The organism is Pseudomonas sp. 1 (assembly GCF_056626735.1).
In genome coordinates this window covers 284,884-341,269 of record NZ_JBWXMQ010000002.1, presented here as the reverse complement: position 1 = coordinate 341,269, position 56,386 = coordinate 284,884, and the positions used below count along the sequence as shown (strand labels likewise).

52 protein-coding genes, 6 tRNA genes and 1 pseudogene (1 of these 59 cut by a window edge) are annotated in these 56,386 nt (G+C 61.5%); 19 read left to right on the top strand and 40 right to left on the bottom strand.

Annotated elements, in window-relative coordinates:
- Positions 1-1,369, top strand: partial view of a ribonuclease E gene (gene rne, locus AC1MDC_RS04725; RefSeq protein WP_480392579.1) — the 3' end only. It extends 1,862 nt beyond the left edge of the window; 1,369 of the gene's 3,231 nt are visible here — the last part of the coding sequence; its start codon lies beyond the left edge, outside the window; its stop codon occupies positions 1,367-1,369.
- Between the two features lie 67 nt (positions 1,370-1,436).
- Here the strand turns inward: rne and AC1MDC_RS04720 are convergent, their stop codons facing one another.
- From AC1MDC_RS04720 to AC1MDC_RS04665, 12 genes are all read right to left on the bottom strand, one after another.
- Complete coding sequence (locus AC1MDC_RS04720; protein ID WP_227233230.1) at positions 1,437-2,033, bottom strand: nucleotidyltransferase family protein; 597 nt, start codon at positions 2,031-2,033, stop codon at positions 1,437-1,439.
- Positions 2,030-3,010 (bottom strand): XdhC family protein, encoded by a 981-nt coding sequence (locus AC1MDC_RS04715; protein ID WP_085704750.1) that lies wholly within the window; start codon positions 3,008-3,010, stop codon positions 2,030-2,032. The genes AC1MDC_RS04720 and AC1MDC_RS04715 overlap by 4 nt, the downstream gene beginning before the upstream one ends.
- Positions 3,010-5,331: a xanthine dehydrogenase family protein molybdopterin-binding subunit gene (locus tag AC1MDC_RS04710; protein ID WP_085704752.1), complete on the bottom strand. Its 2,322-nt coding sequence runs from the start codon at positions 5,329-5,331 to the stop codon at positions 3,010-3,012. The genes AC1MDC_RS04715 and AC1MDC_RS04710 overlap by 1 nt, the downstream gene beginning before the upstream one ends.
- Positions 5,328-5,798: a (2Fe-2S)-binding protein gene (locus AC1MDC_RS04705; RefSeq protein ID WP_007950774.1), complete on the bottom strand. Its 471-nt coding sequence runs from the start codon at positions 5,796-5,798 to the stop codon at positions 5,328-5,330. Before AC1MDC_RS04705 ends, AC1MDC_RS04710 begins: the two co-directional genes overlap by 4 nt.
- 258 nt (positions 5,799-6,056) lie before the next feature.
- A complete protein-coding gene (gene murB / locus AC1MDC_RS04700) occupies positions 6,057-7,076 on the bottom strand; it encodes a UDP-N-acetylmuramate dehydrogenase (RefSeq protein ID WP_480392578.1) in 1,020 nt (339 codons plus the stop codon).
- On the bottom strand, positions 7,073-7,537 hold the full coding sequence (locus AC1MDC_RS04695) for a low molecular weight protein-tyrosine-phosphatase (protein WP_007950772.1): 465 nt from the start codon (positions 7,535-7,537) through the stop codon (positions 7,073-7,075). The genes murB and AC1MDC_RS04695 overlap by 4 nt, the downstream gene beginning before the upstream one ends.
- Positions 7,537-8,301, bottom strand: coding sequence for a 3-deoxy-manno-octulosonate cytidylyltransferase (gene kdsB, locus AC1MDC_RS04690; protein ID WP_480392577.1), 765 nt, complete (start codon positions 8,299-8,301; stop codon positions 7,537-7,539). Before kdsB ends, AC1MDC_RS04695 begins: the two co-directional genes overlap by 1 nt.
- Complete coding sequence (locus tag AC1MDC_RS04685; protein WP_003179363.1) at positions 8,298-8,483, bottom strand: Trm112 family protein; 186 nt, start codon at positions 8,481-8,483, stop codon at positions 8,298-8,300. The genes kdsB and AC1MDC_RS04685 overlap by 4 nt, the downstream gene beginning before the upstream one ends.
- A 24-nt stretch (positions 8,484-8,507) precedes the next feature.
- Entirely contained in the window at positions 8,508-9,518 is a 1,011-nt protein-coding gene (gene lpxK / locus AC1MDC_RS04680; protein WP_266201550.1) for a tetraacyldisaccharide 4'-kinase, read from the bottom strand.
- Complete coding sequence (locus AC1MDC_RS04675) at positions 9,518-9,946, bottom strand: ExbD/TolR family protein (protein ID WP_085697005.1); 429 nt, start codon at positions 9,944-9,946, stop codon at positions 9,518-9,520. The genes lpxK and AC1MDC_RS04675 overlap by 1 nt, the downstream gene beginning before the upstream one ends.
- On the bottom strand, positions 9,943-10,578 hold the full coding sequence (locus AC1MDC_RS04670; RefSeq protein ID WP_085697006.1) for a MotA/TolQ/ExbB proton channel family protein: 636 nt from the start codon (positions 10,576-10,578) through the stop codon (positions 9,943-9,945). The genes AC1MDC_RS04675 and AC1MDC_RS04670 overlap by 4 nt, the downstream gene beginning before the upstream one ends.
- Before the next feature lie 78 nt (positions 10,579-10,656).
- On the bottom strand, positions 10,657-12,900 hold the full coding sequence (locus AC1MDC_RS04665) for a DNA internalization-related competence protein ComEC/Rec2 (protein WP_480392576.1): 2,244 nt from the start codon (positions 12,898-12,900) through the stop codon (positions 10,657-10,659).
- 136 nt (positions 12,901-13,036) lie between these two features.
- Between AC1MDC_RS04665 and AC1MDC_RS04660 the strand changes: the two genes are divergently transcribed.
- Complete coding sequence (locus AC1MDC_RS04660; RefSeq protein ID WP_085697008.1) at positions 13,037-13,555, top strand: DUF2062 domain-containing protein; 519 nt, start codon at positions 13,037-13,039, stop codon at positions 13,553-13,555.
- A gap of 54 nt (positions 13,556-13,609) precedes the next feature.
- Here AC1MDC_RS04660 and AC1MDC_RS04655 read toward each other — a convergent pair whose 3' ends face one another.
- From AC1MDC_RS04655 to AC1MDC_RS04640, 4 genes are all read right to left on the bottom strand, one after another.
- Positions 13,610-14,389 carry an ABC transporter permease gene (locus tag AC1MDC_RS04655; protein WP_085697009.1) on the bottom strand — a complete coding sequence of 260 codons (780 nt, stop codon included), beginning with the start codon at positions 14,387-14,389 and terminating at the stop codon, positions 13,610-13,612.
- Positions 14,386-15,318 carry an ABC transporter ATP-binding protein gene (locus AC1MDC_RS04650; protein WP_085697010.1) on the bottom strand — a complete coding sequence of 311 codons (933 nt, stop codon included), beginning with the start codon at positions 15,316-15,318 and terminating at the stop codon, positions 14,386-14,388. Before AC1MDC_RS04650 ends, AC1MDC_RS04655 begins: the two co-directional genes overlap by 4 nt.
- A 131-nt stretch (positions 15,319-15,449) precedes the next feature.
- The gene (locus AC1MDC_RS04645) at positions 15,450-16,073 is read right to left on the bottom strand and encodes a glutathione S-transferase family protein (RefSeq protein ID WP_085704759.1); all 624 of its coding nucleotides are present in this window, start codon (positions 16,071-16,073) and stop codon (positions 15,450-15,452) included.
- 43 nt (positions 16,074-16,116) lie between these two features.
- Positions 16,117-16,776 carry a transglutaminase-like domain-containing protein gene (locus AC1MDC_RS04640; RefSeq protein ID WP_480392575.1) on the bottom strand — a complete coding sequence of 220 codons (660 nt, stop codon included), beginning with the start codon at positions 16,774-16,776 and terminating at the stop codon, positions 16,117-16,119.
- 248 nt (positions 16,777-17,024) lie between these two features.
- On the opposite strand from AC1MDC_RS04640, the gene AC1MDC_RS04635 reads away from it, so the two are divergent.
- Positions 17,025-19,472 carry an acyl-CoA dehydrogenase gene (locus tag AC1MDC_RS04635; RefSeq protein ID WP_480392574.1) on the top strand — a complete coding sequence of 816 codons (2,448 nt, stop codon included), beginning with the start codon at positions 17,025-17,027 and terminating at the stop codon, positions 19,470-19,472.
- Between the two features lie 74 nt (positions 19,473-19,546).
- A complete protein-coding gene (locus tag AC1MDC_RS04630) occupies positions 19,547-19,954 on the top strand; it encodes a PA2817 family protein (protein WP_007950758.1) in 408 nt (135 codons plus the stop codon).
- 57 nt (positions 19,955-20,011) lie between these two features.
- On the opposite strand, the gene AC1MDC_RS04625 is transcribed toward AC1MDC_RS04630, so the two are convergent.
- The gene (locus AC1MDC_RS04625; RefSeq protein ID WP_085697014.1) at positions 20,012-21,007 is read right to left on the bottom strand and encodes a LysR family transcriptional regulator; all 996 of its coding nucleotides are present in this window, start codon (positions 21,005-21,007) and stop codon (positions 20,012-20,014) included.
- 90 nt (positions 21,008-21,097) lie between these two features.
- Here AC1MDC_RS04625 and AC1MDC_RS04620 point away from each other — a divergent pair, with 90 nt between their 5' ends.
- The 4 genes from AC1MDC_RS04620 (at position 21,098) to AC1MDC_RS04605 (ending at position 25,160) form a co-directional block, all read left to right on the top strand.
- Positions 21,098-21,724, top strand: a complete 627-nt coding sequence (locus AC1MDC_RS04620; RefSeq protein ID WP_085697015.1) for an alanyl-tRNA editing protein — start codon at positions 21,098-21,100, stop codon at positions 21,722-21,724.
- A 90-nt stretch (positions 21,725-21,814) separates the two neighbouring features.
- Complete coding sequence (locus AC1MDC_RS04615; RefSeq protein ID WP_085704769.1) at positions 21,815-22,585, top strand: 2OG-Fe(II) oxygenase; 771 nt, start codon at positions 21,815-21,817, stop codon at positions 22,583-22,585.
- A 1-nt stretch (position 22,586) separates the two neighbouring features.
- Positions 22,587-23,225 (top strand): LysE family translocator, encoded by a 639-nt coding sequence (locus AC1MDC_RS04610; RefSeq protein ID WP_085697017.1) that lies wholly within the window; start codon positions 22,587-22,589, stop codon positions 23,223-23,225.
- 195 nt (positions 23,226-23,420) lie between these two features.
- Positions 23,421-25,160, top strand: coding sequence for a dipeptidase (locus AC1MDC_RS04605; RefSeq protein ID WP_480392573.1), 1,740 nt, complete (start codon positions 23,421-23,423; stop codon positions 25,158-25,160).
- Positions 25,161-25,289: 129 nt separating this feature from the next.
- On the opposite strand, the gene AC1MDC_RS04600 is transcribed toward AC1MDC_RS04605, so the two are convergent.
- The 6 genes from AC1MDC_RS04600 to AC1MDC_RS04575 form a co-directional block, all read right to left on the bottom strand.
- A tRNA-Gly gene (locus AC1MDC_RS04600) sits at positions 25,290-25,365 on the bottom strand.
- Between the two features lie 2 nt (positions 25,366-25,367).
- A tRNA-Glu gene (locus tag AC1MDC_RS04595) sits at positions 25,368-25,443 on the bottom strand.
- Between the two features lie 58 nt (positions 25,444-25,501).
- A tRNA-Gly gene (locus AC1MDC_RS04590) sits at positions 25,502-25,577 on the bottom strand.
- A 3-nt stretch (positions 25,578-25,580) separates the two neighbouring features.
- Positions 25,581-25,656 (bottom strand) — tRNA-Glu (locus tag AC1MDC_RS04585).
- A gap of 104 nt (positions 25,657-25,760) precedes the next feature.
- Positions 25,761-25,836, bottom strand: a tRNA-Gly gene (locus AC1MDC_RS04580).
- A 2-nt stretch (positions 25,837-25,838) separates the two neighbouring features.
- Positions 25,839-25,914: transfer RNA gene (locus tag AC1MDC_RS04575), tRNA-Glu, on the bottom strand.
- A gap of 389 nt (positions 25,915-26,303) precedes the next feature.
- On the opposite strand from AC1MDC_RS04575, the gene AC1MDC_RS04570 reads away from it, so the two are divergent.
- Entirely contained in the window at positions 26,304-27,062 is a 759-nt protein-coding gene (locus tag AC1MDC_RS04570) for a hypothetical protein (protein ID WP_011335462.1), read from the top strand.
- A 508-nt stretch (positions 27,063-27,570) separates the two neighbouring features.
- Here the strand turns inward: AC1MDC_RS04570 and AC1MDC_RS04565 are convergent.
- The 4 genes and pseudogenes from AC1MDC_RS04565 to AC1MDC_RS04550 form a co-directional block, all read right to left on the bottom strand.
- Positions 27,571-28,434 carry a methyl-accepting chemotaxis protein gene (locus AC1MDC_RS04565; protein ID WP_416383559.1) on the bottom strand — a complete coding sequence of 288 codons (864 nt, stop codon included), beginning with the start codon at positions 28,432-28,434 and terminating at the stop codon, positions 27,571-27,573.
- Positions 28,432-28,656 (bottom strand): annotated as a pseudogene (locus AC1MDC_RS04560) (HAMP domain-containing protein); the annotation flags it as partial. The gene AC1MDC_RS04565 and the pseudogene AC1MDC_RS04560, both read right to left, overlap by 3 nt.
- Before the next feature lie 987 nt (positions 28,657-29,643).
- Positions 29,644-31,044, bottom strand: a complete 1,401-nt coding sequence (locus tag AC1MDC_RS04555) for an aminotransferase-like domain-containing protein (protein ID WP_480392572.1) — start codon at positions 31,042-31,044, stop codon at positions 29,644-29,646.
- A gap of 194 nt (positions 31,045-31,238) precedes the next feature.
- Positions 31,239-32,000, bottom strand: coding sequence for an SDR family oxidoreductase (locus AC1MDC_RS04550; protein ID WP_007917441.1), 762 nt, complete (start codon positions 31,998-32,000; stop codon positions 31,239-31,241).
- 227 nt (positions 32,001-32,227) lie between these two features.
- Here AC1MDC_RS04550 and AC1MDC_RS04545 point away from each other — a divergent pair, with 227 nt between their 5' ends.
- Positions 32,228-33,232 (top strand): NADP-dependent oxidoreductase, encoded by a 1,005-nt coding sequence (locus AC1MDC_RS04545; RefSeq protein WP_480392571.1) that lies wholly within the window; start codon positions 32,228-32,230, stop codon positions 33,230-33,232.
- Between the two features lie 51 nt (positions 33,233-33,283).
- Here the strand turns inward: AC1MDC_RS04545 and pyrF are convergent, their stop codons facing one another.
- On the bottom strand, positions 33,284-33,982 hold the full coding sequence (gene pyrF / locus AC1MDC_RS04540) for an orotidine-5'-phosphate decarboxylase (RefSeq protein ID WP_480392570.1): 699 nt from the start codon (positions 33,980-33,982) through the stop codon (positions 33,284-33,286).
- Positions 33,983-34,277: 295 nt separating this feature from the next.
- Here pyrF and AC1MDC_RS04535 point away from each other — a divergent pair, with 295 nt between their 5' ends.
- The 3 genes from AC1MDC_RS04535 to xopAW all read left to right on the top strand — a co-directional run bounded on the left by AC1MDC_RS04535 (position 34,278) and on the right by xopAW (position 36,822).
- Positions 34,278-35,027: a response regulator gene (locus AC1MDC_RS04535; protein WP_085697024.1), complete on the top strand. Its 750-nt coding sequence runs from the start codon at positions 34,278-34,280 to the stop codon at positions 35,025-35,027.
- On the top strand, positions 35,027-36,082 hold the full coding sequence (locus AC1MDC_RS04530; RefSeq protein WP_085697025.1) for a sensor histidine kinase: 1,056 nt from the start codon (positions 35,027-35,029) through the stop codon (positions 36,080-36,082). Before AC1MDC_RS04535 ends, AC1MDC_RS04530 begins: the two co-directional genes overlap by 1 nt.
- A 104-nt stretch (positions 36,083-36,186) precedes the next feature.
- Positions 36,187-36,822, top strand: a complete 636-nt coding sequence (gene xopAW, locus AC1MDC_RS04525; RefSeq protein ID WP_085697026.1) for an EF-hand domain-containing protein — start codon at positions 36,187-36,189, stop codon at positions 36,820-36,822.
- A gap of 233 nt (positions 36,823-37,055) precedes the next feature.
- On the opposite strand, the gene AC1MDC_RS04520 is transcribed toward xopAW, so the two are convergent.
- The 9 genes from AC1MDC_RS04520 to AC1MDC_RS04480 form a co-directional block, all read right to left on the bottom strand.
- The gene (locus AC1MDC_RS04520) at positions 37,056-38,108 is read right to left on the bottom strand and encodes an AI-2E family transporter (protein WP_085697027.1); all 1,053 of its coding nucleotides are present in this window, start codon (positions 38,106-38,108) and stop codon (positions 37,056-37,058) included.
- Positions 38,109-38,176: 68 nt separating this feature from the next.
- Positions 38,177-38,983, bottom strand: coding sequence for a DUF4892 domain-containing protein (locus tag AC1MDC_RS04515; RefSeq protein WP_480392569.1), 807 nt, complete (start codon positions 38,981-38,983; stop codon positions 38,177-38,179).
- Positions 38,984-39,110: 127 nt separating this feature from the next.
- Entirely contained in the window at positions 39,111-39,965 is an 855-nt protein-coding gene (locus AC1MDC_RS04510; protein WP_085704777.1) for an alpha/beta hydrolase, read from the bottom strand.
- Positions 39,962-40,768 (bottom strand): alpha/beta fold hydrolase, encoded by an 807-nt coding sequence (locus tag AC1MDC_RS04505; protein WP_480392568.1) that lies wholly within the window; start codon positions 40,766-40,768, stop codon positions 39,962-39,964. The genes AC1MDC_RS04510 and AC1MDC_RS04505 overlap by 4 nt, the downstream gene beginning before the upstream one ends.
- 118 nt (positions 40,769-40,886) lie before the next feature.
- Positions 40,887-41,330 carry a hotdog fold thioesterase gene (locus AC1MDC_RS04500; protein ID WP_025112971.1) on the bottom strand — a complete coding sequence of 148 codons (444 nt, stop codon included), beginning with the start codon at positions 41,328-41,330 and terminating at the stop codon, positions 40,887-40,889.
- Between the two features lie 31 nt (positions 41,331-41,361).
- Complete coding sequence (locus AC1MDC_RS04495) at positions 41,362-43,017, bottom strand: AMP-binding protein (protein WP_480392567.1); 1,656 nt, start codon at positions 43,015-43,017, stop codon at positions 41,362-41,364.
- An 81-nt stretch (positions 43,018-43,098) separates the two neighbouring features.
- Positions 43,099-43,551, bottom strand: coding sequence for a phosphohistidine phosphatase SixA (gene sixA, locus AC1MDC_RS04490; protein ID WP_085697032.1), 453 nt, complete (start codon positions 43,549-43,551; stop codon positions 43,099-43,101).
- Entirely contained in the window at positions 43,548-43,895 is a 348-nt protein-coding gene (locus tag AC1MDC_RS04485; protein WP_085697033.1) for a DUF4389 domain-containing protein, read from the bottom strand. Before AC1MDC_RS04485 ends, sixA begins: the two co-directional genes overlap by 4 nt.
- An 18-nt stretch (positions 43,896-43,913) precedes the next feature.
- Positions 43,914-44,939, bottom strand: coding sequence for an NAD(P)H-dependent glycerol-3-phosphate dehydrogenase (locus AC1MDC_RS04480; protein ID WP_085697034.1), 1,026 nt, complete (start codon positions 44,937-44,939; stop codon positions 43,914-43,916).
- Between the two features lie 196 nt (positions 44,940-45,135).
- Between AC1MDC_RS04480 and AC1MDC_RS04475 the strand changes: the two genes are divergently transcribed.
- The 6 genes from AC1MDC_RS04475 to AC1MDC_RS04450 all read left to right on the top strand — a co-directional run bounded on the left by AC1MDC_RS04475 (position 45,136) and on the right by AC1MDC_RS04450 (position 52,550).
- Positions 45,136-47,259 carry a TonB-dependent receptor plug domain-containing protein gene (locus AC1MDC_RS04475; RefSeq protein ID WP_480392566.1) on the top strand — a complete coding sequence of 708 codons (2,124 nt, stop codon included), beginning with the start codon at positions 45,136-45,138 and terminating at the stop codon, positions 47,257-47,259.
- Positions 47,260-48,192: an ABC transporter substrate-binding protein gene (locus AC1MDC_RS04470; protein WP_266202208.1), complete on the top strand. Its 933-nt coding sequence runs from the start codon at positions 47,260-47,262 to the stop codon at positions 48,190-48,192.
- Positions 48,189-50,090, top strand: a complete 1,902-nt coding sequence (locus tag AC1MDC_RS04465; RefSeq protein WP_480392565.1) for an ATP-binding protein — start codon at positions 48,189-48,191, stop codon at positions 50,088-50,090. Before AC1MDC_RS04470 ends, AC1MDC_RS04465 begins: the two co-directional genes overlap by 4 nt.
- A 247-nt stretch (positions 50,091-50,337) precedes the next feature.
- A complete protein-coding gene (gene fabA, locus AC1MDC_RS04460) occupies positions 50,338-50,853 on the top strand; it encodes a 3-hydroxyacyl-[acyl-carrier-protein] dehydratase FabA (RefSeq protein WP_085697038.1) in 516 nt (171 codons plus the stop codon).
- A gap of 11 nt (positions 50,854-50,864) precedes the next feature.
- Complete coding sequence (fabB, locus tag AC1MDC_RS04455) at positions 50,865-52,085, top strand: beta-ketoacyl-ACP synthase I (RefSeq protein WP_085697039.1); 1,221 nt, start codon at positions 50,865-50,867, stop codon at positions 52,083-52,085.
- Between the two features lie 276 nt (positions 52,086-52,361).
- The gene (locus tag AC1MDC_RS04450) at positions 52,362-52,550 is read left to right on the top strand and encodes a hypothetical protein (protein WP_007957795.1); all 189 of its coding nucleotides are present in this window, start codon (positions 52,362-52,364) and stop codon (positions 52,548-52,550) included.
- A gap of 97 nt (positions 52,551-52,647) precedes the next feature.
- Here the strand turns inward: AC1MDC_RS04450 and AC1MDC_RS04445 are convergent, their stop codons facing one another.
- Genes AC1MDC_RS04445 through relA form a run of 3 tightly spaced genes read right to left on the bottom strand, consistent with a single transcriptional unit; the run spans position 52,648 to position 56,299 of the window.
- On the bottom strand, positions 52,648-53,190 hold the full coding sequence (locus tag AC1MDC_RS04445) for a DUF2058 domain-containing protein (protein ID WP_480392564.1): 543 nt from the start codon (positions 53,188-53,190) through the stop codon (positions 52,648-52,650).
- A gap of 26 nt (positions 53,191-53,216) precedes the next feature.
- The gene (gene mazG, locus AC1MDC_RS04440) at positions 53,217-54,050 is read right to left on the bottom strand and encodes a nucleoside triphosphate pyrophosphohydrolase (RefSeq protein WP_085697231.1); all 834 of its coding nucleotides are present in this window, start codon (positions 54,048-54,050) and stop codon (positions 53,217-53,219) included.
- Between the two features lie 5 nt (positions 54,051-54,055).
- Complete coding sequence (gene relA / locus AC1MDC_RS04435) at positions 54,056-56,299, bottom strand: GTP diphosphokinase (RefSeq protein ID WP_085697041.1); 2,244 nt, start codon at positions 56,297-56,299, stop codon at positions 54,056-54,058.
- Positions 56,300-56,386 lie beyond the last annotated feature (87 nt).

Here is a 56,386-nt window from a genome sequence, read left to right as displayed (position 1 = left end):
TGCACCGCGTGAAGAACGCGCCCCACGTGAGCCGCGTGAAGAGCGTCAACCACGCGAAGTCCGCGAGCCACGCGAATCCCGTGACGAAGCACCGACAGCCCGCGCAGAACGCGCACCGCGCGCGCCTCGTGAAGAACGTGCACCACGTGCCCCGCGTGAAGATCGCAAGCCACGTGGCGAGCGTGAAGAACGCGTACGCGAACTGCGCGAGCCTCTGGATGCCGCTCCCGCCGTTGCTGCCGCCGCCACCGCTGAAGAGCGTCCGGCCCGTCAGCCGCGTGAAGAACGTGCGCCACGTCCTGCGCGTGAAGAGCGTCAGCCGCGCGCCGAACAGGCCGCTGCCGCTGTCGCCGAAGAAGAGACCAACATTAACGAAGAGCAACTGCCGGAAGACGGTTCGGAGAACGCCGAAGGCGATCGTCCACGCCGCCGCTCCCGTGGTCAGCGTCGTCGCAGCAACCGTCGCGAACGTCAGCGTGATGCCAATGGCAACGTGATCGAAGGTTCGGAAGAATCCGAGTCCGGCGAAAACGCTCAAGCGCCAAGCACTGCCGATCTGGCCGCTGGTCTGGCTGTTACCGCTGCTGTTGCCAGCACCGTGATCAGCGCTCCGGCTGAAGCTCAGGCCCATGAACAAGCTGAACGCGCCACCGCTGCCACTCTGGAAACTGCTCCAGCAGAAGCGCCGGTCGTTGAAGCAACCACTCCGGTAGAAGTAGTTGCCGCTCCGGAAGTCGAAGTGGCTCCGGCTCGCGAAGCTCAGCCCCTGGTTGAAGCGGCCGCTGAACCAGCGGTGACCTTCGAAGCACCAGCCGCAGTCGAAGAGTCGGTTGTCGAGACCGTCGCTGAAACCGTGACCGAAACCGTTCGTGAAGTTCGCGAAGAACAGACCGCTTTCAACTGGGTCGCCGAGCCGGCTGTCGCTGAAACACCAGCGCCAGTGGTCCAAGCGCCTGCTGTTGAAGAAGCCAAGGCTGTCGAGCCAGCAGTGGTTGCCGAACCGGCACCGGTCGTTGAAGCCCCAGCGGTTGAAGCGCCAGTGGTCGCCGAAGCACCTGCCCCGGTAGTTGAAGCGGCTCCACTTGTCGCCCCGGTCAGCGCCCTGACCCCAAGCGGCCGCGCACCTAACGACCCGCGTGAAGTGCGTCGTCGCAAGCGTGAAGAAGAGCGTCTGCAGAAGGAAGCGGAACTGGCTGCCGCTGCCGCCGCTGCTCCAACTGCCGAAGTGATCGAGGCAGCGCCTGCCCCGGTCGCTGAAGAAGTTGCCGTTGAAGCCGTGATTGCCGAAGCTCCACGCTCCGTTCAGGAAGCGGTCGAGCAACACGAAGAGGCCCAGGAAAAAGAACACGAGCCTAAACCCCTCGTCTGATTCCAAACGCCACTAAAAAGCCCCGCCTGGTAATCCAGGCGGGGCTTTTTTATATCTCAAGGTTTTATCAGGACGGCGGGAAAACCAGCGCATCCGGCACGTCGATATCCCACAACACGCCCGGATCATCCACCGCGACTTCAACCACCCGCCCTTGGGCAAACAACGGTCGCGCGCCCCGGTCACCGGACAAGGCCATCAGCCCCGCTGCAAACGAGCGACCAAACCCGACCGGATGCCCATAGTCACCATTGAACGTCGGCACGCTGACCGCATCCTCGGCAATGGCCGCCACGACACGTTCAATACTCGACGGCAGGATGAACGGCATATCCCCCAGGACAATCAGCCAGCCATCGGCATCCGGGCAAGCCGCCACGCCCGCCGCAATGCTGTCACCCATCCCGGTGGACTCGATCGAGACAATGTCACACCCATAAGCCTGCGCCATGCGCATTGCCTGTGGGCGCGCCTCGGTCGTCACCAGCACTCGCTGATCGAGACTCGCCGGCAGGTTCACCAACACCTGCTCGATCACCGAACGCACCGCGCCATCGCGCCCGGTGCAATCGGCCAGCAGCTTGTCCTTGTCTGCGCCCGCCACTTCGCGAAAACGGCTACCCTCGCCCGCCGCCAGCACAATCACTCCTATGGTTCGGCTCATACACTCTCCACGGTTTTCTTCTGCTTGAGCTCGACACCATTCTTGATCGCGACGATCTCCGCCAACAGCGACAAGGCGATTTCCGCCGGTGAATGGCTGCCAATATGCAAACCGATCGGCCCGTGCAAACGGGCGATGGCCGCTTCTGACAAGCCTAGTTCAGCGAGATTTTCCCGACGCTTGCGGCTGTTGACCCGAGAGCCCAGCGCACCGACATAGAACGCTTTGGAGTCGAGCGCCGTGAGCAGCGCCATGTCGTCCAGCCGTGGATCGTGAGTCAGCGCGACGATCGCCGTGCGCTCATCGGTCTGGATATTCAGCACCGCTTCGTCGGGCATGCCGGGGACAAACCGTCCATGCTGCTCTTCCCAGCCATAGACGAATTCGGTACGCGGATCACAGATCAGCACTTCGAAATCCAGCAGTCGCGCCATCTCGGCCACATACCGTGACAACTGCCCGGCACCGATCAACAGCAAGCGCCAGCGCGGACCGTAAATGGCACGCAGGGTCTGGCCGTCGAAGCTCAAGGTGTCGGTCTTGCCGGCGGGTCGCAACACCACTTCGCCAGTGCCGATGTTCAACTCGCGCGCGACGATTTCATGGGCCTCGCAGCGATCCAGCAACTCGGCAACCCACGCCGGATCGCCGACCCGCTCCTCGGTCAGGCGCAGAGTGCCGCCGCAGGGCAGGCCGAAACGCGCGGCTTCCTCCTGCGTCACGCCGTAGGTGATCAACTGCACCGGCGGCCCGTTGGCGGGAATCCGCCCATCGTGCAACCGGGCGATCAGATCGTCCTCGACGCAACCGCCGGACACCGAACCGATCACCACGCCGTCCTCGCGCAACGCCAGCATCGCGCCAGGCGCCCGAGGTGCGGTGCCCCAGGTCTGCACCACCGAAAACAACACTACCCGTTGCCCGGCGCGGCGCCATTCGAGCACGCTGCGCAGGACATTTAGATCGGCGCTGTCCATTACGCTTGCGCCTTTTGCCAGCCCTGCAACTGGTAACGCACCGGCAGGCTGCGGATGCGCTGGCCGGTCGCGGCAAAGATTGCGTTGCACAGCGCCGGCGCAATCGGCGGCACGCCCGGCTCACCAACACCGCCCAATGGCACCTCGCCCGGCGGCGTCACCAGGTGCACCGCGACTTCCTTCGGCGCCAGCGACATGCGCGCCACTTCATACATATGGAAGTTGTCCTGCTGCACCTTGCCGTCCTTGAAGCTGATTTCGCCCCATACGGCATTGCCCAGGCCCATCACGCACGCGCCTTCGAATTGCGAACGGATCCGCTCGGGGTTGATCTGCGGGCCGCAATCGACGGCGATATCGGCCTTGTGCACGATCAGCGTGCCGTCGTCCTTGACCTCGACTTCGATCACCGCCGCCACATAGGTAACGAAGCTGTAATGCACCGCCAATCCGAGACCACGGCCCTTGGGCAACTGACGCCCCCAACCCGCCGCCTTGGCCGCCGTTTCCAGCACGGTGCGCATGCGCCCGGTGTCGATCGGATAACGCTCGGGGGACTCGCCGTAGTTCCACTCTTCACTGAGCGTACGCGGGTCGATCTGCCGGTCCGGGCCGAGCAATTTGATCTGGTACTTGAGCGGATCTTCCTTGGCCTTGTGCGCCAGTTCGTCGACGAAACTCTGAATCGCAAAACCATGGGGAATGTTCGACACCGAACGGTACCAGCCAACCCGTGTATGCACCGTGGCCTCGGGGTTTTCCAGGCGCACGTTGGGAATCGCGTAGGCCATGTTGGTAAAGCCCATGCCCAACTCGAACGCGGCTTCGTGATTCATGCCCGGTGCAAACAGCGCAGTGATGCTCGGCGCTACCGTGCGGTGCAGCCAGGCGGACGGCAAGCCATCCTTGCCCACGCCGGCCTTGAGGTATTCGGCGGACACCGTGTGGAAATACGAATTGTGGATGTCATCTTCGCGGGTCCATTGCACGCGCACTGCCTTGCCAGGAAATTCCTTGGCGAGCACGGCCGCTTCAACGACGAAGTCCGGTTTGGACTTGCGCCCGAAACCACCGCCCAACAGCGTGACATTGAAGGTCACGTTATCGAATGGCAGCCCCAGACGTTCGGCGATCCGCTCGCGGGTGACCTGCGGCGCCTGGCTCGGTGCCCATGCCTCGCAGGTGCCATCCTTGTAACGGGCAATGGCAACCATCGGCTCCATGGGTGCCTGGGCCAGATGCGGCAAATAATAAGAGGCTTCCAGCGTGCTGGCAGCACTGCCGATGGCTTTGTCGGTGTCACCGGTGTTGCGCACGACTTTGCCCGGCTTCTGCGAAGCGGCTTCGATCTCCTTGCGATAGGCGACCGAGTCGTAACTGGCGTTCGGGCCATCGTCCCACTCGATCTTCAGTGCCTCGCGGCCCTTCAATGCGGCCCAGGTGTTGCTGGCCACCACGGCCACGCCACCCAATGGCTGGAATTCCGAAGGCAATGGCCGGGGTTCGATCTGGATGACTTTGAGTACGCCCGGCACTTTCAGCGCGGCGCTGTCGTCCACCGACTTGACCTTGCCGCCGTATACCGCCGGACGCGCAATGACCGCGAACAGCATGCCGTCGAAATGCACATCGGCCCCGTACACCGCGCGGCCATTGACGATGTCGGCACCGTCGATGGCTTTGGTGCCTTCCTTGCCGATGTAGCGGAATTCCGCCGGTTGCTTGAGTCGCAGGCTGTCACGGGCCGGCACCGTCAGTGCACTGGCCGCAGCAGCCAGCTCACCGTACCCCAGCTCGCGCCCGGACGGTGTGTGAATGACTTTATGCAGTTGCGCGCGGCATTCGCCGACCGGCACCTTCCACTGCGCGGCGGCGGCCTGCTCCAGCATAGTCCGGGCGGCAGCGCCGCAACGGCGCATCGGCTCGTACCAGTGACGCATGCTGCGCGAGCCGTCGGTGTCCTGGTTGCCGAAGCGCACTTCATCCCCCGGCGCCTGCTGAACCTTGACGTGCGCCCAGTCGGCTTCCAGTTCATCGGCCACCACCATGGTCAGGCTGGTGCGCACGCCCTGGCCCATTTCCGAGCGGTTGCAGACCACAGTCACCGTGCCATCGGCGGCAATGCTGACGTAGACCTTCGGATCGTCGATCCAGCCGTTGGGCATGCCGTCGGCGCCGAACTGCTTCGGTTTGTCTTCGGCCAGCGCATCCTGCCAGCCCCAGCTCGCCGCCAGTACCAATGCACCGGTGGCGCCGACGCCCTTCAGGAAGCCCCGGCGACTCAGGTTGCTCAGGGCGAAATCGTTCGGTAAACGGCTCATGCCTTGGCCTCCTTCAGATGAGTGGAGGCCTGACGGATCGCAGTCTTGATCCGGTTGTAGGTGCCGCAGCGGCAGATGTTGCCGACCATCGCTTCTTCGATCTGTTCGTCGCTCGGGTTCGGGTTGGTCTTGAGTAACGCAGTGGCGGACATGATCTGCCCGCCCTGGCAGTAACCGCATTGGGCTACAGCCGTGTCGAGCCAGGCTTGCTGGACGATCTGGCCAACCGGGTCGGCATGCAGGTTGTCGATGGTGGTCACGCTCTGCCCGACCACCGAACCGATCGGCGTGATGCAACTGCGCGCCGGCGCGCCGTCGATATGAATGGTGCATGCACCGCACAGGCCCATGCCGCAGCCGAACTTGGTGCCGTTGTAACCGGCGACGTCACGGATCGCCCACAACAGCGGCATGTCCTCGGTGACATCGAGTGGATGGTCTTGACCATTGAGTTTCAGGGTAATCATGGGCACGCCCGCATATTCATGGAGGTTATGGGGTCGAGCCATCTGCCACCGCAGGGACAGTGGTGGTTCGCGCAGATCGGCTCAGGCTAATCAGGCTCTCTTGTGCCGACGGGAACGTCTGCACCGGGCCTTTGGTGAAACAAATAGTGGAGTAAATGACCGGTATCGTTAGCTGGCTACGTTAACCCGCGATTAACAAAAAAGCCCTGTACTTTTTAAAAAGTGCAGGGCTTTTTGTTGAGCCTTGAAAGCGTAGCCTCAATAGCGATTGGGCTCCATTTCCAGCTCGACATTGAAACGCTCTGAAATGTCTTTCTGGATGCGCTGGGCCAGATCGAGCAATTGCAGCCCGGTCGCCGCGCCGTAGTTGACCAGCACCAGCGCCTGCAATTTATGCACGCCGGCATCGGCCTCACGAAAACCTTTCCAACCGGCGCGCTCGATCAACCAGCCGGCCGCCAGTTTCATCTGCCCGTCCGGTTGCGCGTAGGCCACCAGATCCGGATGCCGCGCCTTGATCTGTGCGACTACGGCCGCCGACACCAGCGGGTTCTTGAAGAAACTGCCAGCATTACCGAGCACTGCTGGATCCGGCAGTTTTTCGCTGCGGATGCTGCAAATCGCTCGACTGACGTCCGTCGGTGTCGGCTGCTCGATACCCTGCTCGATCAGGCGCTGACGTACCGGGCCGTATTCCAGGTGCAGATGGGCGACCCGAGCCAATGCGAAGCGCACCCGCAGGATCAACCAGCGACCCGGCTGCTGTTTGAACACGCTGTCACGGTAGGCGAAGTTGCACTCTTCCAGACTGAAGTCACGCAGTTCGCCGGTCTGGCGATCCAGCGCCGTCAGGCCGGCGAAGACGTCCTTGATCTCGACACCGTAGGCACCGATGTTCTGCATCGGCGCGGCACCGACCGTGCCGGGGATCAGGCTGAGGTTTTCCAGCCCCGAGAAACCCTGGGCCAGCGTGTGCTGCACGAACGGGTGCCACGGCTCACCGGCTTCGGCTTCAATCACCACGCGGTTGCCGTCGTCACTGATGACGCGGATGCCACGGCTGGCCATGCGCAGCACCAAAGCCGGGATATCCGCCGTGAGCAACAGATTGCTGCCGCCGCCGATCACCAGCAACGGCACGTCGTGGGAGGTCGCGTAAGCCAGGGCTTCGCGCACATCAGCATCACTGTGGGCTTCGGCAAACAGCTGCGCGCGAACGTCAACGCCAAAGGTATTGAAGGGTTTCAGGGAAACCTGCGGTTGCACCTGCAAACTCATAACCGCCCCTTCACTTCGATCAACAGCTGATCGCAGGCACGCTCGATCAGATCCAGCACCTGCTCGAAGCCCTGATCGCCGTCGTAATAAGGATCCGGCACTTCGTCGACCACACCTGCATAGCGGCGCAGGAACAGGTCCAGCTCGGCCTTGCCGGTGGACGGCTGCAGGGCCTTGAGGTTACGCAGGTTGCTGTTGTCCATGGCGAGGATCAGGTCGTAGCTGGCGAAATCGGCGCGGCTGACCTGCTGAGCGCGCTGCGCCGACAGGTCATAACCACGCAGCTTGGCCGCGGCCTGACTGCGCTTGTCCGGCGGATTGCCGACGTGCCAGTCGCCAGTGCCGGCGGAGGCCACTTCGACCTGATCCGCCAGCCCCGCTTCGCGCAACTTGTGGCGCAACACACCTTCGGCAGTGGGCGAACGGCAGATGTTGCCCAGGCACACGAACAAAACGCGCATCAGGCCTCCAGCAGGCGACGGACGCGCTCAAGGTCTTCGGCGGTGTCGACTCCGGTTGGCGGCGCGATCAAGGCGTCAGCCACATGAATCCGCACGCCGTGCCACAGGGCACGAAGCTGTTCAAGGGATTCGGTGTTCTCCAGCCAGCACGGGCCCCAGCTCACGAAGTCCTGAAGGAAGCCTGCGCGGTACGCATAAATGCCGATGTGGCGACGATACGGCACGCCTTCCGGCAGCACGTCGCGACTCTTGGCGAAGGCATCGCGAGCCCATGGCAGAGTCGCGCGACTGAAGGTCAGCGCCAGACCGTTGAGGTCACTGACAACCTTGACCACGTTCGGGTTGAACAGCGTTTCGACGTCTTCGATCGGCTCGGCCAGAGTGGCCATGCGCGCCTCGGTGTGGGCCGCGAGGTTGGCGGCGACCTGATCGATCACGCTCGGCGGGATCAGCGGTTCGTCACCCTGCACGTTGACCACGATGGCATCCGGCTCCAGGCCCAGCTTCGCGGCCACTTCGGCTAGACGATCGGTGCCGGAGTTGTGATCTTCACGGGTCAGCACCACTTCGGCGCCGAAGGCCTTGCAGGCTTCGACGATGCGCGCATCGTCGGTCGCCACGACCACACGGCTGGCGCTGCTTTTGCTGGCCTGCTCCCAGACGTGCTGGATCATCGGCTTGCCGGCGATGTCCAGCAGCGGCTTGCCCGGAAGACGGGTCGAGGCGAAACGCGACGGGATGACAACGGTGAAGGCTGTGGTCATTTATCCAGACGCTCGTCGGTGGTCAGGGTGCGGGCTTCGCTTTCCAGCATCACCGGAATGCCGTCGCGGATCGGGTACGCCAGGCCGGCGCCCTTGCTGATCAGTTCGGTCTTGTCGGCGCTGAGCTTGAGCGGGCCTTTGCAGACCGGGCAGGCGAGGATGTCGAGCAATTTGGTGTCCATGAACATTCCCTGGATAAAAACGGATTAAGGCAAAAGACGATCCGGCAACAGGCGCATCAACTGCGTATCGAACCAGGCCACGAAGGCCGGAGACGGCACGGCATCGACCGCCAGGTACCACCAGTCGGCAGCAGCGAAGGCACGGCACTTCACCGCATCCTTTTCAGTCATCACCACTGGCAATGACGGCGTGAAACTCAAGGCCTGCACGCTGTATTCGGCGTGGTCGGCAAACGCGTGGGGCACAGGCCGCCAGTCTAGCGCTTCGAGGGTATTGAAGAAACGTTGCGGGTTGCCGATCCCGGCCACCGCGTGCACGGCCTGACCGGGCGAAAAATGATCGAGCGGCCGGCGTTCGCCGCTGCGCAGATTGACCAGCGCCGAAGGCTTTAGGCGGAAAGCGAAACCGCCATCGCGATCGTCGAGGGCGCCGTTGAACAACACGCCGTCGACGCTTTGCAGACGCTCGATCGGTTCGCGCAGTGGGCCGGCGGGCAGGCAACGCTGATTGCCAAGCCCTCGGGCGGCGTCGATCAGCACCAGCTCAAGATCGCGCGCCAGACGGTAATGCTGCATGCCGTCATCGGACAGGATCAGGTCCAGCGGCTCGCTGTCCAGCAGGGCTCTGACGGCGGCGCTGCGATCGGGATCGATCATCAGCGGCACGCCGGTACGCTGCACAATCAGCAAGGGTTCGTCGCCGGCGATGTCGGCAGTCTGATCGGCTTCGACCCGCCATGGCAGTTGCGCCGGTTTGGCGCCGTAACCACGGCTGACCACACCGACCCGCAGTCCGTGGCGTCGGCAGTGCTCGATCAGCCACAGGATCATCGGGGTCTTGCCGGTGCCGCCAACGGTGATATTGCCGACCACGATCACCGGCACCGGCGACTGATAAATCTCGCCTTCGCCGTCGAGAAAACGCTGACGCTTGCCGGCCACGACGCGACGGTACAGCCACTCCAGCGGCCGCAACAGCGTCAGGGCCGGGTGCCCCTGATACCACGCGGCGAGCAGACGATCGGACATGGCCATCAGGATTTTGGCGCCGCCTCGACCGTGGTCATGCGTAGATGGCTGAAACCGAGCTTGCCGGCCGCGTCCATGGCGGTGATCACGGATTGGTGCTGAGTCTTGCCGTCAGCACTGATCGACAACGGCATGCTGGTGTCGCCATTGGCTTCCTTCTGCATGGCTTCCATCAGAGTCGCCAGGTCGTTCTTCGGCAGAATCTTGTTGTTCACCGAGAACACACCTTCGGCGCTGATGGCGACGTCCAGTTGCTTGACCTGCTGATCCTCGGCCGGTGAACCGCTGACCGCTTCGGGCAGATCGACGCGCAGCTGGGTTTCGCGGGTGAAAGTGGTGGTCACGACGAAAAACAGCAACAGGATGAACACCACGTCGATCAGCGACGCGAGGTTGATGTCGATCGTTTCCCGGGGTTTGCGACGGAATTTCACGCTTTGCCCCCGGCCAGATCGACGTCACGGTCGCCCTGCACCACTTCCACCAGTTTGATCGCTTCCTGTTCCATGCCCACCACCAGCTCATCGATGCGGCGTTGCAGGAAACGGTGGAAGAACACCGCCGGAATACCGACCATCAGGCCCGCGGCGGTGGTGATCAGCGCCTTGGAAATACCGCCGGCCAGCACCGCAGCGTTGGTGGTCATGCCGGAACCGGTGAAAGCGCTGAAAATGTCGATCATGCCCAGCACCGTACCCAGCAGCCCCAGCAACGGCGACATCGCAGCGATGGTGCCCAGCGCGCTGACGTAGCGTTCCAGCTCGTGGATGACCCGGGCGGCGGCCTCTTCGATGCACTCCTTCATGATCTCGCGACCATGCTTGGAGTTGGCCAGACCCGCGGCGAGGATTTCCCCCAGCGGCGAGTTGGCGCGCAATTCCTTGAGTTTTTCCTTGTTGAGCTGCTTGTCCTTGATCCAGACCCAGACCTGACCCAGCAAATGCTCAGGGGTGACGCGACTGGCGCGCAGGGTCCACAGGCGCTCGGCGACAATCGCCATGGCGGCGATGGAACTCAGAATGATCGGCAACATCATCCAGCCGCCGGATTTGACCAATTCCCACACAGTGACAGCCCCCTCGAAAAAGTGCGCCACTTTACCATACCGGTTCGCGATAAAGACCCGTCGCCCCGACGACCGTGCTCAACGGTACTCTGCCTCCGACAACGGCGGGTCGCGCCAGAACCGGCGTTGTTGACGCATCGACCGGGCCGGCTGAAACCGTCCCAGTTGCAGATGAATGGCACCCTGCTCGGCGCTGTCGTGGATATGCACTCCCTGTTTGCGGTAGCGGGCAATGACGGTCGGGTGCGGATGGCCGAATGAATTGCCCTGCCCTCGGGAAATCAGCACGGCCCGGGGCTGCAAAGCCTTGAGCAAGGCCATCGAAGAGGAACTGCGGCTGCCGTGATGCGGGGCTTGCAGCCATTGGGTATGAACTGCCAGCACGCTGTCGAGCAGGTCCCGCTCGGCAGCGCTGTCGATGTCGCCGGTCAACAGCAAGCGTTCGCCATTGGCTTCGATCTGCAGGACGCAGGACCGCTGGTTGCTGTCATGGGCGTCGGCCCACTGCCATAGCTGGAAAGCAACGCCGTCCCACTGCCATTGCCGGCCGCTTTCGCAGGCCTCGGCGGTCAGCGCTTCGGGCAGCCCCGGCGGATCGCCGCTGATGATCCGCCTGACAGTCATCCCTTTCACCACGGCAAGCGCGCCACCTGCGTGGTCGGCATCGGCATGGCTGAGCAGCATCAGATCGAGGTGTTCCACCCCTAGTTTGCGCAATGCCGGCAGCACCACTCGCTCGCCGAGGTCGAAGTCACCGAAACGCGGGCCGCTGTCGTACAGCAAGGTGTGATGGCGGGTGCGGATCAGGATCGCCAGGCCCTGACCGACGTCGAGTTGCCAGACATCGGCCACGCCTTCGGCCAGAAGCTCTCGCGGCGGAAATGCCAGCACCAGCAGCAACGGCCAACCCAATGGACGCAAAGGAACGCCCCGGGGCAGCAATAACAACACGGCACCAAGACCTCCCAGCACCCAGACCCACCCTTGCATCGTCGGCGGCACCCACGCCGGCCAACGCCCGGCAATCAGGGCCAGCGTCCTGAACAAGCCATCGATCAGCCCGCCGGCCAGCCACAGCAACCCTTCCCCGACATGAGGGATTGGCAGCAACAAAGTGCCCAGCAGCGCCGGCGGCAGCACCGCAAAACTGACCCACGGCACCGCCAGCAGATTGGCCAGTGGCCCACTGAGGCTGATCGGCAGGCTCAACGCCACCAACACCGGGCACAAGCCGATCGCGATCAGCCATTGCGCGCGCGTCCAGGTCTTCCACCAGCGCCACGGCCCCAGTCGGCCGCCGAAGGTAAAGATCAAAACACCCACTGCCGCGAATGACAGCCACAACCCGGGACGCAGGCTGGCCAGCGGATCCATCAACAACACGCCGTCGAACGCCAGCAGCAACGGCCACCACGCACCGAGATGGCGAAAACGCAAACGCCACAACAACACCAGTGCAACCATTACGCACGCCCGCCGCACCGGCACGTCGAACCCGGCCAGCAGGCCGTAACCCAGCGCCGCCGTGAACGCCAGACCACACGCCCAAGGCAGCCAGGGCCAACGCAACGGCCAAATCCCGCCCCTTGCCAGCCCGGCGACCAGCGCATACATCAACGCCGCCAACAGCCCAATGTGCTGCCCGGAAATCACCAGCAGGTGCACAGTGCCGGTATCCTGCAAGGACTGCCAGTCTTCGCGACTGAGTCCCGAGCCATCGCCCAGCACCAACGCGGCCAAGGCTCCGTTGCGTCCCTGAGCATCCACCGCAAGCAAGCGCTGACGAATGCTGTCGCGCCAGGCCCGCTGCGCCGGCGCCAGACGCTGGCCATCCTTCACCGTCCCGGTGGCGCCAATGCGCTGCGCCAACAGCCAGGCTTCGTAATCGAACGCATCCGGATTGAGCAGCCCACCGGGGCGCTTGAGCTTGACCGCCACTCGCCAGCGTTCGCCACTTTTGACCTCAGGCCCGGCATACCAGGCCAGACGCATCAGTGATGGCAGTTTCTCGTGACGTGAGTGCGCATCGGCCAGTTCAAAGCGTACGACGCCCTCCACATTCTGCGGCAAGCCGACGACCCGCCCTTCCACCCAGCGCGTTTCGCCATCCAGCCGGTGAGGCAGTCGATCATTCAGCGCCATCTGCGCGTTGAAACCCGCCCATGTAAATCCAAGCAGCAAAAACGCCAGTGGATAGCTGCGAAACGGCAGCAGCATCAGCGCCACCCACGGCAACACCACCAATACCCCGACCGGCGGCAAGGCCGGTAAAAAAACCGCAGCCAGCAGACCGGCTGCCAGCGCCATCATCCCTGTGCGCATAAGCCCGTCCTTGAGAGTCCCACCCTCAGGCATAGCGGTTGCGGGGCACGGGCGTCGTTATCAATTGTCACAAAGTCTGAATGGGCGGTTCGTAGAATCCAGACATACTTGCCGCCTTAACCGACCGAGAAGCCTTATGCCCCGGCGCTTATTCAAACGTTACATGCCCGATCCGACGAGCATCAGGGAACACAAATCCTTACGCTTTCTCGGCACGTTGCTGCATGACCCGAACCTCTGGCACCTCAACCGACACTCGGTGGCCCGCGCCATGGCCGTGGGCCTGTTTGCCGCGTTCCTGCCGATTCCCGCACAAATGCTGGTGGCCGCCGTCCTCGCGATCATGGTGCGCGGCAACATGCCGATTGCTGTAAGCCTGGTCTGGCTGACCAATCCGATCACCATGCCGGCGGTGTTTTTCTGCACGTATCAGGCCGGGGCCTGGCTGATGGATGTGCCCGCGCGCACCCTCCCCGACGAATTGACCTGGGAATGGATCAGCGGTGAGCTCTCGACCTTGTGGCAACCGTTCCTGCTGGGGTCGGTGGTGGTCGGGCTGGTACTGGGTGCCCTCGCCTATTGCCTGGTGATGATGTACTGGCGCTGGTGGGTGGCGCGGCAATGGGCGCGGCGCAAAAAAAGTCGTCAGGCGTGAATGCAAAACGGCCTCCACTGTGGGAGGCCGTTTTTCATTGCAACATCGAAGAAATCAGGTACGCATTCCGCGCCCGCTTACCAGCAGCCGCGCGCAACCGAAATACAGCACCACCGTCGCCACCAGCATGAAAGTGATCGCGATACCGATGCGGATATCCGACACACCGAGGATGCCGTAACGGAAGGCGTTGACCATGTGCAGCACCGGGTTGGCCAGCGACACGGTCTGCCAGAACGGCGGCAGCAAGGTGATCGAATAGAACACGCCACCGAGGTAGGTCAGCGGGGTCAGCACGAAGGTCGGGATGATCGAGATGTCATCGAAGTTGCGCGCAAACACCGCGTTGATAAAGCCCAGCAGCGAGAAGATCGTCGCCGTCAGCACCACCACCAGAACGGTCACGCCCAGGTGATGCACCTGCAGACTGGTGAAGAACAACGACAGAATCGTCACGATCACGCCCACCATAAGGCCTCGCAGGACGCCACCAATGGTGTAACCGATCAGAATCGTGTGCGGCGACACTGGCGACACCATCAATTCTTCGATGGAGCGCTGGAACTTGCTGCCGAAGAAGCTCGACACCACGTTGCCGTAAGAGTTGGTGATCACCGACATCATGATCAGACCCGGCACGATGTATTCCATGTAGGTGAAGCCACCCATGTCGCCGATCTGCCGGCCGATCAGGTTACCGAAGATCACGAAATACAGAACCATGGTGATCGCCGGCGGCAGCAGGGTCTGCGGCCAGATCCGGGTAAAACGTCTGACTTCGCGGTAAACGATGGTGTTGAGGGCAATGAGGTTGGGGCGCAGCTCGGAACTCATACCGCCACCTTCGACAGATTTTTCTCCACCAGGGACACGAACAGCTCCTCGAGGCGATTGGTTTTATTGCGCAGGCTCAGCACTTCTATGTTCTGCAGGGCCAGTTGGCCGAACAGCGCAGTGATGCCCATGGACTTGTCGACCTGGACTTCCAGCGTATGCGCATCCACCAGACGGGCCGGGTAGCCGGCCAGTTGCGGCGCGACCGCCAGATCGTTCTTCAGGTCGAGCAGGAAGGTTTCCACATGCAGTTGCCCGAGCAACTGACGCATGCTGGTGTTCTCGACAATGGTGCCGTGGTCGATGATGCCGATGTTGCGGCACAGCTGCTCAGCCTCTTCCAGGTAATGGGTGGTGAGGATGATGGTGATGCCTTTCTGGTTCAGTTCGGTGAGGAACGTCCACATCGAACGACGCAGCTCGATATCCACCCCGGCGGTCGGTTCGTCGAGGATCAGCAGACGCGGTTCATGCACCAGCGCCCGCGCAATCATCAAGCGACGCTTCATGCCGCCGGACAGCGAGCGCGACGGCACATCGCGCTTGTCCCACAGGCCGAGCTGAGTCAGGTACTGCTCGGCGCGTTCCTTGGCGATCTTCGCCGGGATGCCGTAGTAACCGGCCTGGGTCACGACGATGTCGAAGGTCTTTTCGAACTGGTTGAAGTTGAATTCCTGGGGTACCACGCCGATGGAGCGCTTGAGCGCCGCCGGGTTCTTGTCCAGGTCGTTGCCAAAGATATTCACGGTGCCGCTGGTCTTGTTGACCAGGGTCGAGAGAATGCCGATGGTCGTGGATTTGCCGGCGCCGTTGGGGCCGAGCAAGGCGAAGAAGTCACCTTCAGCGACGTCCAGATCGATACCACTCAAGGCCTGGAACCCGTTGCCGTAGGTTTTGGTTAGCTGCCGGATGGACAGAGCGGAACTCATATCGGATTACGCACCAAGAAGAGAAAAAGGACTGAATGACGGCGGGCGGCGAGGGAGACAACCGCGGCGCACAAGCGCAATGGTGCTTGCCGCCGCCGCACAAGTACAGTCAAGTGTGTCGATAGTAGGTATTAAGTCAACGCGGTCATGACGGCTTTGCGATACGCCGGACGCTGCTTCAGTCGCGCGTACCAGGCCTCCAGATGCGGCATCGGCGCGCGCTCGATCGGCATCTCGAACCAGGCATAAATGAAACTGCCGAGCGGGATATCGCCCATGCCGATTTCGTTGCCGGACAGATACGGCTGATGCTTCAGCGCCTGATCGGCCATCGCCAGCAAGCCGTCGCACTCCTTGATCGCCGCATGGATCGCCGGCCAGTCCTGCTTGTCTGCCGGGGTACGCAATACGCCCCAGAACACCGTGCGAAACGGCCCTGCAAAACTGGAAGTCGTCCAGTCCATCCACTTGTCAGCGGTGGCACGGGTCTGCGGATCCGCCGGGTACCACGCGGTATCGGCTGCATGTTTTGCCAGCAGGTAACGCACGATGGCATTGGATTCCCACAGCACAAAACCGTCGTCCTGTATCACCGGCACCCGCCCGTTCGGGTTCATTGCCCGGTACTCCGGTGTGTCGACCACACCAAACGCGCCACCGGCATCGATGGCCTCGTAGGCCAGCCCGAGTTCTTCGGCAGCCCACAACGGTTTTCTGACATTCGACGAATTCTTGCGACCCCAGATCTTCAGCATGACCGCCTCTTTTCCAGTGAATGGGCAGGCAGCATACGCCGGATCAGAGGCTGCCGACATCACCGCGCATGTCACTGGACAATGGTTTCTGCTGATCGTTGAACAGGTGGGGATAACATTTCTGCAGATGTTCGAAGAAAAAGGATTCCGGTACATCGGCGAACTGGCCGTGATCGACCAGGTACTCCATCAACAGCGCGCCATCACTGTTGTAAGGGTGAAAAACGCTGTCGTTCATGCCGTCGAATTCCAGCGGGGCCACGTTGAACATTTCGCAGAGCTTCTGGTTGAACGCGGGTGTGGCTTTCACCCAGCGACCATTGAGAAACAGCTCGGTATAACCATGCATGGCGAACACCTCGCTTCTCAGCAGCTCAAGCAGACGCGGCGTCGACAGATGATTTTTCACATCCGCCAGACCAATCCGTGCGGGGATCCCGCAATGGCGCGCGCAACCGGCGAGCAGCGTGGCCTTGGGCACGCAATAGCTCTCACCCGCCGCCAGCGCGTAACTGCCACGCAAGGTTTGCGGGTCGCGGCTGAAGGTGTACATGTTGTAACGCACCGCCTCGCGCACGGCGTAATAAAGACTGATCGCCTGCGCGAGCGGATCGCGGCTGGTACCACGGTGCTGGTCGGCGAACTCCACCACCGAGGGGTGGTCACTATCGATGAAGCGGCCGGGGCTCAGATACTCGTGCATGACGACACTCTCCTGATTGAGCCTCGAGTCTAGCGAGAGGTTCAGCACAGAGATAACGACGTTTCGGCCAAACATGCACGCAAAGACGCGGAAGCTGCGAACGATTTCCCACGCGTGTTGCCCACCGAACCTACAAAAGACATCCGGGGTTTCCCACGATTTCAATCACCTTGCTCTGACCGCCCCGTTTTGCAGATGCCGTCTAAGCTCTGGAGGGTCGGTTCGCCCTGGTTCACGGAGGATTAAATATGCTGTTGTTGTGGATACTGGTTCTGATCGTCGGCGTGGCGTATCTGGCCCACCGGCGCATCGCCCCGCTGCCTGCACTGGGCATCGTTGCCGCTTACCTGTTGGCGATGGGGATTTTCAGCCACGCGCCGGGCTGGCTGTTGCTGATTTTCTGGGTCGTGCTGGCCCTGGTTGCTGCCCCGCTGCTGTTGCCTGACCTGCGCCGCAAACACTTCACCGCGCCGCTGTTCAGCTGGTTCCAGAAAACCCTGCCCCCGATGTCGCAGACCGAACGCGACGCGATCGATGCCGGCACGGTGTGGTGGGACGGCGAACTGTTCAGCGGGCGCCCGGACTGGGACAAGCTGCTGTCCTATCCAAAAGCGCAACTGAGCGACGAAGAACAAGCGTTCATCGACGGCCCGACCGAAGAGCTTTGCGCCATGGTCACCGACTGGCAGATCGGCCAGTCGATGGATCTGCCGCCAGAAGCCTGGACGCACATCAAGGAACACGGATTCTTCGCCCTGATCATTCCCAAGGAGTTCGGCGGCAAGGGTTTCTCCGCCTACGCTCACTCCCAGGTGGCTATGAAACTGGCGACCCGCAGCGGCGACCTTGCCTCCACCGTGATGGTGCCCAACTCCCTCGGCCCGGCCGAACTGCTGCTGCACTACGGCACCGACGAACAGCGCAATCATTACTTGCCACGACTGGCCCGAGGCGACGACATCCCGTGCTTTGCGCTGACCGGCCCGCTCGCCGGCTCCGACGCCGGCGCCATGCCCGACACCGGGATCGTCTGCAAGGGCGAATGGGAGGGCCAGGAAACCCTCGGCCTGCGCCTGAACTGGGAAAAACGCTACATCACCCTCGGCCCGGTCGCGACCTTGCTCGGCCTGGCCTTCAAGGCCTATGACCCGGATCACCTGCTCGGCGACAAGGAAGACCTGGGCATCAGTCTCGCGCTGATCCCGACCGACACCCCCGGCGTGGAAATCGGCCGTCGCCACCTGCCGCTGGGCGCTGCGTTCATGAACGGACCGAACTCCGGCAAGGACGTGTTCATCCCGCTGGAGTTCCTCATCGGCGGCCAGGAAATGCTCGGCAAAGGCTGGATGATGCTGATGAACTGCCTGTCGGTCGGGCGTTCGATCTCGCTGCCGGCAGTCGGCACCGGCGCGGCCAAGTTCACCAGCCTGGTGACCGGGCAATACGCGCAGATTCGCGAGCAGTTCAACGTGCCGCTGTCAGCGTTCGAAGGCATTCAGGAGGCCATGGCGCGGATCGGCGGCAACGCGTGGATGATGGATGCTGCGCGGATGCTGACTGCCAATGCGGTGGATCTGGGCGAGAAGCCGTCGGTGCTGTCGGCGATTCTCAAGTACCACCTCACCGAACGCGGTCGCGAGTGCATCAGCCACGCCATGGACGTGCATGGCGGCAAAGCGATCATCATGGGCCCGAACAATTATCTGGGCCGCAGCTGGAACGGCGCACCGATCTTCATCACCGTGGAAGGCGCGAACATTCTTTCGCGCAACCTGATGATCTTCGGCCAGGGCGCGATCCGCTGCCATCCGTTCGTGCTCAAGGAAATGGCCCTCGCCGGACGCGAGGACAAGGATCAGGCGCTCAAGGAATTCGATGGCCTGTTGCTCAAGCACATCGGGTTTGCCGTGAGCAACGCCGCCAGCACACTGGTGCTGAACCTTGGTTTCGGCCATTTCGAACATGCGCCGGGAGACAGGCTCAGCCAGGGTTACTTCCGCGCCCTCAACCGACAGGCCGCCGCGTTTGCCATGCTTGCCGACCTGAGCATGATGCTGTTGGGTGGCGAGCTGAAACGCCGCGAACGTCTGTCGGCACGACTGGGTGATGTGCTGAGCAACCTCTATCTGGCCTCGGCAGCGCTCAAGCGTTATCACGATCTCGACTCCCCGGCGTACATGGAACCGTTGTTCAGATGGGCCATGGAAGAAAGCCTCGGCCAGTCGGAAAAGGCGCTGGACGAATTGCTGACCAACTTCCCGAACCGGGTCTTCGGCTGCCTGCTGCGGGTGATCGTGTTCCCGTTCGGCCGCCGTCACAAAGGGCCGTCGGACAGACTCGGTGCAGAAGTCGCTGCGGTCATCGGCCGGGCCAAGGGCGATCCGGCGCTGGAAGAACTGCTTGCCGGCTGCTATCGCCCGCAATCGGCAGACGATGCGGTCGGTGCGCTGCAACACGCCTTCGATCAGTTGAACGCTGCGCAACCACTGCACAAAAAATTGCACACTTCACTCAAGAGCGGTCAGGTCAAACCGGTGGCCGGCGAACACGTCATCGATGCAGCACTGGAGGCCGGGGTGTTGCAGGCTGTGGAAGCCCAGGCCCTGCGTGATGCCGAAGCGGCGCGGCGCAAGGTGATCGATGTCGATGATTTCGACAAAGAGGAGCTGAAACCCGCGGAAGGCAAAATCCGCTGATCCCTTCAATCAGTGAAAAACGGGCGCAGGGGCTTTATACTCCCGCGCCCGTTTTGCTCTTGAGGACTTATCTCGTGTCCAACGTCGTTGCCGATCATCTGGTTTTGCTCGACCACCTGCGCAGCATCCTGGTCGCCGTAGGTGAGGCCGATCAGGTTCCCGAAGAAAGCCATGCCCTGTTCCTGGAGCGTTTCGACGAACTGCTGGCTTCACTGCCGATCGAGCCGATCGAAAGCCAATACCTGGGCCAGGACATCCTGACTCAGGTGATTACCCGTTACCCGCAAATTGCCCACCTGATCCCGCGGGATCTGCTGTGGTTCTTCGCCGGCGACTGCCTGCACTACCTGTCCGACGAAGAAATCGACATGTATCAGGCGCTGGAAGAACGCCGCTACGAAGCCGAACAGAACGACGAACCGTTCGACTGGAACCAGGAAAAACAGCTGCTGGCGATGTCCGCCCAGGACAGCAAGCACTGATTTTTGCCTGATAAAAAAAGGCCCGCATGGTGATCCATGCGGGCCTTTTTCATGGGGTCAAAGCAACCCTTCACTCTCGGGCAATTCGTACTCGGCCAAAGGTTTTGTTCCGCCAGACTTTCCCGGTTTGCTCAGGGTCGGCTCTTTCTCCAGGCACTCCACCAGATAGTCGATGAAGACCCGCAGCTTCGGCGGCAAATAGCGCGTCGGCGAGTGCAGCAACCACAATCCGCCGTGGTAGGACGCCAGGAATGTCCAGTCCGGCAACACCTGTACGATCAGCCGCTGCTCCAGTGCATAACGCGCAGTGAAATACGGCAGGCTGCCAATCCCGATGTGCTGCAACACCGCGCCCAGGCGCACGCCTGTGTGATTGGCGGCATACCGGCCGCGCACGCCGACGGTGACGGCTTTCGTGCCTTTCTTGAACTTCCAGCGCGCATCGCTCGGAGTTTCGCCCAGATAGATGCAACTGTGGTTGAGCAAGTCGTGGGGATGAGTCGGCGTCCCGTGTTCAGCCAGGTATTGCGGTGTCGCGCAGAGCAAATGGTCGATGGTCAGCAGTTGTCGTCCGACCAGTCCGGCCGGTGGACGATCCGTGATGCGAATGGCCAGATCGACATGGTCGTCGATCAGATCCACCTGGCGGTCTTCGAGCAACAACTCCACATCGACTTTCGGATAGCGCCGCAAAAACTCCGGCATGTGCGGATGAATCACGAAACGCCCCACCGCTTTCGGCACGCTGACCCGCACCAGCCCTTCGGCTTCGTGGTTGAACTGGCCGCTGATCTCCATCACCGACTTCGCTGCACTGACCATTTCCTGACAGCGCTTGAACACCTCTTCCCCGCCATCACTCAAACGCAGTTTGCGCGTGGTGCGTTGGAGCAGCCGCGTGGCCAGTGCCTTCTCCAGCCGGGAAATACTGCGGCTGACCGCCGACGGCGATGAGCCCAATTGGCGAGCGGCTTCGGAGAAGCTGCCGGTCTCGACGACCTTGACGAAAATCGCCATTTCACCGAGCAGCGGCAGGGGAAGATTTATGCTCACAGCGCAACAGTCCTTTGATGTTTGAATGGATTATCACGTTATTGCACGATTCCTATAATTAAAAAAGAAACTTTAATAAGGGCATGGAATATGACGCTTCGCCTCTTTTTCCATAGTGATGACCTCAAGGCCAATGTGGAAGTCCTCGACTGCACGCCCCACGAGAACGAATTCGCCGTTGTGTTGCGCGCCACGCTTTTTCATCCTCAGGGTGGTGGCCAACCCTGTGATACCGGCTGGATTGGCGACAGCCAAGTGCTGCGGGTCGTCCAGGAAGCGGACCGAATCATTCATTTCGTCAATCAACCTGTGCCGCTGGGCATGACCCAGATTCGTGTCGACGAAGAACGCCGCCGCTTTAATACCCGCATGCACTCTGCCGGGCATTTGATCGGCCACTTTGTCCAGGCCCTGGGCTGGATGCCGGTCAAGGCCCACCACTGGCCGGACGAGGGCCGGGTGCAATTCAAACCTGGAGATTCGGCCCAGGAAGTCGATGCACAAATTGTTCAGTTCGGCATCGGCCAGTGGATCGAACACGATCTGCCACGCCTGACATCCCTGCGCGAAGGCGCGCGGGAAATCGGTTTCGGTGAACTGCCAGCCTATGGCTGCGGCGGCACCCATGTACGCAGCCTGAAGGATCTGGGCACAGTCACGATCGCGTCCCTTTCGCAGAAGAAAGGCACGTTGTCCGTCCACTACAGCGTGGATTGAGGATTTCGGGCGCTGCCAGATGCAGCGTCCGGCGCCGGGGGAACCGCGTTCGCCGGTTCCGTTGACTATTCGATAGATGGACCTGAAACCATGATGCTTGACGTCGAGCGTCTCGATGAGACGTGCATAAAAAAACTGGCCAACGAAGAAGTTCTCGCCATCCGCGTCAAAGGCTTTCTGCCCCACGCGCAGGCGATCCAGATTGGTGACAAGATCCTCGCCCCTGGCTTCGAGGGTTACATCAACGCGCCCAGCATCGGCCGGATCGGCATGGCGTTCTACGAGGCGGAAAACCAGCCGCTGCTGATCGAAGATTATTTCGAGCGCGCCACCAGCAACATCGCCGAACTGCGTAACCGTTGCGCGCCCTACTCGTCGCCGGTCGACACCCTGCGCTGCATGCTCGATGAATCCTGGCCCGCAGGCGCCCATCTGGAGAACCTCTATGGGCGCAAGATGTACGTTGGCCTGTCACGGGTAGTGAAACCGGGCGTGTGCTTCCTCGCCCACCACGACATCTTCGCCAAGGATGCGCCGGAGAGTTTCCAGGCTCGCAGTCTGGAGGCGCAGTTCGCCTGCAACGTCTACCTCAACATGCCGACTGAAGGCGGCGCATTGCAGATGTGGGAAGACGACATCTCGCCAGACCGTTTCGACGAAATGCGCGGCGACAGCTACGGCATCGACCCTGCGCTGCTCGGCCCGCCCGCCCTCGAAGTACGCCCGGAACCGGGGGATTTCATCATGTTCAATTCGCGTCGCATGCACTCGGTGACGCCGGGCGTAGACGATCCGCGCCTGAGCCTATCGTTTTTTGTCGGCTATCGCGGCAATGCATCACCCCTGACTTTCTGGAGCTGAAATGACATCGAATTACCTGGGCGAGTTTCTGGCACTGGCCACCATCCACTTTCTGGCCGTAGTCGCTCCCGGTCCGGACTTCGCCGTGACCATCCGCCAGAGTGTGCGTTTCGGCCGATTGGTCGGCATCTGCACGGCATTGGGCATCGGCGCGGGAATTTCCGTGCACGTTCTGTACACCCTGCTGGGCGTCGGCGCCTTGATGCACACCACGCCCTGGCTGCTGACCGTCGCCAAAGTGGTCGGCGGCGCTTACATTCTTTACCTGGGCATCAGCCTGATCCGCAGCAAACCCAAGACGACAATGGAAGGCGAAAAAGCCAGCGACGAACCGCTGGTCGAGCAATCGCTGTTCAAGGCGTTCTCCACCGGTTTCCTGACCAACGCCACCAACCCCAAGGCCACACTGTTTTTCCTGGCGATCTTCACCACGATCATCAGCGCCAGCACGCCGCTGCAAATCCAGGCCCTGTACGGGTTGTGGATGTGCGGGGTGAATGCGTTGTGGTTCGTGATCGTCGCGCTGTTCTTTTCCAGCAGCAAAGTGCGCGTGCTGTTCATGCGCATGGGCCACTGGTTCGAGCGCAGCATGGGGGTGATTCTGATCCTGTTTGCCGGGCGTCTGGTGCTGTCGATGTAAGCACATTGATCGGAGAAGCCCGACCCAGACGGATTGGGCGGGCTTTTTCGATTCTGCGCCGCTTTTGCATTTCTGTGCGACGCGTCCCACTTCGGGGGCTCCCCTATCACTCGCGGGTGGTGTTAGTTTGCGAAACCGTCTGACGCATCGATCAGACACTTCCTACTCACCGCCTGCAAAGGAATGCCCTTAGCAATGGACTTTTCACTCAAGCAACTGGCCGCCTCGACGCTGATTCTGGCCAGCCTTTCGTCCGTCACACTGCCAGCCCACGCCAACCTGACCGAGCAGCAGAGCGCGACCATCCTCAAGACATTCAATGAGGCAAAAGTCAGTGATTTCAGAGCGTTTCTCGGCGATCTGGCCAAGAACGACCTGAGCAAGACCGACGATCTGCGTCCCGCCATCAGCGCCTTCCTCGACAACAAGACGCTGACCGCCGAACAACAGAACGAGATCCATCGCCTGCTCGGCCTCTACACCCGCGTAAAGTACGGCAAAGCCGCTCTGGAAACCCTGCGCGAACTGGTGGAAATCCCGACCTTCCGCAAGGACGGTGTCGATCAGCACGACAACCCCGAATTCATCAAGATCGCCGGCAAGATCAAGGATCTGGCGGAGTCTTTCGGCCTGAACTATCGCAACATCGACAACCGCGTTTACGAAATCTCCCTCGACGGCAGCGGCAAGGAAGTCGTGGGCATTCATGCGCACGCCGACGTGGTTCCGGTAACACCGGAGAACTGGGTGCTGAAGGACGGCACCAAACTTGATCCGTTCAAGGTCACGCTGATCGGCGACCGCATGTACGGCCGTGGCACCGAGGACGATAAAAACGGCATCGTCGTGACGCTGTATGCCATGAAGGTGATCAAGGAAGAAAAGCTGCCGCTGGCGCGCAATTTCAAACTGCTGGTGGACACCACCGAAGAAACCACCGGCGACGCGATTCCCTACTACTTCGAACGCAACCCGACGCCGGAGTACAACCTGGCACTGGACGGTGGCTACCCGGTGGTGATTGCCGAGAAAGGTTACGGCACGGTCATGGCCAAGTTCGCCAAGCGCAAAGCCGAGGGCAAAGGCGCGGAGCTGGTCTCGATGACCGGCGGCATGGCAACCAACCAGATTCCGTCTGTTTCCGTCGTCACGCTGGTGACCGACAAACCCGCCGAGCTGGCGGCCAGCCTGCAAAAGGCCGGCACTGAATATGCCAAGCACAATGGCGGCGATTTCGAAGTGAATGCCAAGGTCGATGGCAAAGACGTCAAACTCACCGTCACCGGTGTTTCCGCGCACTCATCCGAACCGGAATCCGGCGTCAACCCGGTCGCCCGTATGCTCGACTTCATTCACAGCGTGGACGGCAAGATTGCGTTCAAGCACAACCACATCACCGACGCTGCGCACTACGCCGCTGACAATTGGGGTCTGGATTACAAGGGTGGCAAGTTGGGCGTCGGTTTCGCCGATGACTTCATGGGCCCGTTGACCACGTCGCTGACCTACGTCGGCATGGACGACAAAACCTTCAAACTCGCGGTCAACCTGCGCGTGCCGAAGGGCAAGTCGCCGGAAGCGCTCAAGACCGAAATCGCCGACAAACTGGCGGCCTGGAGCAAGAAAAACCATGTCGCGGTGAACTTCGACTATTCGATCGCCGAACCGATGTACCGCAACCCTGAAGGCGAGTGGGTCAAGGCACTGTTGGCCGTGGCCACCGAAAACCTGGGCATGAAACACGAATTCGGCACCTCGGCCGGCGCCACCTCGGTGCATGAACTGCCGAACGGCGTGCAATTCGGCCTGGCACGACCGGAGGTCAAGTACACCGGTCACACCGATGGCGAATTCAAGACCGTTGACCAGTTCTTGCTGGACCTGCAGATCGTCACGGAGATGATGGGGCGTATCGGGCAACTGCCGAAGCTCTGATGGCGTTTCGGGCCTGCCCCGTTGGCAGGCCCACAAAAAGACCTCGCGGTCTTTTTTACTGCTTTACTGCGTGACAAAAAACGCACAAACAAAAACGCCGCTCATCACTGAGCGGCGTTTTTGTGAATTTGGAGCGGGAAACGAGACTCGAACTCGCGACCCCGACCTTGGCAAGGTCGTGCTCTACCAACTGAGCTATTCCCGCAATGGCGTCCCCTAGGGGACTCGAACCCCTGTTACCGCCGTGAAAGGGCGGTGTCCTAGGCCACTAGACGAAGGGGACAGGCTACAACTTTCACTAATAAAAACGCCGCTCTTTGCAAAGCGGCGCTTTTTGAATTTGGAGCGGGAAACGAGACTCGAACTCGCGACCCCGACCTTGGCAAGGTCGTGCTCTACCAACTGAGCTATTCCCGCAAATGGCGTCCCCTAGGGGACTCGAACCCCTGTTACCGCCGTGAAAGGGCGGTGTCCTAGGCCACTAGACGAAGGGGACACGCTACCCGGAACACATGGTGTGTGTTTCGGTGTCCAGATCCGCCTCCGAAGATTGGGTTCTGGTTTCACTCAGCACCGCCGTTAAGCGTCGCTGTTTAAAATTGGAGCGGGAAACGAGACTCGAACTCGCGACCCCGACCTTGGCAAGGTCGTGCTCTACCAACTGAGCTATTCCCGCAATGGCGTCCCCTAGGGGACTCGAACCCCTGTTACCGCCGTGAAAGGGCGGTGTCCTAGGCCACTAGACGAAGGGGACACACTACAACATTCACTCCCTGCCGCGTTTCGCTGTGTGCTTTACGCTGCAAGTGGCGCGCATTCTATGGATGGATTGAAAGGTCGTCAACCCCCAGATATAAATTTATTTAAATCAATGACTTCGACCTGCTTTACCGGCCGTTTCCGGCTTTTGCGTCGCCCGACGATTGACGCCTATATTCCGACACTCGCCAAGGCGTTATAGTCCACCGCAAAGGTGATGGCAATCTGCACCCCAAGGGCCAGCATTTATATAAGCGGCTCCCTGGCCGATACAGATAACAGCTTCGCCGATCCAAACCCGTCGAGCGGCGCTAGGCTCCTCCATGCCAAGCCACTACACTCGCACGCGAACCCTATAAAGAGGTCTTACCGGTGACACCACTCATGATCACCCTGCTAGTCATAGCCGGGATCGCAATCTTGATCGCCATTGGCTACATGAACCATGTGGTGGAAAACACCAAACTGGAGAAGGCCCGCACCAAGGTCGAACTCAACGACCGCCTGCGCCGCTGCGGCGAACTGACCGAAACCTTCCCCGGCCAGTTCATGACCCCGGCCCTCAAGCTGCTGCTGACCCGCCTTGAGCTGAATGTCTGCCAGCGCCTGCTGAACCTGGAAAAAACCAGCGCCACCACCAAGGCCCGCATCACCGAACTGAGCGCCCTCGTCGCCCAGGGCGAATCGATCCCGGTCAACAACCCGCCGGCCCCGATCCAGACCGAAGCCAAGGCCAAAGACGTTCGCTTCCTCCTCGAAGCCCTCCACGGTCAGATCACCCGCGCCGCCCAGGACGGCTTCCTGCCACCGAACGAAGCCAAACACTGGATCCGCGAAGTACGCCACATCCTCGTCCTGCTGCACATCGAGTTCTTCAACAACCTCGGCCAGCACGCCCTCCAGCAAAACCAGCCAGGCCAGGCCCGCCTCGCCTTCGAACGCGGCGTGCAATACCTGCGCAAACAGCAGGACCCGCAAATCTACGCCGAACAACTCCAATACCTGGAAAAACTCCTGGCCCGCGCCAACGCCCAGGTCATGGACAAAATCGCCCCGGTCGAAGGCGAAGAAAACCAACTGACCGCCGGCCTCAAAGATGTCGAGGCTGACGCGGACTGGAAAAAGAAAGTGATCTACGACTGAATCCAGTCAAAGAGAGAAGCCACCGAGAGGTGGCTTTTTTGTTTGGCTTAAGTTCAGGAGTAAACCAGAAAGCTCTCAGCCGACTGGCAAACAGCATTCGCGAGCAAGCTCATTCCCACAGAAAGCAAAAGCAGCCCCACCCACTCCTCACCACTCACCACGATGAGCGTTAGCTCGAGTAAGGCTTTTGACGTACCGGCCCCATCGGAAGGCTGAGTGGAGGGATTGATCCGGGGGTGGGAGCGCAGCGACCGTGCGGCGAAGCCGCATGCATCGAGAGGAGGTGCAGCGAAGCAAACCGTAGGCGATGCCCCCGGATGAATCCCGTAACGAAGGAACACCGAGCCAAAGCGAGGTGCCGAACGCCGGGGCCCAGCGTTTTTGGTTACTTTTTTGGCGTTTGAAAAAAGTGACTCGCCGTAAGGGCGAAACCGCCAGCAGCAGCACCCGCAGAAACGGATATAAACGCAATAAAACGGGAACCTGGTCGGCCCCAAGGCCGCCAAGGTCAAAGCCGAAAATGCCCCACCATCCCCTTGAGCTCACTCCCCAACTGCGCCAGCTCAACACTCGAAGCCGCATTCCCCCGCATGGCAATCGAAGACTGATCCGCACTCGCCCGAATACTCGTCACACTGCGATTGATCTCCTCCGCCACCGAACTCTGCTCCTCGGCCGCCGCCGCAATCTGCTGGTTCATCTGCTGAATCAACGAAACCGCCGCCGCAATACTCCCCAACGCACTCTCGGTCTGCAACGCATCACTCACCGCCAACTTCACCAGCTCGCCGCTGCTCTGAATCTGCTGCACCGATGAATGCGCCGCCGAACGCAAGGCACTGACCAGCCGCTCGATCTCCTCGGTCGACTGCTGAGTGCGCCGAGCCAGCGCCCGCACTTCATCGGCGACCACCGCAAAGCCCCTGCCCTGCTCACCCGCCCGCGCTGCCTCGATCGCCGCGTTGAGCGCCAGCAGGTTAGTCTGCTCGGCAACACTCTTGATCACCTCAAGCACCGTGCCGATATTCTGGATTTCCGCACTGAGGCTTTCGATGCTCGAACTGGCCGACGTCGCCGAATCCGCCAACTGCTCAATCCGCGCCATGCTCTGGCGCACCACCTGCTGGCCACTTTCGACCTTGCCGTCAGCAGTCTGCGCCGCAAGCGCCGCCTCTTCTGCATTGCGCGCCACATCGTGTACGGTGGCGGTCATCTGATTCATCGCCGTGGCGACCTGTTCGGTTTCCTCTTTCTGGCTGCTGACCTCAAGGTTGGTCTGTTCGGTCACCGCAGACAGCGATTGTGCCGAACTGGCCAGTTGCTCGATCCCCGCCTGCAATCCGCTGACAATCGTGCTCAAACCCGCGCCCATCTGCTGCATGGCCAGCATCAACTGGCCGATTTCGTCGCGGCGGGAGACCTCGATCGTTGCACTCAGATCACCGGCAGCAATCTGTTGCGCCACGTGAATCACGCTGCGCAACGGCGCCACGATCAGGCGGGTGATCACCCACGCCGCAATCAGCCCGACCAGCAACGCCAGCGCCGATGAGCCAATGATCAGCACCGAATTCTTTTTCAGTTCGCCCTGCATCGCGCTGTCCTGCGCGACATACGCCTGATCGACCCGCGCCACGACTTCGTCGGCCCGCTGATGCAACTGCTGATAGACGGTCTTTTCCTGGGCCAGCAACCCGGTGTATTCGGCCAGCTTTTCACTGAAACCGGCAATGTGCCCGGAGACCTCATTGAGCACCGTCAGATAGCCTTCGTCCTTGACCGTGGTTTTGAGCTGTTCAGCCTGGGCCTGAGCCTGCGCGGCCTGTTCGATATTGCCCTGACCGGCACTGTCATCACCCTTGCGGCTTTGATCCAGGCGTACCCGCGCTTCGTTCATCGCCTGCAACATCAAGCGTGAGACCTGGCTGACCTGCCCAGCCTGCTCGATGAACTGCGCCCCGTCCTTGCCCTCGCTGTCTTTCAGCGTGTACGCACCGTCGTCGGCCAGACCGGCCTGCAACACATCAAGATTGTTGGCGACGCTGGACACCGACCAACTGGCCATTTCCAGCGCCAGGTCCTTGGCCTGGGACAACGAGACGAATTCATCGAACGCCTTGCGGTATGCGCCCAATGACTGTTGAACGTCGCTCATGACCGACTCGTTGCCCGGCGACAAAATCTTGAGTTGGTCGGCCATGGCGATCAGGCCATCGACACCCTCGTGCAAGGCATCGACGGTTTTCGGATTGCCGTGCAAGGCGTAATCCTGCTCCAGCAGCCGCACCTTGAGCAGGCCACTGTTGAGCGATGACATCTGCTTGAGCCCGTCGAAACGATGACTGATGGTTTGCAGTGACCAGACGCCAATGGCCGCCACCAGAGCAGTCAGCAACAACACCAGCACAAACCCGATACCCAGTTTTTTCGCCATACCGAGGTTGGCAAAACGTCCTTGCACGGCCGAAATCATTGCGCGTAGTCCCCTGCCATAGTCTGTTACCGAAGATTCGCAACGGCCTTGAAGCAGCACAAGTCTCTGGCGTCGGAATAATGGCAAAAAGCTACGCACGCGTCGTTTTCAGAACGCTTGAGGTCGATCCACGGTCGTGCTTCGAAAAAACTGTCGCGCCCGAGGATCACAGGCGTAAGCCACGTTGATGCGCTGCCAGTCGCAGGCTTCGCCACTGGGGCTGAACGAGGTTGCACAAGACAACTGCACCCCGCAGCGCGACGCTTGCCTGCGCAAATGCTGCTCACCAGCCCGTGGCGCGCGCGCCCAGATGAACAGCCCGCCCGAGGGTTTGCCGAACACTTCCCAGTCAGCATCTTCCAGGGCCTGCAAGGCCGCCACACGATCGGTATTGAGGCGCTGACGCTGGCGCTGCACCAGTTTGCGATAGGCGCCGCTGGCCAGCATCCCGGCCAGCACCGCCTCAGAGAACCTCGAGGTGCCCATGCAACTGATCATCTTGACCCGCGCCATCCGCTCGATCAGCTCACCATCGGCCAGCACGAAACCCACTCGCAGCGAGCTGCTCAGGGTCTTGGAAAAGCTGCCGAGGTAAATCACTCGCCCCTCGTCATCCAGCGCAGCCAGGCGAGTGCCACTGCCATTGTGCAGGTCGGCGTAGACATCATCTTCTATCAGCCGCAGGTCATGGATTCTGCTCAATTCGAGGATGCGTCGAGCGACCGCCGGCAACAGGCAACTGCCCGTAGGATTGTGGTGATGACTGTTGATGAACATCGCGGTGGGCCGAAACTGCCGCAGCAACGCCTCGAGCGCCTCGACATCCGGACCGACCGGCGTGCGGCGAACCTCCAGCATGCGCACGCCATGCAAGCGCAGGAGATCGAACAGTGGCGCATAACCGGGAGTTTCGACCACGACACAATCGCCGGCCTTGAACAACGTGCGCACGATCAGATCCAGCCCGTGGCTGGCGCCAGCGGTGGTCATCACCTGCCCCTCGACAGCCTCGATACTCAGCAATCCCAGGCGCTTGACGATCTGCTCGCGCAACGCCGGCAGGCCCAGTGGCGTGCTGTAGTTGAACAGGCTGGCCATGTCGGCCCGTGTCACCTCGCGGATCGCATAACCGAGATCGTCGGGCTCGCGCCAACTCTCCGGCAGCACGCCACTTCCCAGCGTCAAACCGCTGCGCCAGCCGGAGGCTGGATCGCCCCCGTTGCGCTCCCTCTCGCACCCTGAGCCATCGATCGCGTTGCAGCAACCGGGCAACGAAGCCGCCACCATGAAACCCGAGCCCTGACGCGAGGCCAGAACCCCTTGCGCCACCAGCCGCTCGCAAGCCTCCATGACGCAGGACTGGCTGAGCAGATTGCACCGCGCGATCTCTCGCACGGAGGGCAGGCGCGTCATCGGCGGCACCTGCCCCTGCATGATCCACTCGATCAATCCGTCAACAATCTGCTGTACGACCGGCACCATTGCCAGTCGGTCAATTCTCAATTCCATGAGCACGCAAACTCCTGTCCATTTTGCTGGCGGCAGTTAATCACAGCCGCGCCCTTCAGGCTGTGCGACAAAACCGCCAAAAGCCTCCGTTCTCACCATTTGATACACATTGTTTAGCGGATTCACGGAACCGCTCCCCAAGTAAAAAAAATCCGCCGAAGGGCGGATTCTTTCAAGCATCAGTCAATGTCGCCTTAGAAGGCGGTCACGCCGCCATCCACGGCCAGCGAATGGCCGGTGGTAAAGGCCGCACCATCGCTGCACAGGTACAGCACGGCGCTGGCAATTTCCTCGACCTTGCCGATGCGCCCGACCGGGTGCATCGCGTTGGCGAATTCGCCTTTCTTCGGATCTGCCTCATAGGCGCGGCGGAACATGTCGGTATCGATCACCGCCGGGCAAACGGCGTTGACGCGGATTTTCTTCTTGGCGTACTCGATGGCGGCGGACTTGGTCAGGCCGATCACCGCATGCTTGGAAGCCGCGTAGATGCTCATCTTCGGCGCAGCACCCAGCCCAGCCACCGACGCAGTGTTAACGATCGCCCCGCCGCCCTGGGCCAGCAGCAACGGCAGCTGATACTTCATGCACAGCCAGACGCCCTTGACGTTGACGCCCATGATCGCATCGAACTCATCCATCGAGCCTTCGGCCAGCTTGCCCTTCTCGATCTCGATCCCGGCGTTGTTGAAGGCATAGTCGAGACGACCGTAGGTATTGATCACCTCGTCCATCAGATTTTTCACTTCGCTTTCGACGGTCACGTTGCAGCGCACGAAAGTCGCTTCGCCGCCGGCTGTACGAATCAGCGCCACGGTGCCCTCGCCCCCGGCCGCATCCAGATCGGCCACCACCACTTTCAGACCTTCGGCGGCGAATGCCTGGGCCGTCGCGCGGCCGATGCCGTTGGCCGCGCCGGTCACCACGGCTACCTGACCGGAAAACGTCATGCTCATTGTTATGTCCTCGAATGCGGGGGATTGATGAAGGCAGCATAGCCACAGGGGCCTGAGTGACGTCAGCACTATCAAAAGGCCGGTTAGGCCTGCATGAATCGCAGTGATGAAACCCCGCCGGGGACTATCACCGTACTGGATCGGCCTGCATTCGCCCCGTGAGCCAACCTTGCGACATCGCGCATGAAGGTCTATCAACAAGGCTTCATTCATTTCGAGTGCCTGTCATGACCAACCAGACCAATCGCCAGTTCCTGCTCGCCAAACGCCCGGTGGGCGCCGCCACCCGCGAGACCTTCACCTATCAGGAAGTACCGGTCGGCGAACCGGCGGCGGGGCAGATTCTGGTCAAGAACGAATACCTGTCCCTCGACCCGGCCATGCGCGGCTGGATGAATGAAGGCAAGTCCTACATTCCGCCGGTGGGTCTGGGCGAAGTCATGCGCGCCTTGGGCGTAGGCAAAGTCATCGCGTCAAACAATCCGGGGTTTGCCGTTGGCGACTACGTCAACGGTGCCATTGGCGTGCAGGATTATTTCCTCGGCGAGCCAAGAGGTTTCTACAAGGTCGATCCGAAACTGGCACCGCTGCCGGTTTACCTGTCCGCATTGGGCATGACCGGCATGACCGCCTACTTCGCCCTGCTCGATGTCGGCGCACCGAAGGCCGGCGACACCGTGGTGTTGTCCGGCGCAGCGGGCGCGGTCGGCAGCATTGCCGGGCAGATTGCCAAGATCAAGGGTTGCCGGGTGGTCGGGATTGCCGGCGGCGCCGACAAGTGCAAGTTTCTGGTCGATGAACTGGGCTTCGACGGCGCCATCGACTACAAGAGCGAAGACGTTGTGGCCGGCCTTAAACGCGAATGCCCGAAAGGCGTGGACGTGTATTTCGACAATGTCGGCGGCGACATCCTCGACGCCGTGCTCAGCCGTATCAACCTGAAAGCACGCGTGGTGATCTGCGGCGCCATCAGCCAGTACAACAACAAGGAAGCGGTCAAAGGCCCGGCCAACTACCTGTCGCTGCTGGTCAATCGCGCGCGGATGGAAGGCTTCGTGGTGATGGACTACGCCGCACAATACGCCAGCGCCGCCCAGGAGATGGCCGGCTGGATGGCCAAGGGTCAGCTCAAGAGCAAGGAAGACATTGTCGAAGGCCTGGAAACCTTCCCGGAAACCCTGGGCAAACTGTTCAGCGGTGAGAACTTCGGCAAGCTGGTGTTGAAGGTCTGAAAACAAGGAAGGGAGCCATTGGGCTCCCTTCTTGATGCTTCAGCTGTTCGTTCAGGCCAGTTGCGCAACCACCGAGGCCAGTGCCTTGGCCGGATCTGCCGCCTGGCTGATCGGACGGCCGATCACCAGATAGTCGGAACCGGCATCCAGGGCCTGACGTGGAGTCAGGATGCGACGCTGATCGTCCTGGGCGCTGCCCGCCGGGCGGATCCCCGGGGTCACCAGTTGCAGCGACGGGTGCGCGGTTTTCAGCGCGGTGGCTTCCAGCGCCGAGCACACCAGACCGTCCATCCCGGCCTTCTCGGCCAATGCCGCCAGACGCAGCACCTGCTCCTGCGGCTCGATGTCCAGACCGATACCGGCCAGATCCTCACGTTCCATGCTGGTCAGCACGGTCACGCCGATTAGCAATGGCTGCGGGCCGCTGCGCTTGTCCAGCTCTTCACGGCAGGCCGCCATCATGCGCAGGCCACCGGAGCAGTGAACGTTGACCATCCACACGCCCATCTCGGCAGCGGCCTTGACCGCCATCGCCGTGGTGTTGGGAATGTCGTGGAATTTCAGGTCCAGGAATACTTCAAAACCCTTGTCACGCAGGGTGCCGACGATTTCCGCCGCGCAACTGGTGAACAATTCCTTGCCCACTTTGACCCGGCACAGCTTCGGGTCCAACTGGTCGGCCAGCTTCAGTGCGGCGTCACGGGTGGGGAAATCCAGGGCGACGATGATAGGAGTCTGGCAGGCGAACATGGGTGGGCTCTCAGGCAAGTCGAAATCGGCGCGCATTGTAGCGGAACCGGCGACGGCGCGGCACCCGATGATCGGTAAATCGTCGCGCCAGCCGTGATCAGCATAGCCCTGCAGGATATTGTGTCGAAGCCGATACACAACCGACACGCCGGCAACATGCGCCCGCGCTAGCCTCGCCAGCCGCAACAAGTCCTTACAGCAGCCCTTCCCGCCTCACGGCCGGACGCCTATGCTGAAACCACAACCTCGCAGCCTATCTTTGTGGTTGGCGGCCTACTGGCAGATGAACAGCCTCATGCACAACTCCCAAGTCTCCGTGAACGACGAGCAGAAAGACGACAAGCGCTGGAACATTCGTGCCCTGATCGTCGACGATGACGTGCCGATCCGCGAACTGATGATCGACTACCTGGCCCGCTTCAACATTCACGCCAGCGGCGTCACCGACGGAGCGGCGATGCGCCAGGCGATGCAGGCCGAACACTTCGACGTGGTGGTGCTCGACCTGATGCTGCCCGGCGAAGACGGTTTGTCGCTGTGCCGCTGGCTGCGCGCGGAGTCGGACATCCCGATCCTGATGCTCACCGCCCGCTGCGAACCCACCGACCGGATCATCGGCCTGGAACTGGGTGCCGATGACTACATGGCCAAGCCGTTCGAACCTCGGGAACTGGTGGCGCGGATCCAGACGATTCTGCGTCGGGTACGCGACGACCGCACCGAACAGCGTGCGAACATCCGCTTCGACAACTGGCGCCTGAACAGCGTCCTGCGCCAGCTCATCGCTGACGATGGTCTGGTGGTGCCGCTGTCCAACGCCGAATTCCGCCTGCTTTGGGTGTTCATCGAACGTCCGCGCCGGGTCCTCAGCCGCGAACAGTTGCTGGACGCTGCCCGAGGTCGCTCGATCGAAGCCTTCGACCGCAGCATCGACCTGCTGGTCTCGCGCCTGCGGCAAAAACTCGGCGACGACCCGAAAGCCCCGCAACTGATCAAGACCGTACGCGGTGAAGGCTACCTGTTCGACGCACGAGACATCGGCTGATGCGGGCGCGCTTCGACACGCTGTTCGGCCGCCTGTTCGGCGTGCTGTTGGTGGCGATCGTCCTGGCGCATTTGCTGGCCTTCGCCTGGTTCCGCCTCTACGGCCCGCCACCACCGCCACCGCCGCCGGAGTTCTCGGAAAGCCTCGACAGCAAACAGCCGCCACAGGATCCGCGCTACCCGCCCCGCCCGCCGCGCCCCTGGTTCGGCGGGCCGATCGTGCCGCTGACTTTTCAGTTCATCTCGCTGATCATCGCCGCCTGGTACGGCGCCAAACTGCTGACCCGGCCCATCCAGCGCCTGAGCGATGCAGCCGAACGCCTGAGTGAAGACCTCGACAGCCCGCCGCTGGACGAAACCGGCCCCCGGGAAGCACGGCAGGCTGCGCACACGTTCAACTTGATGCAGCAGCGCATCCGCGAACAGGTGCAGCAGCGGGCGCGGATGCTCGGCGCCGTCTCTCACGACCTGCGCACCCCGCTGTCGCGGCTGAAACTGCGCCTGGAAAACATCAACGACGACAAACTGCAAGGCCAGATGCGCCAGGACCTGGACGACATGATCGGCATGCTCGACGCCACCCTCACCTACCTGCACGAACAGCGCACCAGCGAAGCCTTGCAACTGATGGACGTGCAGGCGCTGGTCGAATCCCTGTGCGAAAACGCCCAGGATCAAGGCGCGGACGTGCAGGTCAGCGGCCATTGCGCACCGTTGCAGGTGCAGCCGATGGCACTGCGCTCATGCATCAACAACCTGATGGACAACGCCCTGCGCTATGCCGGCCACGCGCTCATCGAACTGCAAGACCAGCGCGAACAATTGCTGATCCACGTCATCGACCATGGCCCGGGCATCGCGGCGGACAAGCGTGAAGCCGTATTCGAACCGTTCTTCCGCCTCGAAGGCTCACGCAACCGCAACTCCGGCGGCGTCGGCCTGGGCATGACCATCGCCCGGGAAGCGGCGCAGCGCCAGGGCGGACAACTGACCCTGGCAGAAACACCCGGCGGCGGCCTGACCGCCGTGATCCAACTGCCTCGCCACTGCGCCTGACTGTGTACCGACCGGTACAAACCTCACATACCCACGACACGTTGCGACTGGAGGCTGCATAAGCCGGTACACCCACCGGTTTTCCAGTCCAAGGAGTGAGCCCGATGATCGGTAGCGTCAGCAACTACACGAGCTATACCAGCACCAGCAGCACCTCCACGCAAAACGCCCGCAGCCAGCAACTGCAAAAGGAACTGTTCGCCAAACTCGACAGCAACGGCGACGGCGCGGTGGATCAGGACGAACTGGGCAGCGCCCTGTCGCAACAGTCCAACGACGGCCTGCTGGTCAGCCTGAACCAACAATTCGGCGATCTGGACAGCGACGCCAGCGGCAGCCTCAGCGCCGAAGAAATGACCGCCATGGCCCCACCGCCACCACCGCCCCCTCAAGCCTCCAGCGACGAACTGTTCAGCCAACTCGATGCTGACGGCGACGGCACGGTGACCGCCACCGAACTGAACAGCGCGTTGCAGGTCAGCGACAGCACCGCCTCGAACAACACCGACACCGCTGCCGCCCTGCTCAAGGTGCTGGACAGCGACAGCAGCGGTGGCGTCAGCAGCGACGAACTGAAAGCTGCACTGCATGCAGCTCGCGAACACCCAAGCGACGAAGAAACCGCCAGCAGTAACCAAACCACTACCGAAGCGCTGAACCGCATGATTGCCAACCTGAGCAAGCAGTACTCGCTCGAAAACACCGCATCGGTGGGCAAGTATTTGAATGTGGCGACGTGAGGTAATCCAAAAAACAGGATGAGCGCCAGCTCGACAGCGCTCTTGATCTTGATCCGCCCGCCCCTTCGGAAGGCTGAGTGGAGGTGTTCATCCGGGGATTGGCACGCAGTGCCGTTTGGCGAAGCCGGACTCATCGACAACGTCGATGCCCCCCGGAGGGACGTCGGAGCGAAGGAACCCGAGCCAGCGAGGGCCGAACGCCGGGGCGAGTGAACGGCCGCCAAGGCTCACCATCAACGCCGATCGTCGACCCGAGCCTGACTCTTGCTCCAATCCGTCAACAAACTATAAGCGACCGCCAAAAGCGTAGGCCCGATAAACAAGCCGATAAAGCCAAATGCAATCAACCCGCCAAACACCCCAAGCAACACAATCACCAACGGCAGATTCCCGCCACGGCTGATCAGATACGGCTTGAGCACGTTATCCACGCCACTGATGACGAACGTCCCCCAGATCCCGAGAAACACCGCCATTCCGTACTCACCCTTCCAGGCCAGCCACGCCGTGGCCGGAATCCATACCAGCGGCGGCCCCATCGGAATCAGACTGAGCAGGAACGTCACGATCCCCAGCACCAGCGCCCCCGGCACCCCGGCAATCAGGAACCCGATCAGCGCCAGTATCGCTTGTGCCGCCGCCGTACCGATCACCCCGTTGACCACCCGTTGCACCGTACCGGCCACCAGATCGATGTAGTAACCGGCCCGATCACCGATCAGGCGCTGCAGCAGACTGTGCACGAACGCCGCCAATCGCGGTCCGTCACGGTAGAAAAAGAACACGAAAACAATGCTCAGGGTCAGCTCGAGAATTCCGCTGCCGATCTGCGCACTGCGCGCCAGCAACCAGTTGCCGACCTGCCCCAGATAAGGTTTGACCGTCACCATCAGGGCCGCGCCCTGCTGATCGATGCTGTTCCAGATTCCCACCAGCCGTTCGCCCACCAGCGGCACGCCGCCCAGCCAGCTCGGTGCCTCGGGCAATCCATCGACCTGCACATCCTTGATGAACGCCGTGGCATCACGCACGTGATCGGCCAGGTTAAAGCCGAGCCACACCAGCGGCCCCGCCACCAGCAACATCCAGCCCATGGTCAGCAACAGGGCCGCGAGGGATTCCCGGCCACTGAGCCAGCGGGTCAGCAGGCGCATCAGCGGCCAACTGGCAAACGCCAGCACCGCGCCCCAGAACAGCGCCGACCAGAACGGCGCCATCACCCACAGGCTGGCGCCGAACAGCACCAGCAACAGGATCTGCACCAACAGGCGATCGTTATTGAGCATGCGAGGTCTCGAAAAAAACATTCATCCAAAGAGTAGGCGAACACGCGGCGCGTGCCCGCCCGATACACCTACCGCAACAGATCGATGCGCAGACCTTCGCCATCGACACTGCCGGTTTCCATTCGCGCGGCACGCACGCCCTGCCCGATCAACGCCTGCCGCCAGGCCTCGGCTTTCGACCCGGACACCGTCACCCGCAAGGTGGTGTCGAGGTTCAGACCACGGGACAGCAAACGCAGCCAGGTATCATCCGGATCGCCAACCAGCTTCGGAAAATCCAGTTCGCCGGTGCTTTTCAACTCCCGCAGCAGCGTGGCCGAGGTCGGCAGCAGGTCACCGAGCGGTGCCAGCGCCTCGAACTGTTCAACGTGCAGATAGGCTTTGCGATTGCCGCGAGTGATGCTGTAAAGCGCCACCAGCGTGTTGTCGCGCGGCGCCGCGAGCCTCAGCAGCAGATAGGCCTGCTGCTCGTCGGCACCGTACAGTTTGGCGTTGCCGAACACCTCGTTGGCCCACAGGCTGCTCTCGCCGCAATCCCGGGCCTGGCACCAGAACAACAGTTGGGCATCCTGCTTTTGCAGGGCTTCGCGAGCGAGAGTGAAAGCTTCGGTGGCGGAATGTTCCGGCGGCAACTCGTAGGTCACCGAGGTGGTTTGCCCCCGGGCGCTGACCTGGCCGTCGAAACGCAACTGGCCGCTGATCTTGCGGATCGAGCCGAGCGGGTAGATCCGCTCCAGCTCTGCGGCAGGGCGATAGTCGACGATCTGCGCATCGGCCACACGCGGCACGATCGGCAGATCCTGACTGCCCGGCAGGTCGGCAGCGAATGGAAAGGGACTGAAACAGCACAGCGCCAGCAGACTGATAGATCGCATGGACAGGCTCATCGCAGGGACATGGCCTGGGTGCCTTGAGGGCAGTTCGAAGTCGCAGCGGTGTAGAAATCCATCTTGGTTGTCTCCCATTTCAACCCGCCCAGCCTCGACAGTTGCCGGGAGCAAGTCAAGGAATGGCGAAGAACCGATTGAAACAGTCTGCGACAAGCTCGGCCCCGGCCTCATCGTTCAGGTGCAGGTGATGCCCGCCCGGCAGCTGCTCCCGGTCAAAGGGTAGACGCTCCAGCAGCTCCGGATGTCTGGCCAGCATGCCGTCGGCGGCGACCACCAATTGCGCGGGACAGGCAATGCGCTGCACGAACGCCATCGCCTGTTCCTGGGTCAGACGCAACGGCGACGGCAAGGTCAGGCGGTTGTCGGTGCGCCAGGTGTAACCGCCGGGCACCGGCATCAGGCCGCGTTGTGCCAGCAGTTCGGCGGCTTCGCGACTGACCGCCACCAGCCCTTTCATCCGTGCTTCGATGGCCCGGTCGAGGGTGTTGTAGACCGGTTTGCGCTTTTCCCGAAGATCGAGCTGTGCCTGTAAGGCCATGCCCATGCGCTCGGCGGCATTTTCGCCTTTGTCGGTAGGAGGAATCACCCCGTCGATCAGCGCCAGATGGGTGATGCGTTCGGGCAACGAGCCGGCCAGCACCAGCGAAACGATCGCGCCCATGGAATGCCCGAGCAGGCCGAAACGTTTCCAGCCCAGTTGCTCGGCCACCTGCAGCACGTCATGGGCGTAATCCCAAAGTGCGTAACCGGCACCAATCGGGCGATGCCCGGAGTGCCCGTGACCGGCCATGTCCAGTGCCACGATGCGCAGGCCTTTGAGCTTGGGCGCCAGGCGCGCGAAGCTGTTGGCGTTGTCCAGCCAGCCGTGCAGGGCGATCACCGGCAACCCGTCTTCCGGGCCGAACAGGTGCGCCGCCAGTTCGATATGCGGCAGGCTCAGGCGCACTTCTTCGACGGCGGGGTTCATGCGCAATCCTTTTGCTGGCGACCGTCCCATCGGGTGAACAGGCTTTTCAGCAGCAACGCCGTATCCTGCGGGCGTTCAAGGGGAAACATGTGGCCACCGGGCACGGTCAGCGCCTCGCCCTGAGGCAGACGCCCGACAAACCGGGTGTGATGGTTCATCACCACCCGGCTCTTGTGTCCACGCACCACTGCCAGCGGCACCTTAAATTGCCGGGTATGAGCAGGACTGGTGTGCGGCACGCCGCGATAAATGCTGATCTCGGTCGCAGGATCGAAGCGCAGGCGCAGCTTGTCGCCGACCTTGTGCAGACCGTGCTGCAGATAAGCATCGAAGCATTCCGGATCAAAGCTGCGGAACAAGGTCTTGCCGGCGAAATAACCACGGGCGCTGTCCAGATCGGCAAACTCTTCGCGGCGCCCCAACGTGCGGCCGGCCGGGGTCAGTTTGTCGATGAAACCAAAGCGTTTGGCGGCGCGGATCACCCATTGATCGGTGCGGGTCAGCACCGGCGAGTCGAGCATCACCACACCCCGATACAGTTCCGGGCAACGCAGTGCGGCGTGCAAATGCAGCATGCCGCCGAAAGAATGGCCCACGCCCCACACCGGTTCATCTTGCTGTTGAAGATGATGGATGAGTTCGTCGACCAGGTGGTACCAGTTGTCACCCGCCGGGAAACGCGGGTCATGGGCGTGTTGTTCCAGATGCGCGACCCGGTACTCGGGCGCCAGCGCCGCGAACAGTTTGCCGTAGGTACCCGAAGGGAAACCGTTGGCGTGGGCGAAGAAGATCGGTTGCGACATACCGGCAAATCCATGAGCGGAAAACAGGCGTTGATTGTCCGTAAGACCGCGTCCTACAGCAATGACCGTAACTGCCAGGAATGATGACAGTCCGGTCAGGGCTATGACGCTTGAGCCATCAACGCGCCGGCGGTTGTTCTCCCAGCGGCACCACCGCCATGGTCAGACGCGACACACAACTGGCCTTGCCTTCATCGCTGGTCAGGCGGATGTCCCAGACATGGGTGGTGCGGCCGATGTGAATCGGTCTGGCCACCGCCGTCACCCGACCGCTGCGCAGGCCACGCAAGTGGTTGGCGTTGATTTCCAGCCCCACGCAATAGAACTTGCTGGCATCGATGCACAGGTAGCTGGCCATCGAGCCGACGGTCTCGGCCAGCACCACCGAGGCGCCACCGTGCAGCAGGCCGTAAGGCTGATGGGTGCGATGGTCGATGACCATGCTGGCCGTCAGCGACTCCTCGTCGAAGGACTCGAAGCGAATGTCCAGCACTTCGCCGATGGTGTTTTTCTGGATTGCGTTCAACTGCTCGATGTTCGGAGTGGTGCGCCACAAGGTCATCGCAGGCTTCCTTTGTTGTTTTGATCGACGCTCAATCCTGCCACAGCACCGTCTCACTGCGCTCGCTCCATTCTTCGAAACGTGCTCCGTAGGTGTCTTCGATGATGTTGCGTTTGATTTTCAGGGTCGGCGTGAGAAAGCCGTTCTCCACCGCCCAACTGTCCTTGACCACCACCAGCCGGCGCAGGCGCTCGTGCTTGTCGAGTACGGCGTTGACTTCCTCCAGCAGTTTTTCCAGACTCGAATGCAGCGGTGCGCGGGGCTCTTGCCGGCCCACGGCCGAGAGTACGCACAACCCCAGCGGCGCACTCAGGCCATCGCCGACCACGCAGACCTGTTCGATCCGCGAATGCACCGCCAGCCGATTTTCGATCGGCGCCGGAGCGACGTATTTGCCCTTGCTGGTCTTGAAGATTTCCTTGAGCCGCCCGGTCAGGCGCAAACGCCCTGCGGCGTCCTGTTCGCCTTTGTCGCCGGTGCGCAGGAAACCGTCTTCGGTAAGGGTTTCGGCGGTTTTCTGCGGCTCCTTGAAATAGCCGAGCATGTTCGCCTGGCTGCGCACCTGCACTTCGCCGGACTCATCGATACGCACTTCCACGTCAGGACACGGCCGACCGATCCAGCCTTCCTTGTATTGCCCCGGCAGGCAGATGTGCGAATAACCGCAGCTTTCGGTCATGCCGTAGACCTCCAGCACGTCGAGCCCGAGTTTCTGATACCAGCGCAACAAGGTCAGCGGCACCGGCGCCGCACCGGACAGCGCCACGCGCAGGGCATCCAGCCCTAACCCGGCCAACACCTTATGGCCTATCCGTTTGCCGATGAAGGGCAGACCGAGCAGGAAATCCAGACGTTTCGCCGGGATCTTGCTGTAGACGCCCATCTGGAATTTGGTCCAGATCCGCGGCACACCGAACATCGCCGTCGGCCGCGCCCGCTTGAGATCGGCGAGGAAGGTATCGAGGCTCTCGGCGAAAAACACCGTTTGCCCGGTATAGATCGACGCCAGTTCGACGAACATCCGCTCGGCAACATGACACAGCGGCAGATACGACAGCAGCCGGTCGTTCTCATTGAGACCGAACAGCTGCGTGCCGCGCGTCGTCGCGAACCCGAGGTTGGCAAAGCTGTGCATCACACCCTTGGGCAGGCCGGTGGTGCCGGAGGTGTAAATGATCGTCGCCAATTGCTCGGCGGCGGGACGCGGATCGTCCTGGATCGGCGAGCTGCGCTGCACATCGTCCCAGTTGAAATCGAACGTGCCCGGCGGATGCAGCGGCAGGCTGACTGTTGTCAGACCGGCCGGTACACCCGCTGACATGCCCGGCCAGTCATCAAGCTTGCCGATGAACGCCAGCACGCTTTCGGAGTGGGTGAGCACCTGATTCACGGATTCGGCGGTGAGGTTCGGATAGAACGGTACCGAGACATGCCCGGCCATCCAGATCGCCAGGTCGGCGATGATCCAGTGCGCGCAGTTTTTCGAGATCAGGGCGATATGGCTGCCTGGCGGCAACTCCCGGGATCGCAACCAGTGCGCGGCGCAGCGGGCCTGATAGCCAACGTCGGCCCAGGTCAGGATTTCGACCTGCCCGCCGCCGATCGGCTGCACCAGAAAACGCTGACGCGGGTGCCGGGCCTCGCGTTCGTAAAACACGTCCAGCGGCAAACGGAAGGCAGAAGACATTCGACTCGCTCCTGTTTTTTGGTCTGGAGCAAGCGTAGTCAACCAAGCAAGTGCTTGGTTGACTATTTCGTACAAAAAATTTCAGGGATGTTTAAGACTGTTCAGCTTCATCGAACCGATCAGCAACTCGCTGTGTTCGAGCTCGGCCAGCCCGGCGGTGCTGACTTTTTCCGGCGGATAGCCGGCACCATGTTGCAGGTAGCTGAGCAGATTTCCCACCAGCGGATTGTGGCTGACCAACAAAACGTTGCTCACCGAAACCAGTTGCTCGGCCACGCGGTCCGGGTCAACTTCCGGGGTCAACCACTCGACGGTGCGGATCTCCGGCTCAAAGCCCAGGGCTTCGCGCACCAGTTGCGCCGTCTGCTGTGCCCGCAGGTACGGGCTGGCATAGATGGCGGTCAGCGGCTGGCCCATCAAGCGGGCTGCGCTGCTCAACACTTCCTTGCGACCGTGGGCGGTCAGTTCCCGCTCGGAGTCGGGGCGTGAGCCGTAGGGCTCGGCCTCACCGTGACGCAATACCCAGAGTTTCATAGCTTGGGTTCCTCATCCCGGGCCGGATGCGGTGCCGGCGCGACAACGTGTGGCGCCTCACCTTCCGGAGTACGCGGCGCCGGCCAGTCGGCGAACGGCCAGGGTTTCTGGTCGCTGTGGAAGCTGCCGAAACGACCGATCTGCGCCAGAAACTGGCTCAGGCTGTCGCCGAAATTCATCAGGCTGGCGCTCGGGGCGCCATAGATCAAACGATAGATCAACTGCACCAGCACCACCGCGCCGAGGATGAACTGCGCTACCTGCCAGACCAGCACGTAGATGATCATCCACAACGCCCGCAGGAGGATGGATTCATATTTGGCTTCGGTTTTCGGATCGTTCATGCCCTGCTCCCTGCTGAATCAGTTGAAACCACTGGTGGAAATAAAGTCGACGTCGGTTTTCGGCTCGCCTCGCATCAGAAGACCGATCACCTGCTCAAGCGTGCGCCCTTCGAACAGGATTGCATGCAGTCCGGCGACCAGCGGCATGTACACGCCAACCTCCTGGGCCTTGGCCTTGAGCACTTTCAGGGTGTTGACCCCTTCGGCCACTTCACCGAGACGCGACACCGCTTCGTCGAGGCTCAAGCCCTGACCAAGAGCGAAACCGACCTGATAGTTGCGGCTTTTCGGCGACGAGCAAGTGACGATCAGATCGCCGACCCCGGCCAGACCGAGGAAGGTCATCGGGTTGGCGCCTTGATTCACCGCAAACCGGGTCATCTCGGCCAGGGCGCGAGTGATCAGCATGCTCTTGGTGTTCTCGCCCATCTGCAGCGCCACCGCCATGCCGGCGATGATCGCGTAGACGTTTTTCAGCGCCCCGCCCAGTTCCACGCCGAATCGGTCGGCGCTGGCGTAGACGCGGAAAGTACGGCCATGCAACGCGGCCTGCACGGCTTTGCACAGTTCTTCGTCTTCACTGGCGACCACAGTGGCGGTCAGCGCGTGCTCGGCGATTTCCCGTGCCAGGTTCGGCCCGGACAGCACGCCGATGCGCGCCTTCGGGGCGATCTCTTCGAGAATCTGGCTCATCAGTTTGAAGGTGTGGGCTTCGATGCCTTTGGTCAGGCTGACCAGCATCTTGCCGCTCAGGCGTTCGGCATGCGGCGCCAACACTGTGCGCAGCGCGCTGGACGGCAATGCCACGAAACACAAATCGCAGGCGTCGAGGGTTTCCTGCAGGTCGGTGACCGGGGTCACGCCGGGCAGAATCTTGATGCCTTTGAGGTAACGCGGGTTCTCGCGATTGACCCGGATGGCCTCGGCCTGCTCGGGGTCACGCATCCACTGCCGGACTTGATGGCCGTTCTCGGCCAACAGATTGGCCACGGCGGTACCGAAACTTCCGCCTCCCAGGACCGCAATCGGGCGCTGTTCAGTCATATGTAATCCGTTAATCCATACCAGTGGCGATGCCGGCATTATACGGAGCGTCCCCCTCTCGGACAGCCCCGGCGTCAATTACCCGCACTTATAGGAAGAAGACCAATAAAACCGAGGAAAATGCCTGCAACGTGACTGGAAAAGTCGTCGCCCTCGGTTAACATGCGCGCCAATTCTCTGCTATCAAGGCTGCGTCGTGTTTTCTGGCCCCCCTTCACCGCGTTCGTCTCTGCTGCTGGCGCTGCTGTTCAGCCCGGTGCTGTTGGCGGATGACCTGTTTGTCGACAGTGAGGCCTTGCCACAGATCCTGACCGCCACCCGCCTGAAGCAGTCGCCGGCGGAAGTCCCGGGCAGCATGACGGTGCTCGACAGCGAACTGATCAGCGCCAGCGGCGCCCGGGACATCAGCGAACTGCTGCGCCTGGTGCCGGGGATGATGGTCGGCAGCATCAGCGGCAATCAGGCCGTGGTGAATTATCACGGAACCAACGCCACTGAAGCCCGCCGCATGCAGGTGCTGATCGACGGCCGCTCGGTGTACCGCGCCGGACTCGCGACCGTGGACTGGAGCGACATCCCGGTGGCCATGGAAGACATCGAGCGGATCGAAGTCTTTCGCGGCCCGAACACCGTCAGCTACGGCGCCAATGCGCTGATGGCGGTGGTCAACATCATCACCCGCAACCCGGCGGACAGCCACGGCACGCGGCTGAAGCTGACACGCGGCCAGCGCGGCATCAACGACTTCTATGCCAGCCAGAGCACCGGCTGGAATGGCGGCGATCTGCGTCTGTCGCTGTCCGGTCTGGAAGACGACGGTTTTGACAGCGATCGCACCGGCGCCGATTACCGCGACAACCGCCGCTTGAACCGCTTAAGCCTCGCGGTCAGCCAGACCCTGAGCGACAACCAGAGCCTGGACTGGCAGGTCAATGCCAAGGACGGGACCAATCAGCGGCCTTATACCTACCGACCGGTGTTCTCCGGGATTACCGCTGCCGGGAACAATTCCGACGTGGTTGCCAAGGACTACGCCGGCTCGGTGCGCTGGAATCTCGACCTCAATCCCGATCACAGCCTTTACGTGCAAGGTTCTGCGCAACACTGGGACCGTCAGCAGACCTGGCGTGCCTGTGACGCCGAAGTGTCGTTCAGCCCGCAATTGACGGAGCTGTGGCAACTCAACCCGAACTACACCGAACGCCTGGCGCGCAACATGACGCTGTTCACCGGCCCCGGCGCACCCGCCGGCACACCGCAGGAAATGGCCCTGGCCAATCAGGTGCTGGACCAGTGGCGCAACGGCGCGCGCCAGACCCTGTGCGGCGACATCGACCAGAGTGCCCGGGAATCGCGTTACGACCTGGAATTGCAGGACACCCTCAGCCTGTCCGACAGCCTGCGTCTGGTCAGCGGCCTGAACTATCGTTACGACCGGGCCGATTCCGAGACCTATTTCAACGGCACGCTCGACGACACCACTTGGCGCGCCTTCGGCCAACTGGAATGGCGCGCCAGCGAACACTGGCTGTTGCAGGGCGGCGCCATGTTCGAAGACACGCAATTGATCGGCAGCTCGCTGACGCCCCGATTTGCGGTCAACTACCTGTTCAACCCGCGACACAGCCTGCGCGCGGTGTATTCGGAAGCCATCCGCTCGCCGGACATGTTCGAGAACAACGTCAACTGGAGTTATCAGGTGACCAACCTGCGGCCCGCCGCCTATGGCCAGTCTTCGGCCCGCTACTTCGTCAAGACCCGGGGCCCCGGTGATCTGGACCAGGAACACATGCGCTCGCGGGAACTGGGCTACAACGGCTATTTCCCGGAGTGGGGGCTGGCGCTGGACGTGAAGCTGTTCTACGACGAAATCACCGGGATGATCAGCGAGCCGCTGCGCAACAATCAGTACATCGCCAGCAACGCCAACGATTCGCGCTTTCGCGGCACCGAAACGCAAATGGACTGGCGCCTGAGTGCGGCCGACCGCTTGCGCCTGACGTATGCCTTCGTCGACGCCGAGGCGAGCAATCCGCTGGATCAGCAATTCACCGCGCGCAACAGCGGCTCGGCGGGCTGGCTGCGCGATTGGGGCCAGGGCTGGAACAGCGCCCTCTTCTACTATGCTGACAACGCGCTCAACGGTTACCGTTTCGAGCGGGTCGACACGCGCATCGCCAAACGCATCGCCTTGGGCAAGGCCCAACTGCAACTGGCCGGTGTGCTGCAACAACGCCTGGACCATGAGCCGACCACCTTCGTCGATAACAATTACGACGAACGCCGGGTGGTGTATTTCAGCGCCGAGCTGGAGTTCTAGATGCGTTACGCCATGTCACGGAAGATGCCAACGCTCGGCCAATGGCTGGCCGGGCTTTGTCTGTTCCTGACAGCGTGGCTGCATGGCGTGGCGGTGCAGGCGGCCGATATTCTGCTGACCGGCGCCGAGGAAAGCCCCGGCGTGCAATCGTTCGTCCAGGCCCTGAGCGAACTGCGCCCCACCGACCGCGTGCATTTCCAGCCACTGGCGAGCCTGCCGGCGCCGGGCAAGTTGCCGTCGAGCCTGCGCCTGATTCTGCTCGATTTGCCGAGCCTCGATTGGCGCATGCAGGAAAGCCAGGGCCCGGCGACTCTGGTTTTGCGCATCAGCCGCCTGCAGGCCCGGCAACGCTTCGGCGACATGCAGCCACCCCACTTGAGCCTGCTGTGGGCCGATCCGCCGCTGAGTCGTCAGTTGCAACTGATCCGCCGGATTCTGCCCCAGGCCGGGCGCGTCGGCGTGCTGTTCGATCAGCACAGCGAGTTCCTGCTCAAGGAGCTGCAATCGGCGGCCCAGCCGCTGAATCTGCAAATCGTCCCGCAGCGCTGGGACAACACCCACGACAGCCGCCCCTTGCAGACTGTGCTGAAAAACAGCGACGTGTTGCTGGGCCTTGACGACCCTGACCTGTACAACCCGAAAACCGCGAAGAACCTGTTGCTCAGCAGTTACTCTCGGCAACTGGCGCTGGTCGGGCCGAATGTCGCTTTCGTCCGTGCCGGCAGCCTGGCCAGTACCTACAGCGATCAGAACGACTGGCTGGCAGTCCTCGACGAGTTGCTGGACCGGCCACCGGCCACCTGGCCGCGCACGCTCTACCCCGAGCGTTTTAAAGTCTCAAGTAATGCGCAGGTGGCTCGTTCCCTAGGGATAGAACCGATCAATGAAGCGTCTGTCGCCGCAGAGCTGGCCGAAGGAGAGCGCCGCCCATGATTTTCCGCCGTTGGGACATCAACACCCGCACCCAGTTGATCAGCCTGGGCCCTGCGCTGTTGCTGACCTTGCTGCTGATCAGCTTTTTCACCTTCGTGCGCATTCAGGATTTGCGTCAGGAGCTGAACCACACCGGCCAACTGATCGCCAACCAACTCGCACCCGCCACCGAATACGGGGTGATTTCCGGCAACAACGAGGTGCTGGAAAGCCTGCTCAAGGCCACGCTGGCCACGCCGAATGTGCGATTTCTGGAAGTGCAGGACAGCGCCAACCGGATTCTGGCCTACGTCGAACAGCCGGCGGATGCGCACAACCGCCCGCATCAGGTCGAAGTGTTCCAGGCGCCGGTGCGGCTGCAACGCATCGCCCTGCACAACGATTTCTTTCAGGACGGCAAAAGCAGCCCCGGCGTGGCCAGCGAGGATTATCTGGGCCGGGTGATCGTCGGTCTGTCCAACGACGCCTTCAGTCAGCGCCAACAGGAAATTTTGCTCAAGGCCGGAATTCTGGCGTTGTTCGCCCTGCTGTTCACGTTTGTTCTGGCGCGGCGACTGGCCGGAAGCCTGTCGCAGCCGATCCGTGATATCGGCAATGCGGTCAAGGCAATTCAGGACGGCGACTACAAAACCCCGCTGCCGATTGTCGATGACACCGAGCTGGGCGCCCTTTCGCAACACATCAACAATCTGGCCCAGGCGCTGGAACAGGCCAGCCGCGAGCAGCATCAGGCGATGGCGCAACTGATCCAGACCCGCGAGGAGGCGGAAAAGGCCAACAACGCCAAATCGGATTTCCTGGCGATGATGAGCCATGAACTGCGCACCCCGATGAACGGCGTGCTGGGCATGCTGCAATTGCTCGAAACCACCGAAATGACCGAGGAACAGGTCGAGTACGCGGCGCTGGCTTCCGAGTCCACCGAGCATTTGCTCAAGGTGATCAACGACATTCTGGATTTCTCGCGCATCGAGCGTTCGGAACTGGAACTGGAGCACATTCCGTTCAACCTCGCCGACCTGATCGGCGCCTGCGCCCAGTCGTTCCAGCACAGCGCCGCGCAACGCGGGCTGGCCCTGGAACTGCGAATCCCCGAAGACATGCGCGACTTGCAGGTACAAGGCGATCCGACACGAATCCGGCAGATTCTGGTCAACCTGGTCGGCAATGCCTTGAAGTTCACCGAACAGGGGCGCGTCAGCATCGAGGCGCAGTGGCAGTCGCTGGATCACGAATTGCTGTGGTTCACCTGCGCGGTGCGTGACAGCGGCATCGGCATTTCGCCGCAGAGCCTGGAACTGATGTTCAACGCGTTCCAGCAGGCCGACAGTTCGATTTCCCGTCGTTATGGCGGCACCGGCCTGGGCCTGCCGATTGCCCGCACTCTCGCCGAGCGGATGGGCGGCACCTTGCGCGCCCAGAGTGAAGAAGGTCGCGGATCGGTATTCACCCTGGAAATTCCTCTGGCTTTATATAAGCAGGCACTCCCTGCGCTGGCGGCACCGCGCACGCTGAACGGCGACGGTCACGGCGAAGGGCGCAATGTGCTGCTGGTCGAGGACAACCCGGTCAACCAGACGGTGATCGAAGCGATGTTGCGCAGCCTGGGCTTTACCGTCAGCGTCGCCACCGACGGCGTGCAGGCGGTGCGCAGTGCCGGCGACAGCCGTTTCGAGGCGATCCTGATGGATTGCCGTTTGCCGCTCATCGACGGTTACGAGGCGACCCGACAGATCCGCCGCCTGCCCGGCTGCGGCCATGTGCCCATCATCGCCCTCACCGCCAATGCGTTGCAGGGCGATCGGGAAAACTGCCTGTCGGCGGGCATGAACGATTACCTGGCCAAGCCATTCAAACGCAATGATCTGCAGCAGATTCTGCAGCGCTGGGTGCAGTGACTGGGCCCTTTCGAGCATCTGCGACTGGCGTGAAAAGCGAAAGTGCGGCAGTCTTAGGCACCCTGACGAGCCTCAAAAGGGGCTTGAATAAAAATTTCAGTGCACAAGTGTACATTCATGTCCTTGGTGCTGTGACTTTCACTACAACGCAATAGTCTATGAGTAGGCTGCCGGTACGAGGCATGAACGCATCGATCGGCCGGGAAGATTTGCCCCACCTGCCGCATGGGATTATTGAGGAGCTCGCATGACCAAACAAAACGCCTTTACTCGGGAAGACCTGCTGCGCTGCAGTCGCGGTGAGCTGTTCGGCCCAGGTAACGCGCAACTGCCCGCCCCGAACATGCTGATGGTGGATCGCATCACCCTGATCAGCGAAGAAGGCGGCAAGTACGGCAAAGGTGAATTGGTCGCCGAGCTGGATATCCACCCTGACCTGTGGTTCTTCGCGTGCCACTTCGAAGGCGATCCGGTGATGCCGGGCTGCCTGGGTCTGGACGCCATGTGGCAACTGGTCGGTTTCTTCCTGGGCTGGCAAGGCCTGCCGGGCCGTGGCCGTGCGCTGGGTTCGGGCGAAGTGAAATTCTTCGGCCAGGTCCTGCCGACCGCCAAGAAAGTTACTTACAACATTCATATCAAGCGCGTCCTCAAGGGCAAGCTGAACCTGGCCATTGCCGACGGTTCGGTGACTGTCGACGGTCGCGAAATCTACACCGCCGAAGGCCTTCGCGTCGGCGTGTTCACCTCCACTGACAACTTCTAAGGGTTATTCGCATGCGCCGCGTCGTTATCACTGGTCTGGGCATCGTTTCTTGCCTGGGCAATGACAAAGAGACCGTCTCCGCTAACCTGCGTGCAAGCCGCCCTGGCATCCGGTTCAACCCGGAATACGCCGAAATGGGTCTGCGTAGCCAGGTTTCCGGCTCCATCGACCTCAACCTTGAAGAGCTGATCGATCGCAAGATCTATCGCTTCGTCGGCCACGCAGCGGCTTACGCCTATCTGGCCATGAAAGACGCCATCGCCGACTCCGGTCTGACCGAAGAGCAGGTGTCCAACCCGCGTACCGGCCTGATCGCAGGTTCCGGCGGCGCGTCGACCCTGAACCAGATGGAAGCGCTGGACATCCTGCGCGAGAAAGGCGTCAAGCGCGTCGGCCCATACCGTGTAACGCGGACCATGAGCAGCACCGTTTCGGCTTGCCTGGCCACGCCATTCAAGATCAAGGGCCTGAACTACTCCATCGCCTCTGCCTGCGCCACCAGTGCTCACTGCATCGGTACCGCCATGGAACAGATCCAGATGGGCAAGCAGGACATCGTGTTCGCCGGTGGCGGTGAAGAAGAGCACTGGAGCCAGTCGTTCCTGTTCGACGCAATGGGCGCTCTGTCCAGCAAGCGTAACGACACTCCGGAAAAAGCCTCCCGCGCCTACGACGCCGACCGTGACGGTTTCGTCATCGCCGGCGGTGGCGGCATGGTCGTGGTTGAAGAGCTGGAACACGCTCTGGCCCGTGGCGCGAAGATCTACGCGGAAATCGTTGGCTACGGCGCGACGTCCGACGGCTACGACATGGTGGCTCCGAGCGGCGAAGGCGCCATCCGCTGCATGCAGCAGGCGTTGTCCACCGTCGACACCCCGATCGACTACCTGAACACCCACGGTACTTCGACTCCGGTCGGCGACATCGCGGAAATGAAAGGTGTGCGTGAAGTGTTCGGCGACAAGGCCCCGGCCATCAGCTCCACCAAGAGCCTGTCGGGTCACTCCCTGGGCGCCGCCGGCGTTCACGAAGCGATCTACTGCATGCTGATGATGGAAGGCAACTTCATCGCCGGTTCCGCCAACATCGACGAACTGGACCCTGAAGTGGCCGATCTGCCGGTGCTGACCAAGACCCGCGAGAACGCCACCATCAACACCGTGATGAGCAACAGCTTCGGCTTCGGTGGCACCAACGCCACCCTCGTGCTGAAGCGCTGGGAAGGCAAGTAATTCCCTCTCGCTGAGCCGCACACGAAAACGCCCCGACTGGTTCGGGGCGTTTTTTTTCGGCTGGAGAAAGGCATTTTCAGCGGCGCCAAGATGAAACGTTTGTCATGCAACTTACCGCCCTGCGACTGAATGTCGCGGTTTATGCGGGCTCCAGCGCTGTTGCAGATTTCGCAAGAATAGATTGCACAAATCAGGCGTTTACTTAGCAGGCTAACAAATTCTATAAAAGAGCCCTGCACACGCCTTGTTGCAGATAACAGAGATTGGAGCTAGCAGATGACTGTAAAAGTAACTGAACGCGACGATTCACACATGTCCCATGAAGGCGTAGCTGCCGGCGTACGGATCTGGGATGTGCACCAACAAGACTTGCTGGTCGGCATGTTCCACAACGAGATCGACGCCCACAACTACAAGGCCGAACTGGAACTGCAAGAACGCCAGCGGGATCTGAAATCCGCCTAAATCAAAACCACAGCATTGAAAACGACAAACCCCGCGATGAGCGGGGTTTGTCGTTGTTGGGTGCTTCAAGGGTGCTTCGCAGCCCGGTGAAACCCGCTTACCACATCAGATCATCCGGGATCACATAAGCCGCGTACGGATCGTCCTCGGTATTGACCTCTTCGACCTTCTCGTTGAGCTGCACGATGCGCTGTGGATCGCGCTCCTGAATCTTCAGGGCCGCCTCACGAGGAATCACTTCGTAGCCGCCGGCATGGTGCACGATCGCCAGCGAACCGCTGCTGAGCTTGTTGCGCATCAGCGTGTTGACGGAGATGCGCTTGACCTTCTTGTCGTCGACGAAGTTGTAGTAGTCCTCAGTGGTCAGCTTCGGCAGACGTGAGACTTCGATCAACTGCTTGACCTGCGCCGCACGGGCCTTGGCTTCAGCCTTCTCCTGCTGCTGACGGTTCAGCTCCTGGTCGCGCTTGACCTTCTCGGCCATGGCTTCCTGGGCTGCGCGCTGCTGGGAATCGTCCAGCTCGATCTGACCTTTGTGGGCCAGGCGCTGTTGCTTCTGTTTTTCCTTGCTGACCTGCTTGGCCTGCTTTTGGTTGACCAGTCCTGCCTTGAGCAACTGGTCGCGAAGGGAAAGGCTCATTGATGCTTACTCACTTGGGCAACGGCTCAGCCGCAGCTGGGCAAATTCTTTTCCTGACGTTTGGCTTCGCCCCACAGGGCGTCCAACTCTTCGAGGGTGCAATCTTCCATGGGTCGGTGGGTGTCGCGCAATGCCTGTTCGATAAAACGGAAACGTCGCTCGAACTTGGCGTTGGCGCCACGCAATGCGGTTTCCGGATCGACCTTCAGATGCCGGGCCAGATTGACCACGGAAAACAGCAGGTCGCCGATCTCGTCGGCCACCGCATGCGGGTCATTTTCGGACATGGCTTCGAGCACTTCATCAAGCTCTTCACGGACCTTGTCCAGCACCGGCAACGCATCCGGCCAGTCGAAACCGACCTGCCCTGCGCGCTTTTGCAACTTGGCCGAGCGGGACAACGCCGGCAACGCGGCCGGCACATCGTCGAGCAGTGACAGCTGCTGCGGCTCGGCGGATTTCTCGGCGCGCTCTTCGGCCTTGATCTCCTCCCAGCGCTGCTTGACCTGCTCTTCGCTCAGACGTGGCACATCCAGAGGCGCATACAGGTCACCGGTGGGGAATACGTGCGGGTGACGACGAATCAACTTGCGGGTGATGCTGTCGACCACGCCGGCGAATTCGAACCGCCCCTCTTCCCGCGCCAGCTGGCTGTAATACACCACCTGAAACAGCAGATCGCCCAACTCGCCCTGCAAGTGGTCGAAGTCGCCGCGCTCGATGGCGTCAGCGACTTCGTAGGCCTCTTCAAGGGTATGCGGGACGATGGTCGCGTAAGTCTGCTTGATGTCCCACGGGCAACCGTACTGCGGATCCCGCAGCCGGTTCATCAGGTGCAACAGGTCTTCAAGGCTGTAGATCGGTTTCATGGAGTCCGGTTACGCCGCGTTTCGATGATGTTCGGCAACTGGGAAATCCGCCCCAGCAGCCGTCCCAGCGCGTCCAGACCCGGAATCTCGATGGTCAGGGACATCAGCGCGGTGTTGTCCTCCTTGTTCGAGCGGGTGTTGACCGCCAGCACGTTGATCCGCTCGTTGAGCAGCACCTGCGAAACGTCACGCAGCAGACCGGAACGGTCGTAGGCGCGGATGACGATGTCCACCGGATAGGTGAGCACCGGCACCGGCCCCCAGCTGACCTGGATGATCCGCTCCGGCTCGCGCCCGGCCAGTTGCAGCACCGAGGCGCAGTCCTGACGGTGAATGCTCACGCCACGGCCCTGGGTGATGTAGCCGACGATCGCATCGCCCGGCAACGGCTGGCAGCAGCCGGCCATCTGGGTCATCAGGTTGCCGACACCCTGGATCTGAATGTCGCCGCGCTTGCCCGGTTTGTAGCCGGTGGCCTTGCGTGGAATCAGTTCCAGCTGTTCGTTGCCGCGTTCCGGCTCGACCAGTTGCTGTGCCAGATTGACCAGTTGCGCCAGACGCAGGTCGCCGGCCCCGAGGGCGGCGAACATGTCTTCGGCGGTTTTCATGTTGGCCTTGTCGGCCAGCTTGTCGAAATCCACCGCCGGCAGGCCAAGGCGATTGAGCTCGCGCTCGAGCAGGGTCTTGCCCGCCGCGACGTTCTGATCGCGAGCCTGCAGCTTGAACCAGTGAACGATCTTCGCCCGCGCCCGGGACGTGGTGACGTAACCGAGGTTCGGGTTCAGCCAGTCGCGGCTCGGCGTACCGTGCTTGCTGGTGATGATCTCGACCTGCTCGCCGGTCTGCAGGCTGTAGTTGAGCGGCACGATGCGCCCGTTGATCTTCGCGCCACGGCAGTTGTGACCGATTTCGGTGTGCACGCGGTAGGCGAAGTCCAGCGGCGTCGCGCCTTTCGGCAGGTCGATGGCGTGACCGTCGGGGGTGAAGATGTAGACCCGATCCGGCTCGATATCGACCCGCAACTGTTCGGCCAGACCACCGATGTCGCCCAGCTCTTCGTGCCACTCGAGGACCTGACGCAGCCAGGAGATTTTCTCTTCGTAATGGTTCGAGCCGGACTTGACGTCGGTGCCCTTGTAGCGCCAGTGCGCGCAGACGCCGAGTTCGGCCTCTTCGTGCATCGAATGGGTCCGGATCTGGACTTCCAGCACCTTGCCTTCCGGGCCGATCACCGCCGTGTGCAGCGAGCGGTAGCCGTTTTCTTTCGGGTTGGCGATGTAGTCGTCGAACTCTTTCGGGATGTGCCGCCACAGGGTGTGGACGATGCCGAGCGCGGTGTAGCAGTCGCGCATTTCCGGCACCAGCACGCGGACCGCACGCACGTCGTAGATCTGGCTGAATTCCAGACCCTTGCGCTGCATTTTGCGCCAGATCGAATAGATGTGTTTCGCCCGGCCGCTGATGTCGGCTTCGACGCCGGTGGCCTGCAATTCGTCCTTGAGCTGGGTCATCACGTCAGAGATGAAACGCTCACGATCCAGCCGCCGCTCGTGCAGCAGCTTGGCGATCTGTTTGTATTGATCGGGTTCCAGATAACGGAAGGACAAGTCCTCCAGTTCCCATTTGATATGACCGATGCCGAGTCGATGCGCGAGCGGCGCATAGATATCGAACACTTCCCGGGCGACCCGGTTACGTTTTTCGTCGTCGGCGGTTTTCACCGCGCGGATCGCGCAGGTACGTTCGGCGAGCTTGATCAGCGCGACGCGCACGTCGTCGACCATCGCCACCAGCATCTTGCGCAGGTTTTCCACCTGACCCTGGGTGCCCATCACCATCGACTGGCGCGGGCTGAGACTGGCGCTGATTGCGGCCATGCGCTGCACGCCGTCGATCAGCTTGGCGACCACCGGGCCGAAGCGCTGGCTGACCGCCGACAGCTCGATCTGGCCTTCGCGCACGCCACGGTAAAGCACCGCCGCGACCAGCGAATCCTGATCAAGCTTGAGGTCGGCGAGAATTTCCGCGATCTCAAGGCCCGTGCTGAAACTGCCGCTGCCTTCGGCCCAGAGATTCTTCGCCGCATTGGACTGTTGCTCGGCCTGGCGAGCGTACTCGCAGGCCTCTTTCAAGGCTTCGCGATCCAGTGCCAGATCGACACTGACCGCATGATCGAGCCAAGCCTCGAGATTGATACTGCCGTCAGTGTTGATCGGCTGGTGTGCTCTCACCTGTACCATCTTGCTTTACCTTCCCTACGACGCAGATTCAATGCGTCAAATCACTGACCTTCAATGCCCGTTCGCGCTCGCGGGGCCAATACGAGC

Bases quoted from the DNA above. Each gene is read 5' to 3' on its own strand.
- AC1MDC_RS04480 (WP_085697034.1), bottom strand. From the start codon at position 44,939: ATGACTGAACAGCGCCCGATTGCGGTCCTGGGAGGCGGAAGTTTCGGT.
- AC1MDC_RS04615 (WP_085704769.1), top strand. From the start codon at position 21,815: ATGATGCTTGACGTCGAGCGTCTCGATGAGACGTGCATAAAAAAACTG.
- AC1MDC_RS04720 (WP_227233230.1), bottom strand. From the start codon at position 2,033: ATGAGCCGAACCATAGGAGTGATTGTGCTGGCGGCGGGCGAGGGTAGC.
- AC1MDC_RS04565 (WP_416383559.1), bottom strand. From the start codon at position 28,434: ATGGGCGCGGGTTTGAGCACGATTGTCAGCGGATTGCAGGCGGGGATC.
- AC1MDC_RS04665 (WP_480392576.1), bottom strand. From the start codon at position 12,900: ATGCGCACAGGGATGATGGCGCTGGCAGCCGGTCTGCTGGCTGCGGTT.
- AC1MDC_RS04485 (WP_085697033.1), bottom strand. From the start codon at position 43,895: ATGAACGATCCGAAAACCGAAGCCAAATATGAATCCATCCTCCTGCGG.
- AC1MDC_RS04640 (WP_480392575.1), bottom strand. From the start codon at position 16,776: ATGCACGAGTATCTGAGCCCCGGCCGCTTCATCGATAGTGACCACCCC.
- AC1MDC_RS04610 (WP_085697017.1), top strand. From the start codon at position 22,587: ATGACATCGAATTACCTGGGCGAGTTTCTGGCACTGGCCACCATCCAC.
- kdsB (WP_480392577.1), bottom strand. From the start codon at position 8,301: ATGACCACAGCCTTCACCGTTGTCATCCCGTCGCGTTTCGCCTCGACC.
- AC1MDC_RS04515 (WP_480392569.1), bottom strand. From the start codon at position 38,983: ATGCGATCTATCAGTCTGCTGGCGCTGTGCTGTTTCAGTCCCTTTCCA.
- AC1MDC_RS04510 (WP_085704777.1), bottom strand. From the start codon at position 39,965: ATGAACCCCGCCGTCGAAGAAGTGCGCCTGAGCCTGCCGCATATCGAA.
- lpxK (WP_266201550.1), bottom strand. From the start codon at position 9,518: ATGGCCATGTCCGATCGTCTGCTCGCCGCGTGGTATCAGGGGCACCCG.
- AC1MDC_RS04465 (WP_480392565.1), top strand. From the start codon at position 48,189: ATGATTTTCCGCCGTTGGGACATCAACACCCGCACCCAGTTGATCAGC.
- AC1MDC_RS04505 (WP_480392568.1), bottom strand. From the start codon at position 40,768: ATGTCGCAACCGATCTTCTTCGCCCACGCCAACGGTTTCCCTTCGGGT.
- AC1MDC_RS04495 (WP_480392567.1), bottom strand. From the start codon at position 43,017: ATGTCTTCTGCCTTCCGTTTGCCGCTGGACGTGTTTTACGAACGCGAG.
- fabB (WP_085697039.1), top strand. From the start codon at position 50,865: ATGCGCCGCGTCGTTATCACTGGTCTGGGCATCGTTTCTTGCCTGGGC.
- AC1MDC_RS04530 (WP_085697025.1), top strand. From the start codon at position 35,027: ATGCGGGCGCGCTTCGACACGCTGTTCGGCCGCCTGTTCGGCGTGCTG.
- AC1MDC_RS04620 (WP_085697015.1), top strand. From the start codon at position 21,098: ATGACGCTTCGCCTCTTTTTCCATAGTGATGACCTCAAGGCCAATGTG.
- AC1MDC_RS04655 (WP_085697009.1), bottom strand. From the start codon at position 14,389: ATGAGTTCCGAGCTGCGCCCCAACCTCATTGCCCTCAACACCATCGTT.
- AC1MDC_RS04550 (WP_007917441.1), bottom strand. From the start codon at position 32,000: ATGAGCATGACGTTTTCCGGTCAGGTAGCCGTGGTGACCGGCGCGGCC.
- murB (WP_480392578.1), bottom strand. From the start codon at position 7,076: ATGAGTTTGCAGGTGCAACCGCAGGTTTCCCTGAAACCCTTCAATACC.
- AC1MDC_RS04650 (WP_085697010.1), bottom strand. From the start codon at position 15,318: ATGAGTTCCGCTCTGTCCATCCGGCAGCTAACCAAAACCTACGGCAAC.
- AC1MDC_RS04605 (WP_480392573.1), top strand. From the start codon at position 23,421: ATGGACTTTTCACTCAAGCAACTGGCCGCCTCGACGCTGATTCTGGCC.
- AC1MDC_RS04685 (WP_003179363.1), bottom strand. From the start codon at position 8,483: ATGGACACCAAATTGCTCGACATCCTCGCCTGCCCGGTCTGCAAAGGC.
- AC1MDC_RS04500 (WP_025112971.1), bottom strand. From the start codon at position 41,330: ATGACCTTGTGGCGCACCACTCCGAACATCGAGCAGTTGAACGCAATC.
- AC1MDC_RS04715 (WP_085704750.1), bottom strand. From the start codon at position 3,010: ATGGACAGCGCCGATCTAAATGTCCTGCGCAGCGTGCTCGAATGGCGC.
- AC1MDC_RS04545 (WP_480392571.1), top strand. From the start codon at position 32,228: ATGACCAACCAGACCAATCGCCAGTTCCTGCTCGCCAAACGCCCGGTG.
- AC1MDC_RS04535 (WP_085697024.1), top strand. From the start codon at position 34,278: ATGCACAACTCCCAAGTCTCCGTGAACGACGAGCAGAAAGACGACAAG.
- AC1MDC_RS04705 (WP_007950774.1), bottom strand. From the start codon at position 5,798: ATGATTACCCTGAAACTCAATGGTCAAGACCATCCACTCGATGTCACC.
- AC1MDC_RS04555 (WP_480392572.1), bottom strand. From the start codon at position 31,044: ATGGAATTGAGAATTGACCGACTGGCAATGGTGCCGGTCGTACAGCAG.
- AC1MDC_RS04710 (WP_085704752.1), bottom strand. From the start codon at position 5,331: ATGAGCCGTTTACCGAACGATTTCGCCCTGAGCAACCTGAGTCGCCGG.
- AC1MDC_RS04450 (WP_007957795.1), top strand. From the start codon at position 52,362: ATGACTGTAAAAGTAACTGAACGCGACGATTCACACATGTCCCATGAA.
- AC1MDC_RS04470 (WP_266202208.1), top strand. From the start codon at position 47,260: ATGCGTTACGCCATGTCACGGAAGATGCCAACGCTCGGCCAATGGCTG.
- AC1MDC_RS04660 (WP_085697008.1), top strand. From the start codon at position 13,037: ATGCCCCGGCGCTTATTCAAACGTTACATGCCCGATCCGACGAGCATC.
- AC1MDC_RS04445 (WP_480392564.1), bottom strand. From the start codon at position 53,190: ATGAGCCTTTCCCTTCGCGACCAGTTGCTCAAGGCAGGACTGGTCAAC.
- AC1MDC_RS04520 (WP_085697027.1), bottom strand. From the start codon at position 38,108: ATGCTCAATAACGATCGCCTGTTGGTGCAGATCCTGTTGCTGGTGCTG.
- xopAW (WP_085697026.1), top strand. From the start codon at position 36,187: ATGATCGGTAGCGTCAGCAACTACACGAGCTATACCAGCACCAGCAGC.
- AC1MDC_RS04645 (WP_085704759.1), bottom strand. From the start codon at position 16,073: ATGCTGAAGATCTGGGGTCGCAAGAATTCGTCGAATGTCAGAAAACCG.
- fabA (WP_085697038.1), top strand. From the start codon at position 50,338: ATGACCAAACAAAACGCCTTTACTCGGGAAGACCTGCTGCGCTGCAGT.
- relA (WP_085697041.1), bottom strand. From the start codon at position 56,299: ATGGTACAGGTGAGAGCACACCAGCCGATCAACACTGACGGCAGTATC.
- pyrF (WP_480392570.1), bottom strand. From the start codon at position 33,982: ATGTTCGCCTGCCAGACTCCTATCATCGTCGCCCTGGATTTCCCCACC.
- AC1MDC_RS04570 (WP_011335462.1), top strand. From the start codon at position 26,304: ATGATCACCCTGCTAGTCATAGCCGGGATCGCAATCTTGATCGCCATT.
- sixA (WP_085697032.1), bottom strand. From the start codon at position 43,551: ATGAAACTCTGGGTATTGCGTCACGGTGAGGCCGAGCCCTACGGCTCA.
- AC1MDC_RS04635 (WP_480392574.1), top strand. From the start codon at position 17,025: ATGCTGTTGTTGTGGATACTGGTTCTGATCGTCGGCGTGGCGTATCTG.
- AC1MDC_RS04695 (WP_007950772.1), bottom strand. From the start codon at position 7,537: ATGCGCGTTTTGTTCGTGTGCCTGGGCAACATCTGCCGTTCGCCCACT.